The organism is Romboutsia sp., from assembly GCF_056995035.1.
On record NZ_JBXKIW010000045.1, the window covers coordinates 1 to 42,798 of the forward strand.

Here is a 42,798-nt window from a genome sequence, read left to right on the forward strand (position 1 = left end):
AAAAATTATATAAGGTTTTAATTTCAAAAATAAATTTAGATGAAGAAGTAGAAATACTAAATACTAAGGTATACTTTGCTAGAAGTAAAAACTTAATATTAGACTATTATACACACGATATTATAAATAAAAACAACAATAAATCAACTAATCAAATAGAAAATATTCTAAATAAACTTACCGTAAAAAATACTAAAAAACAATGTAGTGATGCAATGTTAATAAAGAGCCATATCGATAAAAAAATCAATGATTTAAAAGATGAAATAACAAAAACCTTAGAAGAGAAGATAAATTCAATAGAATTCAACATAATCAAACTTAGAGATAAAAGTTTTAAAGATAAATATTTAGATTACTCAAAAATAAAACAACATATTGAATATTTAAATGATATAGAAAACATATTAAATAATTTGAGGTGATATTTTGGATAATAATAAAAAATATATTTATGAAATTAAAGAAATACTTTTGAGTTCACCACTTAGAGAAAGGTTAACAACAGAAGCTATTGTACCGTTTAAAGATATAATTTTTAGGCAACTAGGAGAGGTTATACAAGGAGTTAAGGTATTAGAAAATAATAAAGATGATGTACTTAAAATAGTTATAGTAGGAGAAGTTAAATCAGGAAAATCGAGTTTAGTAAATGCACTTATAGGAAATGAAGTAAGTGAAGTTGATGTATTAGAAGCTACTTCAGATATAATAGAAGTTGTTTATGATAGCAACTCATATATAAAAAAGAATAAGAATATTACACAAGTTAGGCTTAATTTAGATTATTTAAAAAAAATAAATATAGTAGATACACCAGGGCTTAAAAGTATAACGGTAAAGAATGAACAAAAAACGCTAAACTATATTCAAAATGCAGATTTAATCTTATTTGTAGTGGATGCAACCCATTTAGGTCAAGAAGATATCATAGATGCCCTAGATATAATATGTGAATATAAAAAGCCTATAGTAGGAGTAATTAACAAATGTGATTTATTAAATGATGACAAAGAGGAAACACTAGAGTATATACAAGATGAATATGGAATTTATATAGATGAATTTTTTATGATATCTTCATATTTAGAATACCAAGATAAATTAAGCAGTAAAGCTAAAGCTAAAAGCACAGATTTAATAATTTCAAATTACACAGATCTAAGAAATAATTTTAATATGCTTAACAAGTACATACAAAATATATATGAAAATTGTAAAGATATAAAGTTAGAGAGCGTTAAATCATCTCTAGAGGGAATTATTCATAAGGATATTTTAAATCATTATGATTATTTAAAAAGCTTATCAGTATTTATTGATGAACTTAGTAAGTATGAAGAAGCTCTTCAAAATAAATTTGATTATATATGCTCAAAAATGGACTTTGAAATAAATGATTGGTCAAATAGAATTTTCTTTAATGATGAAATAAACAAAATAAAAGACAATATAGACAATGCAAGGTTATATATAAATGAAAAATATATAAATGATTTAATAAATAAAAAGAAGATAGAATTGGATAATTTATTTTTTATAGAGTGGAGTGAATGTCTAAAAGAAATTAGCAATGAAATGGATGATGACATAAAAAAATATGTTAATGAGATAACTTATAAAAATGAATTTTTAAGTACTCCAAATTTTAAAGTTGATGGTGACAAGACAAATATAAATGATATGCTAGCAGTAGTTGGAACAGGAGCAGTTCTTGGGGCTACTTCAGGAGGAATATTATCCATATATAGTGCAGCTATAGGTTCCTCAGCAGCGTCAATGACTATAGGAACCGCTATGGTAACATATTGTCCACCGCTACTTATTGCAGGAACTATAAGTGGAGCATTAGGCAAAGCTATATATGAAAAGGTTCAATCTGATAAAAAAAATAAAGAGATATTAAAAGATGTAGATGACTTTATAGAAGTAATAAAATACAAGATATTAGAACAACTAAAAATTGGATATAATGACTGTAGCAAAGAAATAGTTTTTACAACTTTAGAAATATTAAAAAATATAAAAGGTGTTTCTATGAATAAATATGAAATGGAGGTTTTAGTAAAAGACATAGAAAATTATATTCAAGATTTAAATTGTTGTATAAGTAATTAATAATTTTCATTTAACTAAATAAATTTTAACAAAAACCGTCATTTTATCATATAGTAAAGTATAGTATACAAAGGTAAGGAGTAATTAGTATGATTACTATAAGTTTATGTATGATAGTGAAAAATGAAGAAAAAGTAATAAAAAGATGCTTAGAAAGCATATTTGATGTCATAGATGAAATAATAATAGTTGATACAGGCTCAAATGATAATACAAAAGAAATAGCAAAAAATTATACTGAAAATATATATGATTTTGAATGGATAGATGATTTTTCAGCAGCAAGGAATTTTTCTTTTAGTAAAGCTACAAAAGATTATGTATTATGGATAGATGCTGACGAAATTTTAGATGAAGTAAATAAAACTAATCTATTAAAATTAAAAACTAATTTAAAACAAAATATTGATGTAGTAACTATGGAAACTTATATGTATATAGATGAAAATAAAAATCTTAAAATAAGAGCAAGAAGAAATAGAATGGTAAACAGAAATAAAAATTTTAAATGGATTGGATTTATACATGAATATATTGAAATAGAAGGTAGTATTTATGATAGTGATATTGCAATAATACATGATAAAATAAAATGTGCAGATGATAGAAATCTTAAAATATACCAAAAAAATATAAATTTAGGAAATAAATTAAGTGACAGAGATTTATACTATTACGGAAAAGAATTATATTATAATTGTATGCTTGATGAAGCTATAGAAATATTAGGAGTATTTATAACAAAAGATGCGTGGGAAGAAGAAATTGTAGATGCTTTATGCAAAATAGGAGAATGTTATTTATGTAAAAAAGAAAGAGCCAAAGCTAGGGAGTATTTTTATAAAACTTTTGAGTATATAGAGCCAAGAGGAGAAATACTTTATAATATAGCAAATTCATTTGAAGAAGAAAAAAGATGTAAGCAAGCAATATACTGGTATGAGATAATATTGAATCTTCCAATACCAAAAGATTGTCATCAATGTATAAATTTAGGTTGCTGGAGATTTAAACCACATTTGAATTTATGTGCTTGTTATTTTGAAATGAATGATTTATCTAAATCTTATTATCACCATAAGAAATGCCAAGAAATAAATCCATTAGATGAATGTGTTATATATAATGAAGAATATTTCAAATCAATAATAAAAGGATAAAAGCTATAAATATTTATAGCTTTTATCCTTTTATTTTTTATTATCCTTATAAAAAATTCAATTTGATTCATTAAAATATGTTTAAAGACAATATAAAGTATAAGAACAGATTTATATAATTAATTATTTAAGAAACTTAGAAAATTTATATAAACGAACAGCACAGCTTTTAACTAAATAGTTTATATATCCATAGACATCTTCTATATTGTCATCACAACATAATTCAGTAATATTAGATCCAAATTGTAAATTAAGATTACTTATGTAACTAAATTGAATACAAACCATAGATAAAAAATAGATTAAAGTAAATATAAATAATAAAATAATAAGAAGAAACATTTAACCCTCCCCCTCATGCTAGATAGCATGTCCTTTAAATAAATTCTACTATATTATTGAATTAATATCATCTTAAAAATAATTACATAAAAACTAATAAAATGACATAAAATTATAAAAATAGTTAACAATATGTTATTAATATAAAATATACGGATGAATGTTGTAAAATATTACAATAAAAAAGATAAAAATAACACTCATCTTATCTAAAAGGATAAATCCATCAAGTCTGATAAATTTAGATATAGGATTTAGTAAATTTGCTAAATACGCCAACAAACTAATATCTATCACATAGATATTAACAAATAACTAAGTTATTACACTAACTGTAATAGTAACAAAAGGAATTATACTATAAATTTTATTAGTATAATTTTTTTATACACTTTGTTATTAAATAAAGTTCATTTAAAATCAAGCTACTAAAATGTTTTATTTTAAACATATAACCTAACCCTTTATAAATCTTTGAATAAATATTATTATATAGTATAGCATTCTTTGAATATATTGAAATAGTAACTTAGGAGGACGAAATGAATAATACTAAAAAATTGACAGAAGCAGGACTTTTGTCAGCTTTATTTATAGTAAGTGCAATAGTAGCAGTAGGGAGTGGGTTTGGGTATGCCTTTTACTTGGACTTCGTAGTGCCAGTATTTTTTTGTATAGTATGTATAAAATGTGATTTTAAATATAGTGTTTTATCTGGAATAAGCTCATTGATTATAGTAGGACTAGTACTTGGAAATATAGGAACGGCTGTATGGGCAAGTCAAAGTGTAATTCTTGGAATTATGTGTGGAAGCTTAATTACTAAAGAAAGTACTATTATGGATGATTTAGTGTATGGATCTATATTAGGAGTTATACTTATGGTTTTTATAGATGTATATGCATCAAAACTAATAGGATATAGTTTTATGAGGGAGTTTAGAGGATATATGAAAGTATTTCCATATAAAGAATACGTAGATGTAGTTTATTATTTGTTTATAGCATTATTTCCTTTTGGGACTGTGTTTAGCATATATTATTTATCGTTAATATTATCGAAAAAATTGAATATATTAAAAGGAAATGGTGAGAAAAAATTACAAATAATAAATAGCTTTAGAAAGTGTTCAAGGTTTGTATGTTGTTCTAAAAATATATTTTATGGATGTGTAATTTACATATTCATAGCAGAAATTTTAAGCTTATTAAAAATAAATTTAGATGGTGTTTACATAAAAACAATTTTAATATCTATTAATTATTTATGCTTATATTTTGTAATAAGAGATGGATACACAACATTACAAAATTATTTATTATCAAAGTATCAAAAAGTATCTTATGCAAGAATATTATCTATTGGAACATTAATATTGTTAATAGGTATATTTAAGATAACTACATTATCAATTATAATTTTTAATATAGTATTAGACTTAAAGCTAAATATAAGGAATAAACAAATAAATATAATAAATAACTACGTAAACAGCTTAGCAAACAAATAAATGTAGGAGGTTATCATGAAAAAAAATATAGATTGGCTCAAAAAAATACCATTTGCCCATAGAGGATTATATAATGAAATGTTTCCTGAAAATTCTATGGGTGCATTTAAAAATGCTGTTAAATATGGATATGGTATAGAATTAGATGTTCAATTTACTAAAGATAAAAAGGTAGTAGTATTTCATGATGATAATTTAAAAAGAATGACAGGTAATAGACATGATGTTATAGGCTTAACTTATAGCGAAATAAATAAATTAGTTCTATTAAATACAAATGAAAGAATCCCATTATTAAAAGAGGTATTAAATATTGTAGATGAAAAAGTACCTATAATAATTGAAATAAAAGAATGTGGAGAATGTATAAAGTTAAGTCAAGAAGTATATAATATAACTAAAAAATATAAAGGTAAATACTCTATTCAATCTTTTAACCCTAGTATTATAAAATGGTATAAAGATAATGCAGATGAAATAATAAGAGGACAATTATCTTGTTATTTTCAAGACGTAGCCTTAAAATGGTATAAAAAAATAGCTTTGAAAAATATGATATTAAATTTTATAAGTAAGCCAGATTATATATGTTATGGACTATATGGGATAAATAACATTAGAGTAGCATCTTTAAGAAAGAAAATGCCTATTGTATCATGGACAATAAGAAATGAAGAAGAAATGAAAAAAGCATATAATTATTCTGATAATATAATATTTGAAGGATTTATGCCACCAAAATAAATAAAAGGATTGACAAATTATAAGATTCAGAATATATTAGTATTAACAATTTATTATTTAAAGCGATGAAAAGAAAAAGTAAAACTAATGTAGTCTAACAGAGAGTTTCCGTTTGGTGAGAGGAGCAAGATAAATTAGTTTGAATACATCTTAGAGCAGTTTTCCTGAAAGATAACAACCATTAGGGAAAATCGGATTAGCACACGTTATAGTGCAAAGGTATAACCATAGATTGGCATACCTACTGAGGTTAATATTGTAAGATATTAATGAATTAAGGTGGTAACACGTGAGTAACGCTCTCGTCCTTTTATTAGGATGAGAGCTTTTTTAATACAAAAAATCAAAATTAAAAATATTAAAGCGTAATGCAGGAGGTAAAAAATGATAAATTTAGATGATCAAATTAAAATAATATTAAAAGGCGTAGATGATATAATAGATGAAAAAGATCTTAGAGAAAAATTAATAAAAGCACATAAAGAAGGACGTCAATTAGTTGTAAAATTAGGGCTTGATCCATCAGCTCCAGATATACACTTAGGGCATACTGTAGTTCTTAGAAAAATGAAGCAATTACAAGATTTAGGGCATAAGGTAATAATAATAATAGGAGATTTCACGGGTAAAATAGGAGATCCAACTGGAAAATCTCAAGCTAGAAAAGCATTAACTACAGAACAAGTTTTGGAAAATGCAAAAACTTACGAAGAACAAATATTTAAAGTTTTAGATAAAGAAAAAACAGAAGTTAGATTTAATAGTGAATGGTTAGCTAAGTTAAACTTTGAAGATGTAGTAAAATTAGCAGCTACAATAACGGTAGCAAGAATGTTAGAAAGAGAAGATTTCAAAAAGAGATATGAAAGTCATATTCCAATATCAGTACATGAATTCTTCTATCCATTAATGCAAGGATACGATTCAGTAGCAATAAATGCTGATATAGAACTTGGAGGAACAGATCAAAGATTTAACTTATTAATGGGAAGAGCATTACAAAAAGAATTTGGTCAAGAATCACAAATAGTTATAATGATGCCTTTAATAGAAGGATTAGATGGTGTCAATAAAATGAGTAAGAGTTTAGGAAACTACATTGGTGTAGATGAAGAAGCTGGTATAATGTACCAAAAGGCAATGGAAATACCAGATGAGTTAATAGTTAAATACTACAATTTAGTAACAGACGTTCACCCTGATGTAGTTAATAAGATAGAACAAGACTTAAAAGAAGATAGAGTTAATCCAAGAAATGTAAAGATGGAGCTTGCTAAGGAAATAGTAAGGCTATATCATGGAGAAGAAAGAGCTAATTTTGCACAAGAGAGATTTAAATCAGTATTCCAAAAAGGACAAATACCGGTTGATATATTAACTGTAGAAGCGGATGCACAAGGTTTTGACTTAGCTGAAATAGTAGTTGCTAACAAATTAGCTCCAAGTAAAAGTGAATTAAGAAGATTAGTAAAACAAGGTGGAGTTAAGGTGAATGAAGAAAAGATAGCTGACCTTCAAGAAGTAGTAGCTGAGGGTGAATTAGTTGTTCAAATAGGAAAGAAAAAATTCATAAAAATCATTGTAAAATAATATAATACAAATAAAAATCACCTTCTTTGATAGAAGGTGATTTTTTAATTGTAAAAATTAAAAATAAATGTTATATTTTATCTAATATACAATGAAATAATATGAGAAGAGGGGCACTATGTATTTACCGAGCAGAATAATTAAAATATTATCTAAAATGAATAAATCATATATCATATATTATAATAAAGGGAAAATATCTTCTGTTGTAACTGATAATAACAATATTAAAATAGAAGTATCTAGTAAAGGATATTGTATAAATTTAAAGGGGTCACAAATAATCTTAAATAACTTAGAAGCTTTAGAACCACTACTATTTAAGGTCAATATGCTAAATAAAGAAGGTAAAAATAAAAATAAATTTAAAATTAAAGATAGCTTTGTAGAAATTTTTTCTGAGAATGAAAACACATTCGCAGTTGAATACAATCAAGGAAATATAATGTCTATTATAATGGATGAACCAAAACTATTTATAAATAAGACTAGTACAGGCTATTTACTAAATGTAAATAATAAAGATATTGCAGTAGATAAATTTTCAGATATAAAGAAACTTTTAATTAAGATGCATATAATAGAAAGTAAGAAAAAAAGTAAAATAGAAAGTAATAAAAAAACTAAACTATTATACAAAAAAGATGATATAGGCTTTGAACAATTAAAATTAAATATTTAAGATAAAAAGGAACACATATTTATAGAAAAAATATTTTGAATTAAGAAATAAAAAATAATAATTTAAAAAAGGAGGTAATTATGGATAATTATAATAAATCAATTCCTAGAGAAAATTTAATAATGCTATTAATGGCAGGAGGAATTATAGTTTTTAATATAATAGGATTTATAATAGCGTACTTTGTATGGAAAGAATATAGTAAAGACTCTGACTTTATAGGCGTTAATGGAAGAAGACTTTTAAATTTCCATATATCTTTTATAATATATGAAATAATAGCAGGTATTTCAATGGTAGTACTTGTAGGAGTTATACTAATGCCATTAGTTAGTATAGCTTACTTTATATTAATAGTACTTGGAATGATAAGATATGGTTCACATGTAGACTATGAATATCCACTAACCTTTAATATTATAAAATAATATAAATATAAAAATAGACTGAAAGGCTATATTGAAGCAGTTCATATAGTCTTTTTAATATGTCTGTGTAAATAAATTGATAAAAGTGGTATTAATTTATTTACACAGACATATTATTAGACTACTGTTAAATTGTATATGAGATTGAAAACTTTATTAAAATAAATGCTAATAGGGGGGAATATATTGCTGAAAAAACACATAGGGGAAATAGGGTTAATATCCATAGCTATAATATGGGGTAGTGGATTTGTGGGAACACAATTAGCACTAGACGGAGGATTAACTCCTCTTCAATTAATAACTTTAAGATTTTTTATAGCATCAGTTTTGATTAATATAATATTTTTCAAACAAATCAAAGAAAATATAAATAAAGAAGTAGTAAAAAAGGGGATTTTATTAGGATTCTTTTTATTTACATCATTTGTAGTTCAAACTATAGGTATATTATATACAACACCATCTAAAAATGCTTTTATAACAGCTACTAATGTTATTATCGTACCTTTTATAGGTTATTTTATTTACAAAAGAAAACTTGATAAAATAGGAATGATAAGTAGTATAATTACTCTTTTAGGAATAGGTATATTATCTTTAGAAGCAGATTTTTCTATTAATATAGGAGACTTTTTAACTTTAATCTGTGCTTTTGGATTTGCATTTCATATATTCTTTACAAGTGAATATGCATCAAAATTCAATCCTATAGTACTAACTTCTATACAATTTAGTGTTGCATTTTTATTATCTTTAGTAGCACAAGTGTTTATAGGTGAGGCGAAAATAGATGCAGGTACAAGTGGGTATTTAGGTGCACTATACTTAGGTATATTTAGTACTACTATAGCTTTTTTATTGCAAACGATATGTCAAAGAAAAGTAGATGGAACGAAAACTGCGATAATACTTTCTACAGAAGCAGTATTTGGTACTTTATTTTCTATAATAATATTAAAAGAAGTAATTACATTAAGAATGATTTTAGGAAGTTCTATTATATTTATATCAATCATAATGGCAGAAACTAAATTATCTTTTTTAAAAAATAAAAATACATATATGGAAGAATTATGTAGTGAGGCAATACAAGAAAATGAAAATGAGTAATTAAAACGTAGAAGATGATTAAAAAATTTAATTTATATTTAAAATTTAAGTAGATAAATCCAAGCTAAAGATGATAAACTATAAAAGGTAATAATTTCCAAATATATTTTAAATTTATTGTTTAATGTAAAAAAGCTCGGGTATATATAGAGTATAGCAATTTAAATAATAAATTAAAATTTATATAAAATAAATATGGTGGAGGTAATAATTATGAAAAAGTTTGTTTGTACAGTATGTGGATATATACATGAAGGGGAAACTGCACCAGAAAAGTGTCCAGTATGTAAGGTAGGAGCTGAAAAGTTCGAAGAAATGAAAGGTGAAATGGTTTGGGCTGATGAGCACAGAGTAGGAGTAGCCCAAGGAGGGGATGAAGATATATTAGAGGGATTAAGAGCTAACTTTACTGGTGAATGTACTGAAGTTGGTATGTACTTAGCTATGAGTCGTCAAGCTGATAGAGAAGGATATCCAGAAGTTGCAGAAGCATACAAGAGAATAGCTTTTGAAGAAGCAGAACATGCTGCTAAGTTTGCAGAATTATTAGGAGAAGTAGTAGTAGCTGATACTAAAGCTAACTTAAAAGCAAGAGTTGAAGCTGAATACGGAGCAACTGAAGGTAAATTAAAGCTAGCTAAAAAAGCTAAAGAATTAGGATTAGATGCTATACATGATACAGTTCATGAAATGTGTAAAGATGAAGCTAGACATGGTAAGGCATTCTTAGGATTATTAGAAAGACATTTTGGAAAGTAAAAATAATAAATAGTTAATATATAAATGGAGAAGGTATATACCTTCTCCATTTTAGACTGTGAGGATGTAGATAGATTTGTTTTTACACAAACCTACCTACAGTATTATGCTTTTCTACAAAATTTTAGAAATCCATATCTCCTACAGAATCTAAACAAACAAAGTATACTCTTCCTAATATTGAAGGTGAAGTTGCGAGTTGATTAATAAGAACTAAAACATTTCCTATTCTACCTAGTACTTTAAGATTTTCAACAGCTAGCCATTTACCAGTTAAACTAACTGTTTTAGAACTAGAAAGAGTATTGAAAATGCCATCATTACAGCAACATTCATCACATTTAAATTTACATTTTTCTTCATGACGTCTATCAAGTAATGAAATTAAATCATTTTCAAAATTAGCTTGAGTAATACCACTATTAAGAGTGTATCTGAATACAATAGCTTTTGTATCACATAAAGATATATGGTCTACAGTTAATTCTAATTGAGCAATTGCACTTGTAATAGGACCTGTAACAGGAATAGGATAATATACAGCATTAGTAGATCCTATTCTTATTACGTCACAATTACAAGGTTCAAAACCGTTAAATGTAGCGCTAAGCTCTCCTAAATTATCATTCTCCTCAAGCGGTCTAAGAAAAGCTCCTGTTATATAACTGTCTCCTATAAATCCAAATGGACCAAATGTAGCATCTGAAGTTAATGTTGTATTTGATAATAATTCTAAAGCTTCTCTCATACTTTTTTTACAGCAACATTCTTCTTTTTTATGATTGTCTTTATGTTTATCATCTTTCCAATCATTTTGTTCTGATTGACAGTAGTCATCATATTGTCTATCATAATAATCATCTTTCGAATAGTTTTTATCTGATTTATAATTATACATATAATCATACTCCTTCAATTAAATAATACATTGTAGTACATAGGTTATAGAAGTAACCTATGTACTACAATATATTATTATTTACGATAAAATGTTCCAAAAATATAAAAATTATTTACAACTAAATCTAACTTACAAGCAAGAGTTGAAATTAAAATACAAAAATAGAGAATGCTTACGCTTTCTCTATTTTTTATGTAAACAAAGCCTTAGATAAACATATCAATTACAGATATAAGTTAGTTTACTATAGACACAACGATGCTAAATATTTACAATTAAAGTTAGTATAAATTAAAAGGAGCATATTATGAAACTAGTATCAGTAAGAAAATGTGATAATTATGAATATGAAAATGTAAAAAAATCAGTTGATAAAATGTTAAAAGATATAGGTGGAATAGATAAATATATAAAACCAAATAGTAAAGTTTTAATAAAGCCAAATTTACTTATGAAAAAAAGACCAGAAGAAGCAACAACAACTCATCCGATGGTAGTGAAAGTAGTTTGTGAAAAATTACTGGATCTAAATTGTAAAGTAATAATAGCAGATAGCCCAGGAGGACCTTATACTGTCAATTCACTAAAAAACATATATAAAGCTTCTGGCATTGAAGAGGTAGCAGATGAACTTGGTGTAGAGTTAAACTACGATATATCTGAGGTGAAGATTGAAAATCCTAAGGGGCATGCACTTAAATATATGGACATCATAAAGCCTATAACAGAAGTAGATCATATAGTAAACCTATGCAAATTAAAAACTCATCAAATGGCAACTTTTACAGGAGGAACTAAAAATTTATATGGATGTATTGCAGGACTTAAAAAAGCAGAAATTCATTATAGGTTTCCAACAGAGGAATTATTCTGTGAAGATGTACTTTTAGACATATGTTCTTATGTAAATCCAACCCTTACTATAATGGATGGAGTTATAGGGATGGAAGGAGAGGGACCATCAGCAGGAAAGCCTAGAAAAATCGGAGCACTTCTTGCATCGTCGAGCCCTTATGCTATAGATTATGTAGCTTGTAAATTGATAAGTTTAGAAACACATAAAGTACCTACATTAAGGGGTGCTATTAAAAGAGACTATATAAAAGAAGATGGAAGTGACATAGATATTGTAGGTGATGACATGAAAAATTTAATAATAAAAGATTTTGATATACCCAAAACTAGCAAAGATTTTAGATTACTTTCATCAAGTCTACCAACGTTTTTACATGAACCACTTACAAAGATGATTACACCTAAGCCAGCTATAAGACATAAGGATTGTATAAAGTGTGGGAAATGTATAGAAGCCTGCCCAGCTAAGGTTATGAAATTAAATGAGAAGGTTGAGATAAATTTAAATAATTGTATTAGGTGTTACTGTTGTCATGAGTTATGTCCTAAAAAAGCAATAGATGTTAAACGTAGCTTTATATTTAAAATGATTAAATAATAAAGCTATAATTAGTTATGTAAATATGAAAGTAAGGATAACTTGGATTTAAGAAACAAAAGTATAAGATTATAAAGATTATGTGTAAACATATTGAAAGCTAGTACATATATAATACTAATTATATAAATAGAGGTGTAATATGGAAAATAAAATAATTGCTTTTTTTGATTATAATTGTCCATTTTGTTATATAGGATTTAGTATTATAGAAGAGTTAAAATATCAATATAAAATAGAATGTATTTATAAAGCTTGCGAATTATATCCACAAATACAAACAGGTGGTATTTCAAAGGAAGATTGTCTACATGGATATGATATAGATAGTATTTATAATAAGTTAAGAAAAATCGGCAATAAAAATAGTCTGGAATTTGGTGATTTAGATAGAAAATATAATTCTCATAAGTCTTTGCTTTTAGCAGAATTTGCACAAAATAATAATAAAATTACGGAATTTTCTAGAGCTATTTATGAAAAATACTATAACTTTGATAAAGATATTTCTGATGATATTTTATTAAGAGAGATATATAATAATTTAAATTTAGATTATGATTATGCCATTGAACAAATAAATAATGGAAACCTAGAAAAAAAATTAAAAGAAAACATGGATTTAAAAGCTAAATTAAATATTGAAATTTTACCAACCTATATAATAAATGAGGAAAGTATATTAAATGGTATTTTAACTAAAAATAAATTTTTGAAAATTTTGAAAAATTATAATTAGCATATTTGAGTTGAATTCAAATATATTATCTTGAATTAACATATAGCTATTTAAGGAAATTAAATAGCTATATTCTATATAGACTTTAAATATTTAGATGTATCATTGAAGTTTTTTTATATAACTAAACTACGTACGAAAATAAAAATGAAAATAAAATCATTCGTAATTGTATTTAAAATGATGTTTATATAAGGTATAATAAAGTAAAACATAATATGTATTGTAAATATTCATATAAAATGGAGGATATACTAAAAATATCTCATAAAGTAATGCCAAGTGGAGCAGAGCATGATGCTATGGCGTTTAGTAAAATTTGTGATACGGCAATGGTATTTATACCTTGCTATAGAGGAATAAATCATAATAAAAGTGAGTTTTCATCACTAATTAATATATATGATGGAGCGAACGTTATATATGAATATCTAAAGGGAGAATTGTAGACATGATACTTATAAAAAATGGAAGAGTAATAGATCCAAGTACTAAGAGAGATGAAGTTATAGATATTGTTATAAAAGACAATAAAATTGAGAAGGTAGGTAAGTTTGGGATAATAAGTGAATATAAAAGTGTCATAGATGCAAGTGGATACATAGTAGCACCAGGATTAATTGATGTACATGTACATTTTAGAGATCCAGGATTTAATCATAAGGAAGACATAGAGAGTGGTTCATTATCAGCTGCGAAAGGGGGATTTACAACGGTTATATGTATGGCAAATACTAATCCAATAGTAGATAATGAAAAAACTTTAAAATATATAAATGATAAAGCTAAAAAGTCACCAATTAATGTATTGCAAGTAGGTTCTATAACTAAAGGATTCAAAGGACAAGAATTAGTAGATATGGACAAACTTAAAACTTGTGGTGCTGTAGGATTTAGTGATGATGGACTTCCTATAATGAACAGCGATATAATACTTGAAGCTATGAATAAAGCTAAGAAATTAGATGTACCTTTAAGTTTCCATGAAGAAGATCCAGCTTTAATAACATGTGCAGGTATAAATGATGGTAAAATATCTAAGCAAATGGGTATAGTTGGAGCACCGAATGTAGCAGAGGACGTTATGGTAGCAAGAGACTGTATGTTAGCTTTAAAGAGTGGAGCAAAGGTAAATATACAACATATAAGCTCGCAAATATCTGTTGAAGTTGTAAGACTTGCTAAGAACTTAGGAGCTAATGTATTTGCAGAAGCTACACCACATCATTTTACATTAACTGAAGATGATGTATTAGAATATGGAACTAATGCAAAAATGAATCCTCCTCTTAGAACAGTACATGATAAATACAAGATTATAGAAGCTCTGCAAGATGATACTATTGAAATAATAGCTACAGACCATGCACCTCATACATATGAAGAAAAGAACGTAGAGTTTACAAAAGCTCCAAGTGGTATAGTAGGACTTGAAACAGCATTAGCGCTTGGTGTAACTAACTTAGTTAGAAAAGATCATTTAAGTATTATGAAGTTATTAGAAAAAATGACTATAAATCCAGCTAAACTTTATAATTTAGAAAGTGGATGTATAAAAGAAGGAGCACAAGCTGATTTAGTAATATTTAATCCTAATGAAAAGTATGTAGTTAATGAATTTGTTTCAAAATCTAGCAATTCACCATTTAAAGGAGCTACGTTATATGGAAAGATTAAGTATACTATATGTAGAGGCAATGTAGTATTTGAGGATATAGAAGAAAATAAATAAAAATGAAAATACCCAATATCTTAAATTAGATATTGGGTATTTTTATTTTTAATATATTAAATAAACATTATTTATATATAGCCTTAATAGGATCTAATTTAGAAGCCTTAATAGCCGGTATAATACCAAATATTATTCCAGTTATAACTGTTGCAACACTTGCAAATAAGAAGCTGTTTGCATTAGGGATAGCTTTAAATGGTAAATAGTTAGATGCATAGTTTACCACTATAGATCCTATTATTATACCAAGTATTCCACCACATACTGTTATAAATACAGCTTCTGTTAAAAACTGTAGCATTATGTCTCTTGGCTTTGCACCAATTGCTCTTCTTATACCTATTTCTCTTTGTCTTTCCATTACAGATACATACATTATATTCATAACTCCAACTCCACCTACAAACATAGATATAGCAGTTATAGCAGTTATAAACATATTAATCTTAGAAACCATTGCATCAAGAGATTGTGTTTGTTCAGTTGGATCTTCAGGAGTATAGGTACCATTTATATCAGGATGAAGTTCAGATAGTTTATCTGTTACTCTAGATGCGACCTCAAATACATCATATCCTTTAGAAACTACTAAATCCAACATATATATTTCAGATGGATATGAATATTGACTCATTAGACCATCAAAGGTTTTTTTAGGCATATATGATGTAGCATAACTAAGTTCAGGAGACATTCCTAAATCATACATATTATTAGAATTATCTTCTTCATTTAGTACTGAACTTTCATCTACAATTCCTATGACTTCATATATATTACCACTCATAGTAATTCCATTACCTATAGCACTCTCAGGGTTACCAAATAACTCAGTTGCACTTTGCATAGTTATCATTATTACTTTTCTATCCTCATCTTCAATAGAGAAATTTCTACCATACATAGCTTTTACTTTGCTATCTTTTTTTAATTCAGATATCTCAATAGAAGTACTTTTTTTATCGAAAGATGCATCTGATGAAAAAGTAGAGCCAAAATCAAAATCATCTTTGCTAGGTCCTATTCTTTCAACACCTTCAATAAAAGAAAGGTCTTCTAAATCTTTTTGGGCAAAAGGTTTTAAAAACGTACTCATACCCATCATATTAGAGTCTGCTGGTTCAAAGCTAATTCTTGTTTTATTAGGATTTACTTTATCAATAGAATCAGTCACTTCTTTTTTCATACCATTACCAATAGAACTTACAAGGATCACAGAAGTAATACCCATTATAATCCAAAGTAGGGTAACAGCTACTCTAAGTTTATGCCCTTTTAAATTAGATAAAGAACTTTTTATTAAATTCATGGACTACACCTCCAAAGACAATACGCCATCTTTAAGTTTTACAACTTTAGTGGAGTATTTTACTAAGTCATTATCATGGGTAACCATTATTACAGTTTTACCTTGTTCATTTAAACTTTTAAGAAGTTCCATTATTTCGTTACTAGTTTCACTATCTAAAGCTCCAGTAGGTTCATCTGCAAATATAAGAGAAGGACTATTAACTAATGCACGAGCTATAGCTATACGTTGTTGTTGACCACCTGATAATTGAAGGGGTAGATTTTTCATTTTATCTAAAAGTCCAACTGCTTTTAATTTTTCACAAACTATCTCTTCTCTTTCTATCTTTTTAGGACCTCCATCATAAATAAGAGGAAGTTCTACATTTTGATAGACATTTAAAGTTTCTATTAAGTTAAACTGTTGAAAAATAAAGCCTATATTTTTATTTCTAAAAACAGACCTTTGATTTTCATTCAAGTTAGTTACATTTTCATCATTAAATATATAATCGCCATCATCAAATTTATCTAAAAAAGCTAGAACATTAAGTAATGTAGTTTTACCACTACCTGATTTACCCATTATCATAACGAATTCTCCAGCTTTTATATCTAAATTTAAAGATTTAAGGACATGGAATTTTTCTTTACCAACCTTATAGTACTTTTGAATATTTTTTAATTTAATTATAGAATTCAACTTACTTTTCAACCCCTTCTTCAGAAGTTTCAGGAAGAGTTTCTATATTTTCTTTTGTTGAAGAGTCATTTCCTGTATTTATAGGGTCTCCTTCTTTCATATCTTCTGATGGGTATCTTACTATTACATCTTTTTTATCGAGTCCAGATTTTACAACAGTAAATTCTTCATTTTCACTAGATATTTCAACAGCTTGTTTTTTAAGTATTCCATCTAAATCTTTAAAAACATACGCTTTATCTTCAATTCTTATTATAGCTGATGTCGGTATCTTAGCTAAAGAATCACGAACTTCAATAGTGGCTTGTACGTGGAAACCATTTACTAATCCTTCTTGATCATCAAAGGCAATATTTATACCATAGTAAGATAAGTTTCCTTGCTCACCAGTATTCATAGTATTAGCCTCACTAGAAGGTCTATCAGAGATAAAACTTATTCTACCAGCTAAATGCCTATTATTAGAAAATACTAATACATCCACAGGGTCATCTATTTGAAGTTTTGAGAAATCTTGTTCACTAGCTTGACCTTTCATATAAAATTCGTTACTTATAACAGTCATAAATGGCGAGGTTTCCCCTGTATTTTCAGATTGCTCGTTTAGATAAACTTTCCCAGAAAATGGAGAACGTGTGTTAATATAAGAGTTTTTATCTAAAGTCGATATTTGAGCATTTAGTTTACTTATTTCTGTATTTATAATAGAGTCATTAGCAGTGTTTGATTTTTTTAGCTCGCTTACTTGAGCTTTTAAACCATCTATTTTATCTAATATATCTTGATTTTTAACCGTATATAAAATATCTCCCTCTTCAACTACTTTACCATTTGTAACATTTAGATTACTTATTTCTTCAGTAGGGTTAAAATCTTTCGATTTAGTAGGTACGATAGAACCATTTATAAATATTTTTTCGTTATCAGCAATAGTATAAGTTTCTATCGAATTTTGCATTTCAGTCATTTGTTCATTATTTAATTTATTTTTATTATAAATAAATATTCCAACACCTAAGGCTATTATGACAAAAGTACCTACACCAATAATCATCTTTTTGTTCTTAAATTTTTCTAAAAAAGACATGTTTTCCTCCTTATGTAAAAAATACTACTTAAATTATAGAATATATTACAATAATAAGCAAAGAAAAATAAAAAATAAAACAAAATTGTAAATAAATATCAAAATATATACACAAAACTATGAAAAATTGGAGGTTTTATACAAATATTATATGTAATTTAATGTTAGACCTTAATAAAAAAAGATAAAAAAAGAGAAGCAAATTGCTTCTCTTTACAAATATATTTTTTTAAGCTGTAAATTCTATTCCTTGCTCTAATGGATTTATTAATTTCTTAATAAGTATATTCCTTGTTATACCATATTGATTTTTCTTTTGTAGTTTTACTTCAAAACCTAAATTTATGACTGTTTTTAAGCTAAATATGTTTTCTGTAGCTATAGCAGTTATAATGTAGCTCTTACCTCTGATAATAGATTCTTCCATTCTAGTTTCAAGTAATATTTTATGAAGGGCATTTCCACGGTAAAGAGGGTCTACCATTACATATCCAGATATATAACTAGAATTTATTTCTTCTTCAGTAAGTCCCATTTCATAAAGATTATCTAAATAATCACCACTAGGCAATTCACAAAGCGCAGAAGCTACTAATGTTTCTTCAACATAGCAACCTATTATAAATCCACCTTTGTCTAAAACATCCATTAAATAAAGTTGATCACGAAACTTTAGCCAATTTTTATTGTCTAGAGCATCGTTTACTTTATTGTATAAGCTAGTAATGTCGTCAAATTTAGATGAAGTAATATAACGTACCTCAACATATAAGTTTTCACAAAGTTCTCCATTAAACTTAGATAATTTTACTTTCTTTATCAAAGTAGACACCATTTGTTCACACAAGCTCGCTAGACTCGCGCAGTTCTCTTATGAACTTCTCATACTTTCATATGAGAGCAGACTATTTCTTCACCCTCGACGTTATTCGTTAGGGGCAACCTACTTCCACTATCAATAGCTTATAGTGTACGAGACCAATCTCTAGTCGTTGAAGGTTTCCCTGTTCGGGACTTCCCTGCATGAACATCCATTGTACAAGCACTTAGGGTTTAACCATATGCCATCCTAAGACTTTTTTCTACTTTCGTTCCATCACGCTTAAAGCTATTCGCTTTTACGTTGTGGCACTTAGGCTTTAGGAATTATCTGCAATTCAAGTTGTGTCCTATGCAGATTTCTCTACATACGAGGCTAAATCTTACCTCTTTTCCAAAATTAGAGATTTTACAATCTCTTTTAATATAAAATATTAACCTTTATTCTTTATTAATTGATTTAATTAAGGTTTAATTATTATATCATAATACTTTAAAAAAAGTAGTATATTTTATATAATTTCAATAAAAAATTATAAAGTTAACTAAATATGGTAAAAACTATATTTTATAGGGTTTAGTAATAGATAATTTTATTAAGAATATAAAAAAAAATATGGGCAAATATAACATTATAAAAATAGATTAAGGAGTACAATATGACTAAAAGTAAAATATCAATTAAAAAGCTATTTTTTTTATCGTTCCTACTAATAATATCGTTATTAAATTTAGGAATGAGTAAAAAAGAAAATAATGAAGATGGTAAAATATTTAAAAATATATATATTGAACAAGTTCCTATACAGCACCTTAAAACTAATGAAGCAAGAAAAGAAATTACTAAATATTACTATCCTAAGTCAATACATATTAAATACAATGATAAGACCTGGTCAATAGAGCCTAAAGATATAAGTTTAGATTATAATATAGACAGCGCGGTAGAAAAAGCATACAAATATACAAGAGAAGAAGATAAATTAGAAAATGTAAAAAAGATGTTTAATTTATCTTTTAAGGATAAATACAATATAAGATTACATGCAAGTTACGATGAAGCAAAATTAAGTAGTATCATAGATGAAATTAGTAAAGAAATAAATATAAGCGTTAAACAAGCTACTATAGATATAAAAGAAACCTCACAAATAATAACAACAGAATCTAAAGAAGGAATTGAAGTAGATGTTATAAAATTAAAAGAAAATATATACGATATGATAGATAAAAAAGATATAAAGGAAATAGACCTACCTATTAATATTATTAAGCCTAAAATAAGTACAGAAGATGTATCATCTATAGATACCATACTTGGACAATATAGTACAAGTTTTAATAATTATACTTCTAGAGGAAGTAATATATATGTAGCAAGTAAAAGTACCAGCGATATATTAATTATGCCAGGAGAAATTTTTTCATATAATAACTCTACAGGAGCAAGAACTTGGGTTAATGGATACAAATCTGCTCAGGTTATAGTAGGTGGGAAATATGTAAATGGAGAAGGTGGAGGTGTTTGTCAAGTTTCAACCACAATATATAATGCAGCATTACTTGGGGGTATGGAAATAAAAGAAGTACATAACCACACATTTACCTCACACTACGCTCCAAGAGGTAGAGATGCAGCTGTATCTTATGGGTATATAGATTTTAAATTTAGAAATCCGTACTCACATCCTATATATATTAAAAATATAGCTCGTAATGGAGCGATAACATCAAAAATATATGGATGTAGTCAAGATAGAGAAAAAATGTATATAAGAACAGAAGAAAAATATAATAAAGATAAAATAGATGCAAAAACATATAGAATATATTTAGATGAAGAAAATAATAAAATAAGAGAAGAGTTAATAGCAAAAAGCAAGTATAAGATAAAGTAGAGCTAATCATTTGATTAGCTTTATTTTGTGTACAAATAAAAAAACCCAGTAATTTAAACTATTACTGGATTTTATGAAGATAGTATAAAATAAATGTCCTCATCATCGTTTTCTTCACTTTTTGTTTCTTTATCTTCTCTTACTTCACTTGCTATTATAAAGTTTATTATCGGCATACTCTCACCTCCTTATTTAGAAAAATAAATCAATAGTATTTAACCAACAAGCTTTATTTTAAGAAGTTTTTACAGATTAGATAAGTGGATTTCTTTATCTTAATTAAGTATATGTAAGTTATAAAAAAAATTGACAGAAAATTTTGAAAATATTATTTTTTTGAAAAAAATAATTTTATTGGTGGAGAAATCTTAAGAACGAGATAGATAGAATAGATGAAATGCTAAGTGAATAAAAAACAACCTCTTACAAATAATAGGAAGATAAATTATGAAAAGAGGTAGTATTATGAAAAAGTTACTATATATAAGTGTAAATTCAAAACCAGAGGACTTATCAGCGAGTAAAACAGTAGCTAGAAAATTTATAAATAGATTCCTAGAACTAAACAAAGACTTCGTGGTAGAAGAAGTGGACCTTTACAAAGAACATATACCTAGACTTGAATATCAATACTTTGAAAAAAGAAATTGCATAGTAAACGAAGAAGATGCAAAAAAATTAGATGATAAAGATCAAAGAGAAATAAAAAAAATAAGAGTACTATGTGATCAATTTATAGATGCTAGCGTATATGTAATAGCAGCACCTATGTGGAGTTTATCATTTCCTGCACCACTTAAAGAATATATAGATTGTATAATGCAAGACCAAAAGACAATAACTTTTGATAATGGAAAACCAGATGGTCTTTTAAATGATATAGATAGAACAGTAGTATATATACAATCATCAGGAGGGCATATACCTTGGATACTAAAACCTGTTATGAATAAAGGTGTAAATTATATAGAAAACATAATAAAATTTATGGGAATAAAGAAATTTGAAGAACTATTAGTAGATGGAACAGGATTTACGGAAGAAGAAAGAAAAGAAGCAATAGATAAAGCAATAGGAAGAATAGATGATGTAATTGACTCTATGAAATATTAATTAAATACAAATAAAGCCATATGGTATGTTGACTATATGACTTTATTTGTATCTGCATAATTAAAAAAGTTTTTCGATATGTCTTTAAAGCCATATAATTATCAAAAAGAAGCAAAAATTTTTCATTTGAAAAAAATTATATATTGAAAAAACTAAAAGGAAAACATTTGCCATGACGTTGATTAATAAAATGTTTTGAATTATAACATAAAGGAAAATGTACGAACATAAGTGAATATCAATGTTTGATAAATAAATTAAATTTTAAAAATATATTGAATAGTTAGAAAAAAGAAATATATCAAGTGGAAAAATTCACAAAATGTATAATTAAGAGTAATATTGTCGTAAGATAGGAAAAAATGTATTGAAACTAATAAAAAATGTATTATAATTATAGTGTGCAATAAAATAAAAATCATAATTTAAGGAGAGCGAGATGGAAAACAATCAACTTCAAAAAAACATTGGATTATCTGCAGCTTTATCAACTGTTGTTGGGATGGTTATAGGTGGAGGGGTATTCTTTAAACCTCAAGCAGTTTACTCAGCAACTGGTGGAGAACCAGGACTTGGAATGATAGCATGGGTATTAGCAGGAATTATGACAATAGCAGCAGGACTTACGGCTGCAGAAGTTTCAGCAGCAATACCTAAAACAGGTGGAATGATGGTATATATAGAAGAAATCTATGGTAAAAAATTAGGATTCTTAACAGGGTGGATGCAAACGGTATTATTCTTCCCAGGAACTATAGCAGCATTAGCAGTTATATTTGCAGATCAAGCATCAGGTTTAATAGGAAATCCTTCTTTATTACTTCCTATAGCTATAGGAATGATATTATTAGTAGCAGGACTTAATACTTTAGGATCTAAAACAGGTGGAGCTATACAAACGGTTGCTACTGTAGGTAAATTAATACCTCTTGCAGTAATAATGATATTTGGATTTATAAAAGGATCTGGACAAAATCCAATAATGACTCCGCTAGTAGGAGAAGGTGTAAGTGCAGGTGGAGTATTAGGACAATTATTAATAGCAGTATTATTTGCTTATGATGGTTGGATAAACGTTGGGGCTTTAGCTGGAGAAATGAAAAATCCAGGTAAAGATTTACCAAAGGCAATAGTTGGTGGATTATCATTAGTTATGGCAATTTACGTAATTATAAATTTAGCATATCTTTGGGTATTACCAGCTAGTGAATTAGCAAGTGTATCATCACCAGCAGGAGCAGTTGCGGAAGCGATGTTTGGACCAATTGGTGGGAAGATAATAACTGTTGGTATATTAGTATCAGTATTTGGTGCATTAAATGGATACTTATTAACAGGACCAAGAATTGCTTATACGATAGCAGAGCAAAAAACTTTACCAGGATATAAATTCTTATCTAAGTTAAACAATGCTCAAGCACCAGCTAATGCAACAATATCAATGGCAATACTTGCTTCATTATATGCTTTATCTGGACAATTTAACTTATTAAGTGATTTAGCAGTATTTGCTGTATGGATATTCTATGTATTAACATTCATAGGAGTTATGAAGTTAAGAAAAGATCAACCAAATTTACACAGACCATATAAAGTACCTTTATATCCAGTAATACCAATGGTAGCAATAGTAAGTGGATTATACGTTATAATAAATCAATTATTCTTATCTGGTATGCAAACTACTATGGTATCATTAGGAGGACTTGTAGTAACAGCGATAGGTCTACCAGTTTACAATACTATGACTAAAAAGATTGAAGAAGATAAATCAAAAAAATCAGCATAATAGATAAATATGAAAAAAACTCAAAGTGAAAACTTTGAGTTTTTTTTCATATTTATTTATTTTTTGGAATTTTATATAAAGGTGATAAAAGAAGAAAATTGACTAATACTATAAAAGAAAGTAAGTTAAAAAAAATAAAAGAATATTTATTATTAAATCAAAACGTTCATACACATGTTCAAATAAAAAGATGTTCCTAAACGACAAAACTTAAATATCAAGGCAGAGATAGGAGGAACAAATATGGATAAAAAAGCAAAGCAAAGTCTAACTATAATATTGAGTACAGGAGTAATTACATTAGGTGTATTAGCAATTAATATTAATGTAGGGTATAGTTATAATCATAATGAAGAAGAATCAAGAGATAGTAATTTATCTAATACAACTATAACAAAACTAATTTATGATACAAGTCAAGAAGTGAATAAGGGGCCAAGTAAAAGCAATGGAAAAGTGGCATATATAACAATAGATGATGGGCCTTCTAAATATACAGAAAATATAATACAAACCCTAAATAAATATGATGCTAAAGCAACATTTTTTATGATAGATAGAAATATGAGAAAATATCCAGAACAAGTTAAAAATATAATTGAAAGTGGAAATACTGCAGGTTTTCATAGTGTATCTCATGATATACATAAACTGTATGAAAATTATAGTTCAGCAAAAGAAGAGTTTGACGTAAATAGTGGAACTTTTTATAAAATAACAGGAAGAAAATCAAATGTAATAAGATTGCCATATGGGAGTAAACCATATGCGTCAAGTAAGTCATATGAAACTTTAGTAGATGCTGGGTATAAGTTATGGGACTGGGATATAGACACTCAGGATTGGAGAGATAACTCTAGTCAAATAATAGGGAATGTAAAGCGTTATTCTAAAGATGAAGATGAAATAGTGGTATTAATGCATGAGAAAAAGCAATCAGTAGAAGTATTAGAGGAAATGATAAAATACTTAATAAGTGAAGACTATCAGCTTTTACCAATAGATGAAAATCAAAATCCACAAAATTTCTGGTTAGGAAATTTGTATAAATAAAGACATAATAAATGAGGGTGTTGTAGTGAAAAAGAGAATTTATATAAGTGTGATAGGTATCTTATCTTTATTACTCTTAGGATGTAGTAGCGATAATATAGCTAGTGTAAACGGAGTTAATATAACTAAGGCAGAATATGAAAAAGTTATAGAAGTTGTGAACACTACTAATAATTATAAAGATGGTAAATACGCAGAAAATATTGAAAAAGTTCTTAGAAAAGAAAATAAATCTAAAATGGAAGAATTAATAATTTCATTTTTAATAGATTATGAAGTGGTATATCAAGTGGCGAAAGAAAAAGGATTAACACCAACAGAGGAAGAAATTAATTTAAGATATGAAGATATGCAAAAATCTATAAATTCTAATATTATGTATAAAAAGGAAGTAGAAAATATAGGCATAGGCAAAGAATATTTATTAAAAGCAATTTCAAAAGACTTAGCAGTAGAAAAATATCAACGAGAATACAAAGGTAATATAGAAATAAGTGATGATGAAATAACAAATTATTATAATGAAAACAAAGATAAGTTTAATGTAGATGAGGTAAATGTGTCTCATATATTAATATCTACATTAGACCAAGATGAAAAGGAAGCAAGTGATGAAGAAAAAGTAACAATAAAAGAAAAGGCTCAAGAAGCATTACAAAAAATAAATGAAGGGCAGAGTTTTGAAGAACTAGCTAAGATATATTCTGATGATAAATTTAGTGGAAAGAACGGTGGAAATATAGGCTATATTTCAAAAGAAAATAAAAATATTGAATTTACTAAGGAAGCCTTTAAATTAGAAGAACAACAGGTATCGAATATAATACAAACTAGTTATGGGTATCATATAATAAAAGTTAATGATAAAAGAGAACGATTAAAAGATATTAATGAATGTAAAAAATTAATAAAACAAACTATATTAGATGAGAGTTATGTAAATCATATAGAACAATTGAATAATGAAGCTAATATAAAAAAATAATTTAAATAAAATGTAAAAATCAACCTAAAATGAATCATCTAAGATGTAAGATGATTCATTTTTAGATTAAAATATAAAATAATGCTAGACAAATTTAGCTGAAAAATAATAGAATAAGATTTGAAAACGAATTTATAATAAAAATAATATAGTTCAAAATATAGCTAATATAAATCCAGGTATGATAACTACATATAGTGTAACAGAAGATAATATGACTATGCTTTGGGTAAACGCTAGTAGCAGGTATTGAGTCACAATATTTAGTAGTTCCCAAAAGTACCAGATGGTGAAACTATAGAAACCTTCTGGGGAGCATATTATAAATAAAGAAGGTTGTGATTAGTATGGGGAAAGATAAAAATCAAAGTGAAATATATGTGAAATATACAAATACATATATAAAGTCTTTAGTAATATATAGAAAAAGAAAAAGTATAACTATTATAATAAAACCTAAAGACAGCATAACAATAGTAAGTCCTCCTAATGTAAATGAGAAAATTTTAAAAGATATTTTAATAGAAAAAGCCGATTGGATATTAAAAAAGCTTGATGAATATAAAGATATGAAAGACGTTAATGAAGGAAATGAATTAAAAAGTGGAAGCATACTTTTTTACTTAGGAGAAGAACATATACTAAAAATTATAAAAATCCATAAATTGAAAAATTCTAATGTATTGAAAAAAGAAAACAAAATAATAGTAGAAACTAGTAATGAAGACAATGAATATATAAAAAAAACTTTAAAAGATTGGTATAAAAAAGAAAGTGAAAAGGTAATATTAAATTCTCTAGAAAAGTGCAAAGAAAATTCAAAGATAATGGAAAAATTAACACCAAATGTATTAAAGGTAAAAGAACAAAAGAAAAGATGGGGATCATGTACTTCTAAAGGTGCAATTTATATAAATTCTAAGATAGTAATGGTAAGACCCAAAGCTATACAATATATATTAGTTCATGAATTTAGTCACTTAGTTCATATGAATCATTCAAAGGATTTTTATAAATTGGTGGAAAGTATAATGCCAGAATACAAAAAAGAAGAAGAATGGTTAAAACAATATAGTTATCGATTAACTTTGTAGTAAATCTTATAATTTTGAATATAATTTAGTATTGAAATATTTACCGTAAAGGAGCTGGGCTAATTTATGGATAATAATAAAGGCACTAAAACTAATTCATCAAACTGTAATACGAATAATTCAAATCAAACTCTTGATTTAGGATTAGATAGTTTTTCATATGCAGATTTTGTACTATTATCTTCAACACTAGCATATGTCATAGGTGAAGAACTAAATGATACGGATTTAAACTTAATTATAATTTTTTTAAGTCTGGTATCAGCAGATCTAGCATTAATTTCAGCGAAAAGAAATATATTACAATCAAATCAAGCTTTACAAAATCAAAATGTAGCTATAGGTGCAACTATTACTGAGGCAGAGGACGCTTTAGTAGTTGAGCTACCTAGAAAATCTAAAATTAAAAAGAAAAAAATATACAAAAAGAAAAAAAGAAAAAAACAACTAGACTAGTTATTTACTAAGATGGTTGTTTTTTCTTCTTATAAAAGAACTTAGTATTTTATTTTAAATAATATTAAACAGTAAAATTGATATTAATTATTAGAAGAGCTTATAATATTTACATATAAGGTAGAAAATAAATAAATAAAGGTATTTCTTTTATTTTGTCGAATCATATAAAACAAATGCAATTTAGGAGGTATATTTATGAGAAATAGATTAAATGATACTATACAGTATTTATATATTCAAATGCTAAATGATGGAATAATGAGAGATAGTAAATCACAACAAATACAATACATATTAGATATGATGTCAATGTTTAATGACGATAAGCTAGATATGATTGAAGATATAATAGATAATATAAAGAAGTTTGGATATAAAGAAGAGCATGTAATATCACTTTATAGCATATTACTTAACAATATAACTAAAGCAGATTCTATACTAGATATAGACGCTATACTAGGTGAATATAATCCAACTGAAGAAATAGATGAACTAGTAGGATTACAATACAATTAGGAATAAATTTTTCAATATCGACAAAGAATGAAACATAAGAAAACGGGTGTACGTGGTGGTAACTATTACATAATTAAAAAGGTATGAATAAATAATAATAATAATAAGATAGCATGAAAATATTAAAGGCATTAAATTCAAGATTTTATATCTTGAATTTAATGCCTTTTTCTTTATTTTGTATGATAAGCAATACCAATACTTCCAGGTCCTACATGAAGTCCTATGACAGGGCCAATAGGCTGCGTTTTAACAGTTATATTTAACTTTTCTTCTAATCTTTTAGCAACCTTTAATCCTTCTTCTTCACAGTTTATATGATGAACAATAATACCACCAAAACCATTCTCTTCTATATCTTCAAAGACAGCATTAACTATAGTATCAACTGCTTTTTTCCTAGTTCTAACCTTAGTAAATACAGAAGTTTCACCATCCTTAACGGTAAGAATAGGCTTTATTTGAAGTATATTTCCTAAAAGTGCAGAAGCACTCCCTATTCTTCCACCTTTTTTTAGATAATCTAGCGTATCTGGTGAAAATAAGAATCTACTATGAGTTAATACGTGATTTATAGTATCAATTATATCATCTTTAGATTTTCCTTCTAGACAAGCCTTTGCTCCTTCTATAGCTGCAAATCCCATTTGCATACAGTTAGTTTTAGAATCTATTATAGTGATATCGGCATTAGGAAAATCCTCTAAAATAATATTTTTAATTAAGTTAGCACTTGAGAAAGTACCACTCATGCTAGATGATAGAAATATACCTATTACAGAATCATCGTTTTTAACTATATTTTCAAAAATATTTAACATCTCATTAGGTATAGGTTGAGATGACTTTGGAACCTCATTTGAAGCATTCATTTCATCATAAAATAACTTATTATCTACATCTAACTCACGAGTGCTCTTATCATCCATAAAAACATTTAATGAAACAACAGAAATATCATATTTTTGAAGATACTCTGTTGGCATATAAGATGTACTATCAGTGACTATTTTTATCGACATACAAATCTCTCCTCTCATTACATTCAATATAATTATATAAAATAAAAACTTAATAAATAATGGTAATAATGATTCATAATCTAATTATATACTAAAATAATTATAAAGTAAAATCAATGTATTTTATAACTAAAATATGATTTTTGAATATAATTATTAATAAATTTTATAGGAATATATATCAAAAAAATGATAATGTAAATCTAAAAACATTTAAATCCAGGAAGTATTATACAATAATTCAAAATCATAATAAGTAGGGGGAATAATATGTACAGTTTTAAAAATGATTATAGTGAGGGTGCACATCCACAAATACTTGAGGCTTTGGTATCCATTTCTTGAAATTTCACTTTTATTCAATATAAAAAGTGTGCACCTTCCTTTTTTAGAAGAATACACACTTTATTTGAAGTACCTTATTTCAAAGAATAAATAATTTTTATTTGTAGAAGTTATTTTTCATGAAATTTTATCTTAAATATTAATAAATCCTACAGAATCTAAGCAAACAAAGTATATTTGTTTTTCAGAACCAGTATTAGAAAGAACTAAAACATTTCCTATTCTACCTAGTACCTTAGCATCCTTCACAGCTAGCCATCCAGCAGTTAAATTAACTTGGTTAGAGTTAGAAATCGCATTGAAAATTCCATTATTACAGCAACATTCATCACATTTAAAGTAACATTTTTCATGATGTTTATCAAGTAATGCAGTTAAATCAGCTTCGAACTCAGCTTTAGAGCAATCAAAGAAGAATGAGATAGCTTCTAGATCACATAAAGATACTCGGTTTATATATAAATCTAATTTATGAGCACTTGAAGGATTTCCAGTATCATGAGGATAATATATTTTGTCAGTAGGTACTATATTTACTAAGTCACAATTACAAGAGTCAAAACCATTAAATGTAGCACAAGGGAAGCTTAGATTATCATTACCTTGATCTGCATCTTCTTCAAGGAAAGTTCCGACTGTATAGTGGTGCCCTATAAATGCAAAATGATCAATTTTAAGATTTGGATATATTTTTGGGTCTTTTAATAATTTTAAAGCTTCTTTCATACTTTCTTTACAGCAACATTCTTCTTTTTTATGATGATCTTTGTCATGATGATCGCATTCATGTTCCTTATCTTTCCAATCTTTTTTATTTGATTCACAGCAGCAATCATCTTTCCAACCATTTCTATTTGATTCATAGTTACCCATATAATCATACTCCTTAAATTACATAATTCATAGATGATTTTATAACCTATGTACTATAATATATTATTACATTTAATAAAAGGTTACATATGATACAAAAAAAATTACATTATTTAAAATGAATATAGCTTAAAATAGATAGATTAATTTAACTAGCACAACGAGTTAATTAAATATATTAAAAAAATTTTAATTATTTCACATATTTTAAATTTTTTTAATATAATATAGTAACGCTAAAGGAGGAGTAATTATGAATTATTTTCCAGGGAAATATCCATATAATCGATTTTATAGTAATGTAAAAAAATCAACTAGAGATGATTGTTCTCAGTGTAAAGATAATACTTTAAAAGTTTATGGAGAAGGTGTTATAAGCATAAAACCCGATTTAGCAATAGTTAGACTAGGAGTTATTACACAAGGAAATGAGGCAAGTGAAACTCAACTTGAAAATTCAAAACTAGCAAATCAGCTTTTAAATTCATTATATGATTTAGGTATACCAAAAGAAAATATTGAAACTCTACAATATAATATAGTTCCTATATATGATTACAGTGAGCCAAATAAAAAGCTTGTGGGATATAGTGTTACTCATATTTTTAAAATTGTTATAGATGATATATCTAAGGTTGGTACTGTAATTGATACATCTACTAAAAGTGGTGCTAATACTATACTTGGTGTAGATTTTTCTATTAAATATCCTAGTGTTCTTTATAGAAATGCACTAGAAAAAGCTATTATAAATGCTACTAAAAAAGCTAAAAAGATATCTAATAGTATCAATGTTGATTTGAATATGACTCCTTTATTAATATCTGAGGAGAATTATAGTACTTATCCAAATTATGGTTCTGTAAAAGGTTATGCTACTAATGGAGTTCCGACTCCTATACAAGAAGGAACTATTGATGTTAAAGCTTTTGTGACAATGATTTTTGAATATACAAAAATTTAAATAGAAGATTTAATGAAGTGTTAAAATCCTCATTAGTTATTTAAACTGAGAGGATTTTTTTGTATCTTTATATGAATAAATGTAAATAATTTAATAGATAAATTATTAAAATGAGGTGAAATTATGATAAGAGAACGTAAAGTAAAAGAACCAATAGTAGCCATAACAAAAGCAATGAGCGAAGGAAAGTCATTAGAAAAAGCATTAGATTTGTTACCAATAGATAAAGTTATACAAGAAGGAAATAAAGTAATAATAACACCAAATTGGGTTAAAGATAAAAAACCAAAAGATGGTGTAGTAGTAGGGCCTAAAACACTTAAAAAGCTTATACAATATGTTAAAACTAAAAACCCATCAAAGATATATATAGCAGTAGGTTCAGGTGGGGCAAGAACACCTGATGTAATGAAAGAAGTAGGGTATGATAAAGTATTAGAAGATGAAGGTGTAGAATTTATTGATATGAACTATGGACCATACATAGATTTAGAATTAAATCACGAAATAATTAAATCAACTCCTATAAACAAAGTAATAAATGAAGCTGACGTTATAATATCATTTACTCAACTAAAGCAACATGAAGAAGCGACAGTAACAGCCGCTATAAAAAACATAGCAATGGGATGGCCACCGGCTGAAATTCATGGATATCCTAAAAAACAAACAGGAATACATGAAGATTTACATGGATTCATAAGAAGCTTTGCAAATAAAGTACCTATAGATTTAAGTATAATAAGTTGTGACAAAGCAATGATAGGAACTGGACCTACAAATGGTATGGCAGTAGATACTCCAGGTCTAATAATAGCATCTACAGATCCACTTGCAGCAGATGTTATAGGTGCAAGGTTACTTGGATTTTTACCACAGGCAGTATGTTATTTATATGGATTATATAAAGATGGTTTAGGTGAAGCTAAACCTGAAAAAATGACTATAAAAGGTCTAGATTTAATAGAAGCTGAAAGAATATTTAGTAAAGCAGCTTATGGAAAAAGTGATGTTATGATAGATAAAGAAAAATTTAAAGATATACATGGAAATTAGATAGCAGCTTATATAGATATATGAAAATTTTTACAAGAATTTTAAAAAGGAATGCGTGTAATAATAAGGATAGAAATAAAACCAAAAGGATGTGACAACATGACTCATAGAAAAAGAGCAAACATAAGAAAGATGCAAGATTACAAAACAGAAAAAGCAGAGGTAGCAGAAGAATTAGGTATAAATGGTGCTAATAGCACAGAAGTTAACGTAAAAATAGCCTCTGAAAGAGAACCTAAATATAGTAACAAAACTTTGACTAAACAACACAATCTTAGAAATGATCAAAAAACAGCAAGAGAGAAAAATGAATTTAGATAAGATTAAGTTAAATTTTATTGACAATATTTTGCTCAGATAGTATATTAAAAATGATAACACAAAGTAGTGTTCAAAGAGCAATGAAGCTCCATAGATTAAATCTATGGAGTTTTTTGTTTTTACGCAAACACTGAATAAAAAGGGAGAGATAAAAAGTGTATAATTTTGAAATAAAAACTAAAATAAAATTTGGAGAGGGGTCTTTAAAATCGCTTAATGAAATAAAAAATAAGAAAATATTAATAATTACAGATCCATTTATGATCAAATCTAAAATGATAGATAAAATAGTAGAACACATTAGTGAATCTGACTATGAAATATTTAGCGATATAATTCCAGACCCACCAATAGAAACAATAGTAAGTGGAGTAGAAGTATTTAATAAAGTAAAACCAGAAGTTATTATAGCTTTAGGCGGAGGATCTGTAATAGATGCAGCAAAAGCTATAATGGATTTTTCAAAGAAAATCTTAAAAACACAAAAAATAGAATTTATAGCAATTCCAACGACTAGCGGAACAGGGTCAGAGGTTACATCTTTTTCTGTAATAACAGATAGTCAAAGAGGAACGAAGTATCCATTAGTGTCAGATGAACTTCTTCCAGACGTAGCTATATTAGATCCAGAACTAGTAAAAACAGTACCAAACTTTATAACAGCGGATACTGGTATGGATGTACTTACTCATGCAATAGAAGCTTATGTATCAACTAATGCAAATGATTTTTCAGATGCACTTGCTGAAAAAGCTATAAAGTTAGTTTTTAAATATTTAATTAAATCATATAAAGATGGAGAAAATCTTGAAGCTAGAGAAAAAATGCACAATGCATCATGTTTAGCAGGACTTGCTTTTAATAATACATCTCTTGGTATAAATCATTCTATAGCACATGTGCTAGGTGGTAAATTCCATGTACCTCATGGGAGAGCAAACTCAATATTACTTCCACATGTAATAGAATATAATGCAGATATAGTAGGGTATAATAATACAAAGTACTCTTTAGCTTCACAAAAATATGCAGATATAGCTAGTTTATTAGATTTAAATTCATCTAATGTAAGAGTTGGTGTAAAAAGCTTAGTTAATGAAATAAAGAAAATGCAAAAAGAAATGAATATGCCAACTAAGTTAAGTGAATGTAAGGTAAATAGTAGCGATATAACTAACTTAGAAGAGGAAATAGCAGTGATAGCAATAAAAGATGCATGTACTAAAACTAATCCTAAACAGCCAACAGAAAAAGATATAATAAACATACTAAGTAAAATTAAATAACGACATAATAAATCAAGGAAAATGTTTATTATAAAAGAAAAAATAAATATTGACAAATATAAAACGAAATTTTATAATAAAAGTATCACAAAGGCGTGGTAGTTTATAAAAAAGCAATGAGGCTTCTTAAAGATATATTTTTATGTGTCTTTTAGAAGCCTCTATTTATTTAATAATAGTAATTAAAAGTTAAAAAGAAAGCAGGGAATCAATTGACACAAGATACTAAACAAAGAGTTATTCAAGAATATGTTCCAGGTAAACAAGTTACCCTTGCTCATATAATAGCAAATCCGAGTGAAGAGATATATAAGAAATTAGGGCTTATAATAGATAAAAAAGATGCAATTGGAATACTTACAATAACTCCAAGTGAGGCATCAATAATAGCAGCAGATGTTGCGACAAAGGCATCAGGTGTATCATTAGGCTTTATAGATAGATTTAGTGGGTCTTTGGTAGTTACAGGAGATATAAGTTCTGTAGAATCTGCACTTGATGAAGTATTACAAGTTTTAGGAAATATGTTAAATTTCACATCTACTAAGATAACGAGAACTTAACAATGAAAAATATAATTTTTATGGGTAAAACAGGAAGTGGTAAAACTACTTTATGTCAAAAACTAGATGAATTAGAGCTTAAATATAAAAAAACACAGTCAGTAGAAATTTACAACAATGCAATAGATACTCCTGGCGAGTATATGGAAAATAGATCATTATATAATGCTTTAATAACAACATCAGTAGATGCAAAGGTAATAGCAATAGTATATGATTGTACACAAGAAGAAAATTATATAGCACCAGGTTTTGCAAGTATGTTTTGTAAGGAAGTAATAGGTATCATAACCAAAATTAATAATGCTGATAGTGAAAACGATATCAACATAGCAAAAGAAAGATTAGAAATGGCAGGCGTTAATAAAATATTTAAAGTAGATACTATTGATAATATAGGTATAGAGGAATTACTTAAATATATAAGTGATTTTTAAAATATCTGTTATATACAAAAAAAGTGTTGTAAAGACCTTAAGTGAGGTGGAATATATGGGCAAAAAAATATTATTAGTGGATGATGAACCACTTATAAGAATCGATATAAAAGATTTATTAGAAGATAGAGGATATGAAATAGTAGGAGAAGCTTGTGATGGATTTGAAGCTGTTGAAAACTGCAAAAAGTACAATCCAGACTTAGTAATTATGGATATAGATATGCCAATACTAGATGGAATAAAAGCAGGAAAAATAATAGCTAAAGAAAATTTAGCAGGTGGAGTACTTTTATTAACTTCTTTTGAAGATAGTGAATACATAGAAAAAGCTAAAAGTATTGGAGCATTTGGATATTTAGTAAAACCTGCTAATGAAAAAGTACTTATACCTACTATAGAAATGTGCTTATCAAAGGTAAATGAATTTGAAAAAATGAAAAAAGATTTAGATAATATAAATTCTAAGTTAGTAGAAAGAAAAGTAATAGAAAGAGCAAAAGGTATATTGACAAGAGAGTTTAAAATAGGTGAAGATGAAGCTTATAATAGAATAAGAAAGCTTAGCATGGACAAAAGAACCACTATGCTTGAAATAGCTAAAATGATTATTATTGGATATGATGAATAATATGATGAATAATATGATAAGAAAAATATGTATAGAAAACACCTATTTAAGTGAAAAACAAATTGAAAAAATCATAGAAATTTCAAAATCATTAGAATTGATGGCAAACTTTTATGAAAGTGATGTTTTCATAGATATATTAAGTAAAAATAAAAGTGAAGCTTTTGTAGTGTGTCATGGTAAGCCAGAAAATAATTCACTTTATAGTGAAAATGTTGTAGGTAAAAAAGCCTTAAATGAAAATGAGCCAGGAGTAATAAGGACTCTAAAATTAGGAATTACAACTAGGGATATAAAAGCTTTAACTCAAGAATATAAATTAGTACAACAAACTATTCAGCCAATAACCTTAGAAAATGAAGTTATAGGAGTATTAATAGTAGAAAAAGATATAAGTAATGAATTAAAACATGAATTCGATATAAATCAAAATAATAAAACTCAAAATGAAAAGTCATATGAATTTATAAATTTAATAAAAAATAATAATTTTTTAACTGATAATTTAAATTCTGCTATACTTGTATTTGATAAAAATGGAATATTGAAAATAAAAAATAAAAATGCAGTACAAATATATAAATCATTAGGATTTATATGTGATATACAAGATATGCACTATGATGATTTATATATAGAATCTGAAAAATTTGAGGAAATTTTATTGAATGAAGATTATGATGAAACTAATGAAGTTTGTATAGATACATTATTTTTCAAAATAAAAACAATACACATCAAAGATGATGAGTTTAAAATTGTAAAAATAATAGAAGATATAAGTGATTTAAAACAAAAAGAAGCTGAACTTGTGCTCAAATCAGTAGCAATAAGAGAAGCACATCATAGAGTTAAAAATAATCTTTATACAGTTATATCACTACTTAAAAAGCAAAGTAGAATATCTAATAATGAAGAAGTTAAGCATTGCTTAGATAATATAACCAATAGAGTATTTGCAATATTATCCACACACCATTTATTATCTAAAGAACTAGATAATAATATATCTGTATTAGATGCGATCAATTTATTAGTAAGCAATATCCAAGGTGGCTATTGTGATAATAAAGATATAAATATTTATATAAGTGGAGAAGATTTTAAAATAAGTGGAGAAAAAGCAAGTGCACTTTTACTGGTCATGAATGAGGTTATACAAAATTGTTACGACCATGCATTTAAAGATAAAGAAAAAGGTAATATACAGATATTAATAAATGAAGAAGATGAATATAAAAACATAGCAGTAATAGACGATGGAACAGGATTTACTGAGGATAATTTAGACAAAAAAAGTTTAGGAACTTTTATAATCGATAGCTATATAAATCAAGTATTAAAAGGAAGTATTGAAAGACTTTCAAGTGAAAATGGTACAAAGATTTTATTGAAAATACCATCACAAATCAATATTTAAAACTAATAACTTAACTACAAAGTAGTAGTATTAATTGAGCAAAGAGGCTTAAGGTTGTTAATAGAGTAGGTGAATTTAAAAGAAATTACATTAATTTCTAAGTTAAATTTAACTTATATTTATTATAACTTTGAGCCTCTTTGCTTGTTTAAAACATACTTTAAATCTTAGGAGGTGAAAAAATGAGAGAAGAGTTATTAAGTGTTGGAATTGATATTGGTACAAGTACTACTCAATTGATTTTTTCTAAATTAATAGTAGAAAATACTGCATCGAGTTTTTCGGTTCCTAGAATAAGTATTGTAGATAAACAAATAATTTACAAAAGTAAAGTTTACTTTACTCCTCTTGTTTCAAATAATGAAATTAATGGAGATAAGATAAAAGAAATTGTTGAATTTGAATATAAAAAAGCAAATATAAACAAAGAAGATATACACACTGGAGCAGTTATAATAACTGGTGAAACAGCTAGAAAAGAAAATGCCAATGACGTATTACATACCTTAAGTGGATTTGCAGGAGATTTTGTAGTTGCAACAGCAGGGCCTGACCTTGAAAGTATAATATCAGGAAAAGGTGCAGGTGCACATATTTATTCAAAAGAACATTCAACAACAGTTGTAAATGTAGATATAGGTGGAGGAACTAGCAACATAGCATCATTTAAAAGAGGTGAAGTTATAGATACTGGATGCCTTGATATAGGTGGAAGACTTATAAAAATAGATAAAAGTAGTAAAAAAATCACCTATATATCACCTAAGATAGAAAAAATCATAAAAGATAAAAATTTAAATCTTCAAATAGGAACTATAGCCACTATTGAAAACACAAAACCAATAATAGATGTAATGGTTAATTTACTTTTACAAAGTATTGGACTTAAGGAAAAGGATAACTTATTTGATTTTATAGTAACTAACAAATCTATAAAACTAGAAGATGAAATGAAAAATGTTTCTTTTTCAGGTGGAGTAGCTGATTATATTTATTTTGATGGATTAATAAATGACTATTTTGAATATGGAGATTTAGGCATTTTACTAGGACAAGCCATTAAAAATTGTGAAGAGATTAAAACAGTAAATGTAATTAAGCCATTAGAAACTATAAGGGCTACTGTAGTAGGGGCAGGTTCTCATACAACAGAAGTAAGTGGTAGTACTATAACCTATACACATGAAGCTTTTCCAATTAAAAACCTACCAGTTTTAAAATTATCATTAGATGAAGAAGCTGGAAGTTCATTACAAATAAGTCAAGCTATAAAAAATAAACTTAGTTGGTTTAAATTAGAAAAGGATCTTCAAAAAGTTGCGATTGCTATACAAGGTAAAAAAAATCCTACTTTTTTAGATATACAAGAATATGCTAGTGGTTTTGTAAATGGAATGAGGGAACTTATAGAAAATGAATTGCCATTTATAGTAATAGTTGAAAATGATATGGCGAAAGTCTTAGGACAAGCTATATATGCACTTTTAGACTATGAAGAAGATATTGTTTGTATAGACAGTATTAAAGTTGAAAATGGTGATTACATTGACATTGGAAAACCAATAGCTGAAGGTAAAGTTTTACCAGTGGTAATAAAAACCTTAGTTTTTAATTAATAGAGGGAGGTAAGTAGATGATTTTAAAAACAAAATTATTTGGACGTACTTATCAGTTTAAAGGATTGTATGATGTAATGGCCAAAGCTAATGAAGAAAAATCAGGAGATAAATTAGCAGGGGTTGCTGCTGAATCTGCAGAGGAAAGAGTTGCTGCTAAAGTTGTTTTAGCAGAAATAAAATTAGAAGATATAAGAAATAATCCAGCAGTTCCTTACGAAATAGATGAGGTAACTAGAATAATACAAGATGATATCAATGAAAAGATATATGAAGAAATAAAAGATTTTACAGTATCAGAATTTAGAGAATGGATATTAGATAGCAATACAACTACTGCTGATTTATCAAGAATATCAAGAGGATTAACTTCTGAAATGATAGCAGCTGTTACTAAACTAATGTCAAACATGGATTTAGTATATGCAGCTAAAAAAATAGTAGTAAAAGCTCACTGTAATACAACAATAGGAGAACCTGGAACTTTATCGGCAAGACTTCAACCAAATCATCCAACTGATGATCCAGATGGAATACTTGCATCATTACTTGAAGGGTTAACTTATGGAATAGGTGATGCTGTGCTTGGACTTAATCCAGTTGATGACTCAGTTGAAAGCGTAAATAAAGTACTTAAAAGATTTGATGAAGTTAAACGTAAGTTTGATATACCAACTCAAATATGTGTACTTGCACATGTTACAACTCAAATGGAAGCAGTAAAACAAGGTGCTCCAGCAGACCTTATATTCCAATCGATAGCAGGTTCTGAAAAAGGAAATGAAGCTTTTGGATTTAATGCACAAACAATTGAAGATGCTAGACAATTAATGTTAAAGCAAGGAACTTGTACAGGACCAAATGTAATGTATTTTGAAACAGGACAAGGTTCAGAATTATCTTCAGAAGCTCATCATGGAATAGATCAAGTTACTATGGAGGCTAGATGTTATGGATTTGCAAAGAGATTTAATCCATTCTTAGTTAACACAGTTGTAGGATTTATAGGACCTGAATACTTGTACGATGCAAAACAAGTTACAAGAGCTGGACTTGAAGATCACTTTATGGGTAAATTAAGCGGATTACCAATGGGTGTTGATGCTTGTTATACAAACCATATGAAAGCAGATCAAAATGATATAGAAAATTTAGCAGTATTATTAACAGCAGCAGGGTGCACATACTTTATGGGAATACCTCATGGAGATGATGTAATGCTTAACTACCAAACAACTGGATATCATGAAACAGCGGCTTTAAGAGAAATGTTTGGTTTAACTGCAATAAAAGAGTTTGATGAGTGGATGGAAAAGATGGAGTTCAGTAAAAATGGTAAGTTAACACAAAAAGCAGGAGATGCATCTATATTATTAGGATAGGAGATCTGATTTATGAATGAGAAGGATTTAAAAGCATTAGTTGAACAATTAGTTGGCCAAATGGTTGGTCAAGTTGATACAAATTCTATAAAAGAGGTTGCGACTAAGGTTAGTGAAAGTATAGTTGACAACAATGCTTGTATAGATGACATAACAGAAATAGATATAAAAAAGCAATTATTAGTTGAAAACCCAGCTGATAAGGAAGCTTATTTAGATATGAAAGCTAAGACTCCAGCAAGATTAGGAACTGGAAGATGTGGAGCAAGATATAAAACTATAACTGCACTAAGAGTAAGAGCAGACCATGCAGCAGCTCAAGATTCTGTATTCTCTTATGTAAGTGAAGACTTTATAAAAGAAAATAATTTATTTGCAGTAGAAACTTTATGTAGTGACAAAGATGAATATTTAACAAGACCAGATCTTGGTAGAAAATTCTCTAGCGAAACTATACAATCTATAAAGTCTAAGTTTGGTACTAATCAAAAGATATTGCTTATGATAGGTGATGGATTAAGTTCAGCAGCTATAGAAGCAAACTTAAAAGATTGTGTTCCAGCTATAAAGCAAGGTTTAAAAATGTATGGTATAGATTGTGGAGAATTGTTATTTGTTAAACATTGCAGAGTTGGTGCTATGGACCATATAGGTGAAGAGTTAGATTGTGATGTTATATGTATGTTAGTTGGAGAAAGGCCAGGTCTTGTTACTGCTGAATCTATGTCAGCATACATTGCATATAAACCAAAGTTAGGTATAGCAGAAGCTAAAAGAACAGTTATATCAAATATTCACAAAGGTGGAACAACTGCTGTCGAGGCAGGTGCTCATATAGCTGAACTTATAAAAACTATGTTAGATAAAAAAGCTTCAGGGATAGACCTTAAATAATTAAGTGGAGAGTGTAAATTATGAAAAATGATGTAATCCATCCTAATGTACTAGGAGTTAAAATAATTTCAAATATAAGTCCAGAAATGGCACAAAAGTTAGAGTTAGAACCACATCAAAAAAGTTTAGGATTAATAACTGCAGATTGTGATGATGTAACGTATACTGCACTTGATGAAGCAACAAAAGCATCTGACGTTGATGTTGTATATGCAAAGTCTATGTATGCAGGAGCAGCTAATGCTTCAACTAAACTTGCTGGTGAAGTTTTAGGTATAATAGCAGGACCAAGCCCAGCTGAAGTAAGAAGTGGATTAAATGCAGTAATGGATTTTATGGAGTATGGTTCAACATTTATAAGTGCTAATGATGATGATTCAATAGCATATTATGCACATTGTGTATCAAGAACGGGAACATACCTTTCTAAAGTAGCAGGAATAAAAGAAGGTGAAGCATTAGCATACTTAGTAGCACCGCCACTTGAAGCAATGTATGCACTAGATGCAGCTCTTAAAGCAGCAGATGTATCTATGTGTGAATTATTTGCACCTCCAACTGAAACAAACTTCGGTGGAGCATTACTTACAGGTTCTCAATCAGCTTGTAAAGCAGCATGTGATGCTTTTGCAGAAGCAGTAAAAGCTGTTGCAGATAACCCAACAGGATTCTAGGATAAATAAATGATTAACGCATTAGGTTTAGTAGAAGTAATAGGTTATGTTGCTGCAATAGAAGCGTGTGATGTTTGTTTAAAGTCTGCCAATGTACATTTAGTAGGAATTGATAAAGTTGGAAGTGGGATTGTAACGGTAAGTGTAACTGGTGATGTTGGAGCTGTTAAGTCGGCAGTAGAAAGTGCACAAATATCTGTATCAATAATTGGAAGCTTAAGATCAACTCATGTAATACCAAGATTACATCAAGATGTAGTTGAGGCTTTGTTTAAAAAAGAAGAAAAAAAAGAAATTGAAGAAATTGAAGAAATTGAAGAAAGTCTTAGTGAAAAATGCTCTGAAGATATTGATATGATTGAGGAAGTTCAAATTAAAGAAGATATAAAAGATGAAAAAGACCTAGTAGAGATAAAAACTGAAAAAATAGAGAAAGAAACCGAAGAAATAAATAAAGAAAGCACTGACAAAGGTAAAAATGATTTATCTAAAATGAGTGTTAAAGAACTTAAAACCATAGTTAAAAGATTAGATGCTTCGCTTACAAATAAAAATTTAAATTCTTTGAGAAAAGAAGAATTAATAGATATGGCTGAAAAGTTTAGCAGAAAGGACAGATAGTTATGACACTTCTAGATAAAGATTTAGTATCTATACAAGAAGTTAGAACTCTTGTTAGAAAATCTAAACAAGCTCAAATTGAGTTAGCAAATATGAATCAAAAACAAATAAATAAAATTGTTAAGGCAATAGCTGATGCAGGATATGAAAATGCTACTAAGTTAGCAAAAATGGCTAATAAAGAAACTGGATTTGGAAAATGGGAAGATAAAATAGTTAAAAATGCTTTTGCATCTAAGGGAGTTTATGAAACTTTAAAAGATACAAAAACTGTTGGAATAATAAATGAGGATAAAGAAAATAAAACTATAGACATAGCTACACCAGTTGGAGTTGTTGCAGGAATTATACCTTCGACAAACCCAACATCAACTGTTATATACAAAGCTATGATATCTATAAAATCAGGAAACTCAATAGTTTTCTCACCACATCCAAATGCAAAAGAATGTATACTTGAAACTGTTAAAATAATATGTGAGGCTGCAGTAAATGCAGGATGTCCAAGTGATGCTATATCATGTATTACTATACCAAGTTTACAAGGAACTAATGAATTAATGAAGCATAAAGATACTAATTTAATATTAGCAACTGGTGGAGAAG

Annotated in this window: 44 protein-coding genes and 1 other annotated feature; of the genes, 36 read left to right on the forward strand and 8 right to left on the reverse strand. The window is 27.4% G+C overall.

The genetic code is table 11. The annotated features are described in order from the left end of the window. From AC11VW_RS05800 to AC11VW_RS05810, 3 genes are all read left to right on the forward strand, one after another. On the forward strand, positions 1–425 hold a 425-nt coding region (locus AC11VW_RS05800), incomplete at its 5' end, for a hypothetical protein (RefSeq protein ID WP_484300452.1). 4 nt (positions 426–429) lie between these two features. Then, entirely contained in the window at positions 430–2,118 is a 1,689-nt protein-coding gene (locus AC11VW_RS05805) for a dynamin family protein (protein ID WP_484300453.1), read from the forward strand. Between the two features lie 89 nt (positions 2,119–2,207). Then, a complete protein-coding gene (locus AC11VW_RS05810; protein WP_484300454.1) occupies positions 2,208–3,278 on the forward strand; it encodes a glycosyltransferase in 1,071 nt (356 codons plus the stop codon). Positions 3,279–3,401: 123 nt separating this feature from the next. On the opposite strand, the gene AC11VW_RS05815 is transcribed toward AC11VW_RS05810, so the two are convergent. After that, entirely contained in the window at positions 3,402–3,623 is a 222-nt protein-coding gene (locus AC11VW_RS05815) for a hypothetical protein (protein WP_484300455.1), read from the reverse strand. A gap of 542 nt (positions 3,624–4,165) precedes the next feature. Here AC11VW_RS05815 and AC11VW_RS05820 point away from each other — a divergent pair. From AC11VW_RS05820 to AC11VW_RS05850, 7 genes are all read left to right on the forward strand, one after another. Further along, on the forward strand, positions 4,166–5,134 hold the full coding sequence (locus AC11VW_RS05820; protein ID WP_484300456.1) for a DUF2232 domain-containing protein: 969 nt from the start codon (positions 4,166–4,168) through the stop codon (positions 5,132–5,134). Positions 5,135–5,149: 15 nt separating this feature from the next. Further along, positions 5,150–5,878, forward strand: a complete 729-nt coding sequence (locus AC11VW_RS05825) for a glycerophosphodiester phosphodiesterase family protein (RefSeq protein ID WP_484300457.1) — start codon at positions 5,150–5,152, stop codon at positions 5,876–5,878. Between the two features lie 56 nt (positions 5,879–5,934). Continuing rightward, positions 5,935–6,191: a binding site (T-box leader), on the forward strand. A 71-nt stretch (positions 6,192–6,262) separates the two neighbouring features. After that, positions 6,263–7,468 carry a tyrosine--tRNA ligase gene (gene tyrS / locus AC11VW_RS05830; protein WP_484300458.1) on the forward strand — a complete coding sequence of 402 codons (1,206 nt, stop codon included), beginning with the start codon at positions 6,263–6,265 and terminating at the stop codon, positions 7,466–7,468. 118 nt (positions 7,469–7,586) lie between these two features. Then, positions 7,587–8,150 (forward strand): hypothetical protein, encoded by a 564-nt coding sequence (locus tag AC11VW_RS05835; RefSeq protein ID WP_484300459.1) that lies wholly within the window; start codon positions 7,587–7,589, stop codon positions 8,148–8,150. 80 nt (positions 8,151–8,230) lie between these two features. Then, positions 8,231–8,578 carry a DUF4870 domain-containing protein gene (locus AC11VW_RS05840; protein WP_484300460.1) on the forward strand — a complete coding sequence of 116 codons (348 nt, stop codon included), beginning with the start codon at positions 8,231–8,233 and terminating at the stop codon, positions 8,576–8,578. A 189-nt stretch (positions 8,579–8,767) separates the two neighbouring features. After that, the gene (locus AC11VW_RS05845) at positions 8,768–9,691 is read left to right on the forward strand and encodes a DMT family transporter (protein ID WP_484300495.1); all 924 of its coding nucleotides are present in this window, start codon (positions 8,768–8,770) and stop codon (positions 9,689–9,691) included. Between the two features lie 213 nt (positions 9,692–9,904). Further along, positions 9,905–10,450, forward strand: a complete 546-nt coding sequence (locus AC11VW_RS05850) for an NADH peroxidase (RefSeq protein WP_484300461.1) — start codon at positions 9,905–9,907, stop codon at positions 10,448–10,450. Between the two features lie 124 nt (positions 10,451–10,574). Here AC11VW_RS05850 and AC11VW_RS05855 read toward each other — a convergent pair whose 3' ends face one another. After that, positions 10,575–11,348, reverse strand: coding sequence for a CotA family spore coat protein (locus AC11VW_RS05855; RefSeq protein ID WP_484300462.1), 774 nt, complete (start codon positions 11,346–11,348; stop codon positions 10,575–10,577). A gap of 310 nt (positions 11,349–11,658) precedes the next feature. Between AC11VW_RS05855 and AC11VW_RS05860 the strand changes: the two genes are divergently transcribed. From AC11VW_RS05860 to AC11VW_RS05875, 4 genes are all read left to right on the forward strand, one after another. Beyond that, a complete protein-coding gene (locus tag AC11VW_RS05860; protein WP_484300463.1) occupies positions 11,659–12,804 on the forward strand; it encodes a DUF362 domain-containing protein in 1,146 nt (381 codons plus the stop codon). Between the two features lie 142 nt (positions 12,805–12,946). After that, positions 12,947–13,543: a DsbA family oxidoreductase gene (locus AC11VW_RS05865; RefSeq protein ID WP_484300464.1), complete on the forward strand. Its 597-nt coding sequence runs from the start codon at positions 12,947–12,949 to the stop codon at positions 13,541–13,543. 218 nt (positions 13,544–13,761) lie between these two features. Then, positions 13,762–13,992, forward strand: a complete 231-nt coding sequence (locus AC11VW_RS05870) for a hypothetical protein (RefSeq protein ID WP_484300465.1) — start codon at positions 13,762–13,764, stop codon at positions 13,990–13,992. A 2-nt stretch (positions 13,993–13,994) separates the two neighbouring features. Continuing rightward, entirely contained in the window at positions 13,995–15,275 is a 1,281-nt protein-coding gene (locus AC11VW_RS05875; RefSeq protein WP_484300466.1) for a dihydroorotase, read from the forward strand. 67 nt (positions 15,276–15,342) lie between these two features. On the opposite strand, the gene AC11VW_RS05880 is transcribed toward AC11VW_RS05875, so the two are convergent. From AC11VW_RS05880 to AC11VW_RS05895, 4 genes are all read right to left on the reverse strand, one after another. Further along, the gene (locus tag AC11VW_RS05880; protein ID WP_484300467.1) at positions 15,343–16,587 is read right to left on the reverse strand and encodes an ABC transporter permease; all 1,245 of its coding nucleotides are present in this window, start codon (positions 16,585–16,587) and stop codon (positions 15,343–15,345) included. A 3-nt stretch (positions 16,588–16,590) separates the two neighbouring features. Beyond that, positions 16,591–17,271: an ABC transporter ATP-binding protein gene (locus AC11VW_RS05885; protein WP_484300468.1), complete on the reverse strand. Its 681-nt coding sequence runs from the start codon at positions 17,269–17,271 to the stop codon at positions 16,591–16,593. Position 17,272: 1 nt separating this feature from the next. Further along, positions 17,273–18,358: an efflux RND transporter periplasmic adaptor subunit gene (locus AC11VW_RS05890; protein ID WP_484300469.1), complete on the reverse strand. Its 1,086-nt coding sequence runs from the start codon at positions 18,356–18,358 to the stop codon at positions 17,273–17,275. Positions 18,359–18,587: 229 nt separating this feature from the next. After that, the gene (locus tag AC11VW_RS05895; protein WP_484300470.1) at positions 18,588–19,181 is read right to left on the reverse strand and encodes a GNAT family protein; all 594 of its coding nucleotides are present in this window, start codon (positions 19,179–19,181) and stop codon (positions 18,588–18,590) included. 655 nt (positions 19,182–19,836) lie between these two features. Here AC11VW_RS05895 and AC11VW_RS05900 point away from each other — a divergent pair. From AC11VW_RS05900 to AC11VW_RS05935, 8 genes are all read left to right on the forward strand, one after another. After that, positions 19,837–21,075, forward strand: coding sequence for a VanW family protein (locus AC11VW_RS05900; protein WP_484300471.1), 1,239 nt, complete (start codon positions 19,837–19,839; stop codon positions 21,073–21,075). A gap of 465 nt (positions 21,076–21,540) precedes the next feature. Beyond that, positions 21,541–22,188, forward strand: a complete 648-nt coding sequence (locus AC11VW_RS05905) for an FMN-dependent NADH-azoreductase (protein WP_484300472.1) — start codon at positions 21,541–21,543, stop codon at positions 22,186–22,188. A gap of 439 nt (positions 22,189–22,627) precedes the next feature. Continuing rightward, positions 22,628–23,977: an APC family permease gene (locus AC11VW_RS05910; protein ID WP_484300473.1), complete on the forward strand. Its 1,350-nt coding sequence runs from the start codon at positions 22,628–22,630 to the stop codon at positions 23,975–23,977. A 243-nt stretch (positions 23,978–24,220) separates the two neighbouring features. Then, positions 24,221–25,030 carry a polysaccharide deacetylase family protein gene (locus tag AC11VW_RS05915; RefSeq protein WP_484300474.1) on the forward strand — a complete coding sequence of 270 codons (810 nt, stop codon included), beginning with the start codon at positions 24,221–24,223 and terminating at the stop codon, positions 25,028–25,030. Positions 25,031–25,055: 25 nt separating this feature from the next. Continuing rightward, complete coding sequence (locus AC11VW_RS05920; RefSeq protein ID WP_484300475.1) at positions 25,056–26,015, forward strand: peptidylprolyl isomerase; 960 nt, start codon at positions 25,056–25,058, stop codon at positions 26,013–26,015. A gap of 347 nt (positions 26,016–26,362) precedes the next feature. Continuing rightward, entirely contained in the window at positions 26,363–27,109 is a 747-nt protein-coding gene (locus AC11VW_RS05925; RefSeq protein WP_484300476.1) for a M48 family metallopeptidase, read from the forward strand. A 66-nt stretch (positions 27,110–27,175) separates the two neighbouring features. Then, complete coding sequence (locus AC11VW_RS05930) at positions 27,176–27,565, forward strand: hypothetical protein (protein ID WP_484300477.1); 390 nt, start codon at positions 27,176–27,178, stop codon at positions 27,563–27,565. Positions 27,566–27,763: 198 nt separating this feature from the next. Further along, positions 27,764–28,087, forward strand: a complete 324-nt coding sequence (locus AC11VW_RS05935) for a hypothetical protein (RefSeq protein WP_484300478.1) — start codon at positions 27,764–27,766, stop codon at positions 28,085–28,087. A gap of 173 nt (positions 28,088–28,260) precedes the next feature. Here the strand turns inward: AC11VW_RS05935 and AC11VW_RS05940 are convergent, their stop codons facing one another. Further along, positions 28,261–29,109, reverse strand: a complete 849-nt coding sequence (locus AC11VW_RS05940; RefSeq protein ID WP_484300479.1) for a DegV family protein — start codon at positions 29,107–29,109, stop codon at positions 28,261–28,263. Between the two features lie 477 nt (positions 29,110–29,586). Further along, positions 29,587–30,327, reverse strand: coding sequence for a CotA family spore coat protein (locus AC11VW_RS05945; protein WP_484300480.1), 741 nt, complete (start codon positions 30,325–30,327; stop codon positions 29,587–29,589). 253 nt (positions 30,328–30,580) lie between these two features. Here AC11VW_RS05945 and AC11VW_RS05950 point away from each other — a divergent pair, with 253 nt between their 5' ends. From AC11VW_RS05950 to AC11VW_RS06015, 14 genes are all read left to right on the forward strand, one after another. Next, the gene (locus AC11VW_RS05950) at positions 30,581–31,291 is read left to right on the forward strand and encodes an SIMPL domain-containing protein (protein WP_484300481.1); all 711 of its coding nucleotides are present in this window, start codon (positions 30,581–30,583) and stop codon (positions 31,289–31,291) included. A gap of 123 nt (positions 31,292–31,414) precedes the next feature. After that, positions 31,415–32,347: a DUF362 domain-containing protein gene (locus AC11VW_RS05955; RefSeq protein ID WP_484300482.1), complete on the forward strand. Its 933-nt coding sequence runs from the start codon at positions 31,415–31,417 to the stop codon at positions 32,345–32,347. A gap of 99 nt (positions 32,348–32,446) precedes the next feature. Beyond that, a complete protein-coding gene (locus AC11VW_RS05960; protein ID WP_484300483.1) occupies positions 32,447–32,668 on the forward strand; it encodes a hypothetical protein in 222 nt (73 codons plus the stop codon). A 155-nt stretch (positions 32,669–32,823) separates the two neighbouring features. Then, on the forward strand, positions 32,824–33,954 hold the full coding sequence (locus tag AC11VW_RS05965; RefSeq protein WP_484300484.1) for a 1-propanol dehydrogenase PduQ: 1,131 nt from the start codon (positions 32,824–32,826) through the stop codon (positions 33,952–33,954). 212 nt (positions 33,955–34,166) lie between these two features. Next, positions 34,167–34,517 carry an ethanolamine utilization microcompartment protein EutS gene (gene eutS, locus AC11VW_RS05970; RefSeq protein WP_484300485.1) on the forward strand — a complete coding sequence of 117 codons (351 nt, stop codon included), beginning with the start codon at positions 34,167–34,169 and terminating at the stop codon, positions 34,515–34,517. 2 nt (positions 34,518–34,519) lie between these two features. Beyond that, positions 34,520–34,954 (forward strand): EutP/PduV family microcompartment system protein, encoded by a 435-nt coding sequence (locus AC11VW_RS05975; protein WP_484300486.1) that lies wholly within the window; start codon positions 34,520–34,522, stop codon positions 34,952–34,954. Between the two features lie 55 nt (positions 34,955–35,009). Further along, the gene (locus AC11VW_RS05980) at positions 35,010–35,585 is read left to right on the forward strand and encodes an ANTAR domain-containing response regulator (protein ID WP_484300487.1); all 576 of its coding nucleotides are present in this window, start codon (positions 35,010–35,012) and stop codon (positions 35,583–35,585) included. A gap of 1 nt (position 35,586) precedes the next feature. Further along, on the forward strand, positions 35,587–37,005 hold the full coding sequence (locus AC11VW_RS05985) for a sensor histidine kinase (RefSeq protein ID WP_484300488.1): 1,419 nt from the start codon (positions 35,587–35,589) through the stop codon (positions 37,003–37,005). A gap of 182 nt (positions 37,006–37,187) precedes the next feature. Continuing rightward, the gene (gene eutA, locus AC11VW_RS05990; protein WP_484300489.1) at positions 37,188–38,621 is read left to right on the forward strand and encodes an ethanolamine ammonia-lyase reactivating factor EutA; all 1,434 of its coding nucleotides are present in this window, start codon (positions 37,188–37,190) and stop codon (positions 38,619–38,621) included. Between the two features lie 17 nt (positions 38,622–38,638). Then, the gene (locus AC11VW_RS05995; RefSeq protein WP_484300490.1) at positions 38,639–40,003 is read left to right on the forward strand and encodes an ethanolamine ammonia-lyase subunit EutB; all 1,365 of its coding nucleotides are present in this window, start codon (positions 38,639–38,641) and stop codon (positions 40,001–40,003) included. Positions 40,004–40,015: 12 nt separating this feature from the next. Then, positions 40,016–40,897: an ethanolamine ammonia-lyase subunit EutC gene (gene eutC, locus AC11VW_RS06000; RefSeq protein ID WP_484300491.1), complete on the forward strand. Its 882-nt coding sequence runs from the start codon at positions 40,016–40,018 to the stop codon at positions 40,895–40,897. A 20-nt stretch (positions 40,898–40,917) separates the two neighbouring features. After that, positions 40,918–41,571 (forward strand): ethanolamine utilization microcompartment protein EutL, encoded by a 654-nt coding sequence (gene eutL / locus AC11VW_RS06005; RefSeq protein ID WP_484300492.1) that lies wholly within the window; start codon positions 40,918–40,920, stop codon positions 41,569–41,571. A 9-nt stretch (positions 41,572–41,580) separates the two neighbouring features. Further along, positions 41,581–42,192 carry a BMC domain-containing protein gene (locus AC11VW_RS06010; protein ID WP_484300493.1) on the forward strand — a complete coding sequence of 204 codons (612 nt, stop codon included), beginning with the start codon at positions 41,581–41,583 and terminating at the stop codon, positions 42,190–42,192. A 2-nt stretch (positions 42,193–42,194) separates the two neighbouring features. Then, on the forward strand, positions 42,195–42,798 hold a 604-nt coding region (locus tag AC11VW_RS06015), incomplete at its 3' end, for an aldehyde dehydrogenase family protein (protein ID WP_484300494.1).

Bases quoted from the DNA above. Each gene is read 5' to 3' on its own strand.
- AC11VW_RS05810 (WP_484300454.1), top strand. From the start codon at position 2,208: ATGATTACTATAAGTTTATGTATGATAGTGAAAAATGAAGAAAAAGTA.
- AC11VW_RS05815 (WP_484300455.1), bottom strand. From the start codon at position 3,623: ATGTTTCTTCTTATTATTTTATTATTTATATTTACTTTAATCTATTTT.
- AC11VW_RS05820 (WP_484300456.1), top strand. From the start codon at position 4,166: ATGAATAATACTAAAAAATTGACAGAAGCAGGACTTTTGTCAGCTTTA.
- AC11VW_RS05825 (WP_484300457.1), top strand. From the start codon at position 5,150: ATGAAAAAAAATATAGATTGGCTCAAAAAAATACCATTTGCCCATAGA.
- tyrS (WP_484300458.1), top strand. From the start codon at position 6,263: ATGATAAATTTAGATGATCAAATTAAAATAATATTAAAAGGCGTAGAT.
- AC11VW_RS05835 (WP_484300459.1), top strand. From the start codon at position 7,587: ATGTATTTACCGAGCAGAATAATTAAAATATTATCTAAAATGAATAAA.
- AC11VW_RS05840 (WP_484300460.1), top strand. From the start codon at position 8,231: ATGGATAATTATAATAAATCAATTCCTAGAGAAAATTTAATAATGCTA.
- AC11VW_RS05850 (WP_484300461.1), top strand. From the start codon at position 9,905: ATGAAAAAGTTTGTTTGTACAGTATGTGGATATATACATGAAGGGGAA.
- AC11VW_RS05855 (WP_484300462.1), bottom strand. From the start codon at position 11,348: ATGTATAATTATAAATCAGATAAAAACTATTCGAAAGATGATTATTAT.
- AC11VW_RS05860 (WP_484300463.1), top strand. From the start codon at position 11,659: ATGAAACTAGTATCAGTAAGAAAATGTGATAATTATGAATATGAAAAT.
- AC11VW_RS05865 (WP_484300464.1), top strand. From the start codon at position 12,947: ATGGAAAATAAAATAATTGCTTTTTTTGATTATAATTGTCCATTTTGT.
- AC11VW_RS05870 (WP_484300465.1), top strand. From the start codon at position 13,762: ATGTATTGTAAATATTCATATAAAATGGAGGATATACTAAAAATATCT.
- AC11VW_RS05875 (WP_484300466.1), top strand. From the start codon at position 13,995: ATGATACTTATAAAAAATGGAAGAGTAATAGATCCAAGTACTAAGAGA.
- AC11VW_RS05880 (WP_484300467.1), bottom strand. From the start codon at position 16,587: ATGAATTTAATAAAAAGTTCTTTATCTAATTTAAAAGGGCATAAACTT.
- AC11VW_RS05890 (WP_484300469.1), bottom strand. From the start codon at position 18,358: ATGTCTTTTTTAGAAAAATTTAAGAACAAAAAGATGATTATTGGTGTA.
- AC11VW_RS05900 (WP_484300471.1), top strand. From the start codon at position 19,837: ATGACTAAAAGTAAAATATCAATTAAAAAGCTATTTTTTTTATCGTTC.
- AC11VW_RS05905 (WP_484300472.1), top strand. From the start codon at position 21,541: ATGAAAAAGTTACTATATATAAGTGTAAATTCAAAACCAGAGGACTTA.
- AC11VW_RS05910 (WP_484300473.1), top strand. From the start codon at position 22,628: ATGGAAAACAATCAACTTCAAAAAAACATTGGATTATCTGCAGCTTTA.
- AC11VW_RS05915 (WP_484300474.1), top strand. From the start codon at position 24,221: ATGGATAAAAAAGCAAAGCAAAGTCTAACTATAATATTGAGTACAGGA.
- AC11VW_RS05925 (WP_484300476.1), top strand. From the start codon at position 26,363: ATGGGGAAAGATAAAAATCAAAGTGAAATATATGTGAAATATACAAAT.
- AC11VW_RS05930 (WP_484300477.1), top strand. From the start codon at position 27,176: ATGGATAATAATAAAGGCACTAAAACTAATTCATCAAACTGTAATACG.
- AC11VW_RS05935 (WP_484300478.1), top strand. From the start codon at position 27,764: ATGAGAAATAGATTAAATGATACTATACAGTATTTATATATTCAAATG.
- AC11VW_RS05940 (WP_484300479.1), bottom strand. From the start codon at position 29,109: ATGTCGATAAAAATAGTCACTGATAGTACATCTTATATGCCAACAGAG.
- AC11VW_RS05945 (WP_484300480.1), bottom strand. From the start codon at position 30,327: ATGGGTAACTATGAATCAAATAGAAATGGTTGGAAAGATGATTGCTGC.
- AC11VW_RS05950 (WP_484300481.1), top strand. From the start codon at position 30,581: ATGAATTATTTTCCAGGGAAATATCCATATAATCGATTTTATAGTAAT.
- AC11VW_RS05955 (WP_484300482.1), top strand. From the start codon at position 31,415: ATGATAAGAGAACGTAAAGTAAAAGAACCAATAGTAGCCATAACAAAA.
- AC11VW_RS05960 (WP_484300483.1), top strand. From the start codon at position 32,447: ATGACTCATAGAAAAAGAGCAAACATAAGAAAGATGCAAGATTACAAA.
- AC11VW_RS05975 (WP_484300486.1), top strand. From the start codon at position 34,520: ATGAAAAATATAATTTTTATGGGTAAAACAGGAAGTGGTAAAACTACT.
- AC11VW_RS05980 (WP_484300487.1), top strand. From the start codon at position 35,010: ATGGGCAAAAAAATATTATTAGTGGATGATGAACCACTTATAAGAATC.
- AC11VW_RS05985 (WP_484300488.1), top strand. From the start codon at position 35,587: ATGATGAATAATATGATAAGAAAAATATGTATAGAAAACACCTATTTA.
- eutA (WP_484300489.1), top strand. From the start codon at position 37,188: ATGAGAGAAGAGTTATTAAGTGTTGGAATTGATATTGGTACAAGTACT.
- AC11VW_RS05995 (WP_484300490.1), top strand. From the start codon at position 38,639: ATGATTTTAAAAACAAAATTATTTGGACGTACTTATCAGTTTAAAGGA.
- eutC (WP_484300491.1), top strand. From the start codon at position 40,016: ATGAATGAGAAGGATTTAAAAGCATTAGTTGAACAATTAGTTGGCCAA.
- eutL (WP_484300492.1), top strand. From the start codon at position 40,918: ATGAAAAATGATGTAATCCATCCTAATGTACTAGGAGTTAAAATAATT.
- AC11VW_RS06010 (WP_484300493.1), top strand. From the start codon at position 41,581: ATGATTAACGCATTAGGTTTAGTAGAAGTAATAGGTTATGTTGCTGCA.